The organism is Stenotrophomonas maltophilia group sp. msm4 (assembly GCF_032025605.1).
Taxonomy (GTDB): Bacteria; Pseudomonadota; Gammaproteobacteria; order Xanthomonadales; family Xanthomonadaceae; genus Stenotrophomonas; species Stenotrophomonas sepilia.
This window is the reverse complement of record NZ_JAVSKK010000003.1, coordinates 1-55,082: the sequence shown is the minus strand read 5'-3', so window position 1 is coordinate 55,082 and position 55,082 is coordinate 1. Positions and strand designations below refer to the sequence as shown.

Here is a 55,082-nt window from a genome sequence, read left to right as displayed (position 1 = left end):
ACTGGACCGGCGATTGCCACGTTCCTTCCGGAGAAGAGAAGATCGGTGACGCGCCGGTCATCCACCACGGGCAGGGGCGGGGTGTCGGTGAAATCGCAGCGTGGCTGGATGGAGACTTCGGCCATCTCGGCCGCGGCAGCGAACTGCGGACCCGCAGTGCCTTTGCTGCGCCCACAAAGGGTGACGAGGGCAGCGCATGCGTCCACTATGGAGAGGGGCATGCCGTCCTGCGGGCAGCCGATTTCTTCCTGGTGTATTCGCGATGGAACTCCCAGGACGTCGTCTTGTTGACGCGACCCCAGATATTGGCTTTGCTTGAGGGCTATGCAGTGTTTCGAAGCATGAATCCGCAGAAGAAGCATCGTCCGCCCGTGCCGTTTGCCATCGAGTACGAGGCCGAGGGTGAAGAGGCGATCCGATGGTTCACACAGGCCGGGGGCTGCTTCGACCCGGGGATGGATGCTGGGCCGGAGTACTGAATGACAGCTATGCGGCTCCAGCACCCTGATACGCCCGCGCATGTGCGCTGCGCGAAGGAACGGCATGGAGGGCATGAGGCGTGGATCGCGGAAATCTGTCCGGGCAGCGTATGCATCGGTCATTGATCGGTACGGGTTCAGTCAACTCGAACGGAGACGGGAATGTAGCGCAGGTAGGTGGACCTTGCTTCTATCAAGCGTCAGCGCACTGGCCCGGCTTTTCCTGCTCGCCCTTTGGGGTGTGGTCACTTTCAATCGGAACACCGACAACTCCCTCGGAATCTACGAGTTGTCCACTCCGGGTGTAGAAGCGCTCTTCTGGGGCTGCTTCTTCGGGCAGCCCATGCTGACCGTGGTGATGTTCATCCGGATGGCATTGCGGGACCGTTCCGCGTTCTACGAGATCCCACTCGCGATCGCGATCGCGGTCTGGGGCCTTTTTTCTGTACAACCTGTCGTTCTTCAGAAGCTGAGCGGCATGCCGGCCGGCCGAGCGCCGGCCTGACCAGGTCGCGCAGTCCATGGTTACAATCTGCCCATGATCAGCTCCCGCCCTCTGATTACCGCACTGCTGGCGCTGACGGCCTGCACCGCCACCGCGCAGCACAACCCGCTCGCCACCTCGGTGCCATCGCCCAACCACAACGCGCGCACGCCGATCATCAAGGTTGCGGCCGAAGCTCACTACTTCATCCGACAAAGTGGTATGGACGATGTGATTTCTGTAAGGATCAGGAATCAGTGAGTACTGAGCGCATTGCAATCCATCTCCAGGCACGGCCTGACAGATCCATCTCGATTGCCGAGAGGCATCTCCATGTCATGGATAGGATGTCGGCAATCGAGTGCCCATTGGGATTCCGTGGTCTCGAGCTGCCCCCTGTACCCGACGTGGAGAAGAACTGCTGGCAAGCTATGAGATCAAGACTGGACTGAAAGGTCTGTCGATCATCGGTACAGGTGGCCCGGGCGCGAGTACGCGGATGTGGCTGCGTTGGACGAGATCATTCTGTATGGGTTCGGAAGCAGCAACAAGGCACTGGACTATCCGGGCGTTCTGAGGAACGGCGTCGCTTCTGTTGCCGAGGCGTTCGGTGCGTACAGAGTGAAGGTCACGTGCGGTATGTATTCGATGGACTATCAGGACGGTGTGGGCCGAGAAGGGCCAACACTTGAGGATCTGAAAGCTGCTGGAGTCAAGATGTCGATGGGAGGAAGAACATCCTGACGATGTACCCTGCCCAGTTCTGGGATGCCGGTTTTGCAGCGACGCGCTTGGGTTCGGACCGGAGGAGGTTTTCTCCAGGCTTGAAGGCAAGGTTGATAAGGTGGAACTGACAGCGAGTGGTGTCCACATTCTCCTGAGTTACAGGGTTGATCTTTCCTATGGGGCAATCGCCGCACAAAAGCGCTTCAGGGTTTGCAATAGTCCGGAGCGTGACGGGATGACCCTACTGGCTACGTAACGCGCCTCGTCGATCCGAGCACCAGCAGTCTGATCAACATCACGGTGCCTGGAGCACATGCATTGGATCCGGGCTTTGTGTTCCGACAGGTGCTTCCGGATGGATTCGGTGGATTCTCAGTCTCAACCAGAGGCTGGGGTACGGGCTCGCGCCCAATGTGCAACTCGAATTCGTGGGCCGATAGAGAAGTGTGGAGTCCCAATACGCGCGATATTGGTAGCGAAGTTGGCAAGTTGCAGTGGCCTTGGAGTACTTTTCCCTCAAGGCAGAAATGCATGAGCTACCGGGGCCCTGATGGAAAGATGGTGGAGGTTTGCCAGTGAGTGAGCGTGAGTTGGGGGCAAAGATTGTGTCTGTGATTGCCAGTTCCGTGCTTGGAGCGGCTCTATTCATAGGCATTCCGCTGAGTTCTCGGATAGGCAGCTTTTCGCAGGCTGCAATTTTCACATCGCTGGTTTGCGCCATAGCCGCCGTGTTGGGCCTCATCTTCGGTGTGCCCGGGGTTATGCTTGTGGATAAATTTCTTCCGCGGTTCAAAGCTCGTCATGTTGTAGCTGCACCAATCTGTGCCTTGTTGGCGTGGCTCGCGTTCGAGGGTGCCTTCTCTCCTGGCGCTTGGATAAAGGTCTGGACCAGTCCTTCCTTTTGGTTTGGGTGGGCTCCCAGGCGCGCTGGCATCATGCTTTTCATCGGGTTGGCCGTGGGTGCCTTCTACATGTTGATCTGGCCGCGGATTGGACGAATGTTGAAGGTCAACACGGCCTTGTGACTGAGGGCGATGGAATCGGGTGCCTGTGCGCAGCAAGGTGGCGGCGGCAAACAGCCAGGCAAACAGCGGCGCGGGGAAGTGGGGCGCCTCGATGAGTACAACCGTGCACTGAACGCAGTGACGACGGCGCTGGTGGGTGGTGTGGCGGGACAGGGCGCTGGTCAGGTCGCGTCCAATGCACTGGCGGCCTATGCCGCTTACTTCATCGGCAGCAAGCTGGACCCGAACCACGGCAGCGATCCCAATGCGACTCTGCAATTGCTGTCGCATGCGATCTTGGGTGCGCTGCTGGCGGAAGCCAATGGTGGCAATGCGGGAACCGGGGCGGTGTCCGCGGCCGGTGGCGAGTTGGCCGCGAAGGTGCTGACCAATACGTTGACCGGCGGAGACCCCTCCAAGCTGAGCCCGGAACAGAAGGAGGTGGTGCTGGCGCTGTCGCAGGTGGTGGGTGCGCTGGCGGGTGGGCTGTTGGGTTGGTGCCTTGGCTGGCGGAATACCAGCGGGCATGCGTCTTGCAGGCAGGAATCGTTTGGAAATGGCGGTGTTGGGTCCTGTCTCTGCAATGCCCAGCATGCTTCTACGCTCGGGGGGCAAGTCCGGAAACAATTCCCGCAACCAATCAAATTGGATCCCTTGCATGGGATGTGGTGGAGCTGCGGTCGCCTTGGCCCGAAATCAACACGCTCTCGAAGTGGGGTGACAAAGGACCCGGCAGCAGTGGGGCGAGGCGTTCCTCAGCCCAAGCTTGTGACATTGTGGGAAAATCTACTTCTGACCGATGTCAAGTTCTCAAAGGATCAGTCCAGATACAGTGCGGATCAGACGCAAACAGACGTTTCCGTTGGTGATGCGATCGGAGCTCTTTATGGTAATGAATATTCCACAGCCGTTTCCAAGGATGGGGCAGTGGTCGTTTTGCAGAAAGGTAACAATATCTACAGGACCTATCCGAGTTCCTCTTCCGATGCTGTCCCATCTGCATCGCTCACCATTTCTGACCGGAAACAGCCTGTTCTGAAGATTGGTTTCGTCGGGAATGAAAATGGAAAATGATTATCTTCTTGAAATAAAAGAAAAGGTGGCGGGATTCGTTCCTCGTCTGGTTGATCTTGAAATGGATCTACCGCAAATGGTTTTTAGGGGGGCTGGCTGGCGCTTCAGGTTCTTTGAGAGGCCAGTTCTGTTGGATGATGACGTTATGTCAAATTTAATTGAAAGTTCATCAAGAACTTTTGGTTCAGGTATTTTTGTAAAATTCTCTCGATCGTCTGATTTGAATTCAGTTTTGGTGATTGATAATTCTTGCGTCGGGCGGGCATTTGATTCGGCCGCTGATGCTTATGAAGATAATTTGATGGACCTAGGATATCCTGTCATCTTTGGGGATCTGGAGGGGCGTTGGATCGGCTTTGAAAGTGTTTGCGAGGAGCTGGGTGTCCTTGCAGTTAGAGATTCGATCCAAGCACATGAGTTTATATCGAATCTTGGTGAGGGATTGATTTCGGTTCGTGATTTGCAGGCCTGGGCCGTGGATGGAGGCGACCTTGAGAAGGCCGCAAGAGCTTTCCTGGCAGCCTACAATGATTGAATTTTAATGGTTGATGGCGGTGTTATCTTCGGCGCCTTCGCACGGGTCAAGTCGCCCTTGACCGATCTGCTCAACAGCGTCGACGCCGCGCAAGTCTGACGGTCGCCTGCAGAAGATGCAGGGGCTTGCCGCCGAACGAGAAGTGGAATCTGGCAGATGTGTCTACGTTGCAACTCGGCCTGACGGTTCAAAGTTTACTCTGCGAAGCTTCTCTTCATCAGCCCAGCAGACAGGCGCAATGTGGACTACTGAAGTCAGGCATCCTCTGATTAGCAACAATAGAATCGTGGAGATCAAGTTCAAATGATGACTGGCGCGATCAGGAATGTTCTTCATTACTCCTATGGATACTCCATGGGAGTCCTATGGAGAAATATGAATATGGAGTTTGAGGGGGGCGGTATGAATTTTGAGCAGCAGACGGAAGAGTTCTTCTCGATGCTTAGGATGTTGATGGAGGAAGGGAAGCTGAAGCTTGCCTCGGATGGTGTCTTCGCCGATGGCGAAATCGATGCGCAATTGGGTGTTATGCGTCACGCTTGGCCTGCTACAAGAGATCAGGAAGATCTCGATGAGGATGGATTCTGGTTTCTTACGGATGCTCCGTTTGGATTGGTTTGGATCACGCCTGAGGGAGACGCCTGGACCTGATTTGAGCGTGGACTTCATCGGGTACAGCCCTTGAATCAACTCGCTTGGCGTGAACAAAAGCGGGGTAGTGTTTTGAAGCCAAAGTCCACTCTTGCGAGTGACTTTTCAGGATTCCGGATCGCGATGGCGCGGTGATCTAAGTGCCGGGTGGTGTATGTATCTACTGTCGAAGGATGATTGCTACCCACATGCGCTGTTGGGCGACCTCGCAAAGGAGGGGGCACAAACAGCAGTTGATGCCGAAGCGGGGGAATGAAGCAATCTACAACGAGGCAATCATCAAGTCGGGCTGCAGATCTATGGATGAAAGAATTAGAAAGCTCTGCGCTGAGATGTCTGCAATGGACGCTACGGCCGCATCAGAGTGGTTGATGAGTTACGCGCCATTGAAATCGGACAATTATCGGGATGCATTTGTTCTGATGAAGTGCCGCTCTTGGCCAAGGGCAGAGCAGAAGAAGCTGGCAAACTACTATTTGCAGGGTGTTCCTTTTGCGAGCTCATATCCCTACGAGGTGTTTCTTTCGTTTATGTCGGTGAGATCGTTCTTGAGTTGTCTTGATGCTTTCATTCCAGAGGCCGGTGCCTATCGTGACCTTCTTGCCTACCATATTGGTCCAGTTCTGGATCGGGCTGGAAAGAATGATTCGGATCGGGCGTTGATTGCGGAATTCATGGGTAAGATCAGCGGATAAGAGGATCATTGCGTCCGATTGCCCGATAGGCGGATGAGACCGCTCTGCCGCAGCACAAGATCTTTGATGATGGCGCCGCTATAAAGGTTCGACGATGAGCATTTCGCTCGAAGTCGAGGTCGGTTCCAGCCTCGAGGTCGTGCTACAAGCCTTGGATTCTATCCAGTTCGCATATTCCGATGATCTGGACAAGCTACAGCGGTATCTCCCAGCGTCCAACACGGGATTCGGTTTCCGTATCGTTGAACCGCCGGAGGCTGTCGTCGCGGAAGGGCAGGAGGCCGAGTGGCGTGTGGCGCTGATGGGTTCGTTCCATTTCCGCGCAGGCGGATTTGAATGCGCTTGGGAGGAAATTTGCCGTTTCATCAAGCGCTATGCTGCGGCATGTGAATCGCGGTTCGTGCTTTCCTTCCAGTTCGAGAGCATCTATGCCGCAAGATTTGGGCAGGATCTGATCTTTCCGGGTCCTGCTGCCTCGTAGTGCCGCTTCGCTCTTTCCATGTGATTCGCTACATCTTCATGATCAGGCACAGCCATCAGCACGCGGACTGCGGAGCCACCGGCGATGTCGATCGGTACGCTGCGTCGAACCACGGCCGCAGTCCATGGTTACAATCTGCCCATGATCAGCCCCCGCCTTCTGGTTTCCGCACTGCTGGCGCTGGCCCTTTCGGCCTGCACGGCTACCGCGCCCGTACAGCACAACCCGCTCGCCACCTGGGTGCCGTCACCGAACCAGAACGCGCGCACGCCGGTCATCATCGTCATCCACCACACCGAGCAGAAATCGGTGCAGCAGAGCCTGCATACGTTGCGCACGGCCAACAGCGGTGGGCCGGTCAGTGCGCACTACCTGATCGGCGCCGATGGCCATCGTTACCAGCTGGTGGCCGATGAGCGCCGCGCCTGGCACGCCGGGGCCGGGCGCTGGGGCACCATCACCGATCTCAACTCGGCTTCGATCGGCATCGAGCTCGACAACGATGGCCGCAGCCCGTTCAGTGCGGCGCAGATCGAATCGCTGATCGTGCTGCTGCGCGATCTCACCACGCGCCTGAACATTCCGCCGCGCCAGGTGATCGGCCATGCCGACCTGGCGCCGACGCGCAAGCAGGATCCGAGCCGGTTCTTCCCATGGCAGCAGCTGGCCGAGGCCGGATTCGGCGTCTGGCCGCGTGCGGCCGATGGTGCTGCGCCGGAAGGCTTCGATGCGTGGAATGCGCTGGCCCGCTTCGGCTATCCGCTGGACAACCGTGAGGCCACCGTTGCGGCCTTCCACCGCCGTTTCCGTGGTCGCGACGACCTGCCGAAGACGCTGGATGCCGAAGACGCCCGCATCCTGCACTCGCTGCTGCTGCAGACGCCGTGATCCGGCGCATGAACGCTTGACCCCGCGCTGGGTTGCCGCCCGGCGGCCGGCACTCCACCATGGCGGCATGATCGATTCCGCTACCTTCTTCAAGCGCAAGCACTGGACCCTGTTGGCAGCGGCGGTGCTCGCCGGTTGCGCCACCACTGCTCCCCGCACGGGCTCCGAAGCGCCCACGCCGCCCACGCCGCCGGCGGCCACCTACGCCAAGGTCGACTGGAAAGCCCTGCCCGCAGTCTCCGACGCTGATCTGCAGGCCGGCTTCGTGGCCTGGCGCAGCAGCTGCACCCGCCTGAAGAACGATGCGGTCTGGGCCAAACCCTGCGCCACTGCCGTCGCAGTATCAGACAAGGACCCGGCCGCGATCCGCCAGTTCCTGCAGCGCGACCTCGATGCCTACGCGCTGCGTGCCGGTGGCCACCAGGCCGACGGGCTGATTACCGGCTACTACGAGCCGATCTACCCCGGCAGCCTCACCCGCACCGACAAAGCGACGGTGCCGGTGTACGGCACGCCGGATGATCTGGTGGTGGTGCAACTGGACAGCCTCTACCCGGAACTGAAGGGCAAGCGCCTGCGCGGTCGCGTCGAAGGCAAGGTGCTCAAGCCCTATGACGACGCCGGCACCATCGCGGCCAAGGGCGCCAAGGCGCCGGTGCTGGCCTGGCTGACCGACCCGATGGACCTGCAGCTGCTGCAGATCCAGGGGTCTGGCCGCGTGCGCCTGGGCGACGGCACGCAGATTCGGCTGGCCTACGCAGAGCAGAACGGACACCCCTACCGCGCCATCGGCCGCTGGCTGGTGGACCAGGGCCAGCTGAAGAAGGAAGACGTCACCATGGACGCGATCCGCAGCTGGGCCCGGGCCAATCCTGCGAGGGTGCCCGAGCTGCTGCGCAGCAATCCCAGCTACGTGTTCTTCGTGCGCAACCCGGACAGCCCGGAGGGCCCGCGCGGTTCACTGAACGTCCCGCTCACCGCCGGCTACAGCGTTGCCGTGGACCGCACCGTGGTGCCGCTGGGCAGCCTGCTGTGGCTGTCCACCACGCGCCCGGACGGCAGTCCGGTGGTGCGCCCGGTGGCCGCGCAGGACACCGGCGGCGCCATCGCCGGCGAAGTGCGCGCGGACCTGTACTGGGGCAGCGGCGATGCCGCCGGCAAGCTGGCTGGCGACATGAAGCAGAAGGGCAACATCTGGATGCTGTGGCCGAAGGGCGTGCCCCTGCCCAACTGAACCGGCAAGGGTCGGATCCCTTCCAAAGGAAAGGGCTCTGACCCCGGATGCCTGATAATGGCTCCATTCCGTACTTTCCGGCCGCGCCTGCGGCCAGGGCTCCTGCAATGACCTACGCAAAGCACACCGCAAAATCCGGCGCGAAATCTGCCGCAAAGAAGTACTACAAGCACTGGGCCGAATCGGGCCTGGGCAAGGGCAACGTGCTGATGGAAGCGCGTGGCGAGAAGATCGTGCGGCAGGTGGAAATCTACGGGACCAAGATGGTCTGGGCCGACGAGCATGCCCACAGCGACGACCGCTTCCTGCTGGCCGACCAGCCAGTGTCGTTCCTGGATTTCGACGAGGACGACGAAATTCCCGCGCGTGAATTCGAAGCCGCCTGGAAGAAGGCACGGGAAGCCACCGGCTACCCGGTGTAATCCCCTCTCGCCACCCGTCTTTGTAGAGTGGGGGGGGGGGGGGGGGGGGGGGGGGGGGGGGGGGGGGGGGGGGGGGGGGGGGGGGGGGGGGCCGGGCGGGCCGCCCCCCCCCCCCCCCCGCCCGGGGGGGGGGGGGCGGGGGCCGGGGCGGGGGGGGGGGGGGCCCCCCCCCCCCCCCCCCCCCCCCCCCCCCCCCCCCCCCCCCCCCCCCCCCCCCCCCCCCCCCCCCCCCCCCCCCCCCCCCCCGGCCCCCCCCCCCCCCCCCCCCCCCCCCCCCCGGCCCCCCCCCCCCCCCCCCCCCCCCCCCCCCCCCCCTCTACAACGGCTACATGTGAAATGTTATATAATTACATTTTATCGTAGCCACCCCTTCCCATGAAGACTCCCACCCTGGTGGCCGCCCTCGCGGCCGCACCGTTCGCCCCTGAAGCCTTCGCACAGTCGGCCGACGCCGCGCTCACTCTCGGCAAGGTGCAGGTGCACCAGCACGGCGAAGGCCAGCTCAGTGCGCATCAGGTACTGACCTCGGTGGACGTCCTGGGTGCAGACCAGATCGAAAACCGCAACGTCTCGCACAGCTGGGAACTGCTCGGGCAGATGCCCGGCATCCAGCTCACCGAAACCCGGCAGGGCGCCGAATCGGGCAAGGTCAGCTTCCGCGCCTTCAACGGTGAGGGCTACCTCAATGCCATCAAGACGCTGATCGATGGCATCCCCAGCAACGTCAACAGCGGCAACCAGCGCTTCATCGACATGCTGTTCCCGCTGGACATCAGCTACATCGAAGTGGTGCGTGGTACCAACGACCCGCGCTATGGCCTGCACAACATCGGCGGCAACGTGAACTTCGGTACGCGCCAGGGTGGCAGCTACACCGATGCGCGCCTGGCCTACGGCAGCTACAACACTCGTGATGCGCAGCTGGCAGTTGGCCGTGAAGCCAATGGCTTCGCGCAGAACTATTTCGTTGGCACCCAGGCCAGCGACGGCTACCGCGACCACGACACCTCGAAGAAATATTCGCTGGGCGGCAAGTGGTTCTACGGCTCGCTGGACGACGGCCTGCGCGTGGGTCTGACCGCCCGTGCGTACCACCACGAAGCCGACGAACCCGGCTTCATGACCGCCGACGAGCTGCGCACGCACCGCCGTGGCAGCGAGCTGCGCAACGGCAACGATGGCGATGACCGCGACATGCGCCAGCTTGCTGCGCACCTGGACATGAAACTGTCCGACGCAATCACCTTCGGCACCCGGCTGTACTACAACCGCTACGAAGACGACCGCCGCGTGACCTTCAGCGACCTGCCCACCGGCAACCTGCCGCGCCAGCGCCGCATATGGGACGAGCGGCAGCATGGCCTGCTCAGCACGCTCACCTGGCAGGCCAGCCCCACGCTCACCGTCGAAGGTGGCCTGAACTACGAGCAGCAGGACAACGGCTACCTCCGCGAGCGCTACGCCTACGCCGAACCCACTGATTTCAGCCAGCCCCCAGCGCGGGTGCAGAACAATGATCGCCACAGCTTCGACAACTGGGGCGCCTACGTGCAGGCCGTCTACCAGCCCGTCGAGGCCTGGAAGATCGTGCCGGCCTATCGTATCGATCGCTTCAGTGGCAGCACGCACCTGATGAACGGCGTCTACGGCCGCCTGCAGGACTACAGCAGCATCGGCCAGCCCAAGCTGAGCGTCATCCACAGCCTGGGCCAGACCACCCATGTCTACGCAAACTGGGGCCGCACCTTCCAGGTACTGACCGGCTCCACCGCACCGGCCTACCTCACCCCAGGGCAGGCACCGATGCAGCCGTCCACCAACACCGGCATGGAGCTGGGCCTGAAATTCCAGCCGTTTGCCGGCAGCCAGGCACGCCTGGCGGTGTGGCAGCAGGACGCGGAAAACGAGGTGTCCAACATGCCGGCCACCGGCACCACGGTCACCCTGGGCAAGACCCGCCGGCGCGGCGTGGATGCGCAGTTGAGCCTGCAGCTGGGCGACGACTGGACGGTATGGGCGTCGCACGCCTACCAGGAAGCGAAGATCACCCGCGACGACCGCGATGCCAGCATTTCCCTGCAGGGCCGGGAAGTGGCCGCCACCCCGCGCCACATCAGCAACCTGGGCGTGGACTACCGCGCCACGGATGCGCTGCGGCTGGGCCTGCAGGCGCGTGCACAGGGCGATTACTACCTGGAAGAGCGCAACGTGGCCGGCAAGTTCGGAGGCTTCGCCGTGCTCGACCTCAGCGCGGCCTACCAACTCACCCCGCGTTTCAGCGTGGACCTGCAGCTGAAGAACGTTACCGGCCGCGAGTACGCCTACGCCTGGTACGACAGCTTCTTCTGGGACACCGCCCGCCCGATGTTCTCGCCGGCGCCGGGCCGCAGCGTATTCGTCGGCCTCAACATGAAGCTGTAACCGGCCACGCATGTGGTCGTGGTCGAGCTTGCTCGACCTGCGGCAGGGGGTCAGAGCCCTTTCCAGGCGGAAAGGGATCCGACCCCGAACCCCGCGTTTTGCACTACATTGGTGCAATGTCCGACCCCGCACCGCCGCCGACCCTCGATGCCCTGGGCACGCCGCTGGCCTGGGCCGGGGCCGATGGCTGCATTGCCGGCTGCAATCCGGCCTTCGCCCGCTGGCTGGGCGTCAGCGTCCGGCGCCTGCTGGGTCGGCCATTGGCCGCCTTGGAAGTGCAGGGCGAGGCGTTGGCCCATTTCCTGGCCCGCGACGAGCGCGACAGCCTGCGCCTGAACCGGCTGGCGCTGGCGGTGCCCGGCGAGGCGCCGCGCTTCGCCGAGGGTTGGATGAGCCGCCGCGACGATGGCGGCTGGTTGCTGGAGGCGCATCCGGTCGACGAATTCCCCGGGCTGGACCCGACCCAGGCCCTGCCCAGCGCGCTCAGCGCGGCGCTGAAGGGCTTGGCCCACGAGCTGCGCAACCCGCTGGCCGGGCTGAAGGGCGCGGCTCAGCTGCTGGCCCGCCGCGCGGCCCAGCGCGAGGCCAGCGAACGTGAGCTGATCGAACTGATCGGCTCGGAGATCGAGCGCCTCAACGGCCTGCTCGACCAGCTGCTGTCGCCGGCCCCGGCCGCGCCGCATGCCGAACTGAACATCCATGCCGCGCTGGAACGCGTGCTGCGCCTGGCCGAGAGCGAAGCCGGCTGGGCGGTGCGCCTGCAGCGTGACTACGACCCCAGCATCCCCGAATTCCATGGTGACGCCGACCGCCTCACCCAGGCGGTCTGGAACCTGGTGCGCAACGCGATCCAGGCCGGCGCCGGCAACATCACCCTGCGTACCCGCGTGGAGCATGGCGTGCGCATTGCCGAGCAGCTGCACACGCTGGCGTTGCGCCTGGAAATCGCCGACGACGGCCGTGGCGTTCCCGAGGAACTGGCTGAACACCTGTTCCTGCCCTTGGTCAGTGGCCGCGCCGAAGGCACTGGCCTGGGCCTGGCGCTGGCCCAGCAGGTGGCGCGCGAGCATCGCGGCACGCTGACCTACCGCTCGCGCCCGGGCCATACCGTGTTCACCCTGCTGTTGCCGATCGGCAACGGCGCCGCCCCGGCCGAGGAGGCCCCGCGCGATGTCTGAGTCTTCTTCGTCCCCGCAGCGCATCTGGGTGGTCGATGACGATCGGGCCGTGCGCTTCGTGCTGTGCACCGCGCTACGCGAGGCGGGCTACCAGGTCCTCGATTTCGACAGCGCCGCACCCGCCCTGCAGGCGTTGAGCGAAGGCCCGCCACCGGCGCTGCTGTTCACCGATGTGCGCATGCCCGGCGACGATGGCCTTGTGCTGCTGGACAAGCTCAAGGCCGCGCTGCCGCAGCTGCCGGTGGTGGTGATGTCGGCCTATACCGATGTAGCCAGCACGGCCGGCGCGTTCCGCGGTGGTGCGCATGAATTCCTGTCCAAGCCGTTCGATCTGGACGATGCGGTGGCACTGGCGCAACGGGTGCTGCCGGCCGTCGCACCGGCATTGGCGGCGGCCACACCTGCGGCCGAAGCGCATAGCGACCAACCGCCGCAACTGGTGGGCGATACCCCGCCGATGCGCGCGCTGTTCCGCGCCATTGGTCGCCTGGCGCAGGCACCGCTGGCGGTGCTGATCACCGGCGAGACCGGCACCGGCAAGGAGCTGGTGGCCAATGCGTTGCATCGCGAATCGCCGCGCGCGCAGGGTCCGTTCGTCGCGCTCAATACCGCTGCAATCCCATCCGAGCTGCTGGAAAGCGAGTTGTTCGGCCACGAGGCCGGTGCCTTCACCGGTGCGCAGCGCCGCCATATCGGCCGCTTCGAGCAGGCCAACGGTGGCACGCTGTTCCTTGACGAGATCGGCGACATGCCGCTGCCGTTGCAGACCCGGTTGCTGCGCGTGCTGGCGCAGGGCGAGTTCTTCCGCGTCGGTGGCCGCGAACTGATCCGCGTCGATGTGCGCGTGGTCGCCGCCACCCACCAGGACCTGGAAGGGCTGGTTGCACAAGGAAAGTTCCGCGCCGACCTGCTGCACCGCCTCGACGTGGTGCGCCTGCAGCTGCCACCGCTGCGCGAGCGCCGCGAGGACATCGCACAGCTGGCCAGTACGTTCCTGGCCGCCGCCGCGCGCAAGCTGGATACGCCGCCGAAGCGCCTGACCGCGGCCGCACTGCAGGCGCTGCGCGAACACGACTGGCCGGGCAACGTGCGCGAACTGGAAAACGTGTGCTGGCGGATGGCGGCGTTGGCGGCCGCCGACACCATCGGCGTGGCCGACGTCGATACCGCGCTCAACCGTACGCGCGGTCGTCGCAGCAGCACCACCATCGCCGATCCGGGGCAGTGGGAAGCGCTGCTGGCCGAATGGGCACGCCGTCAGCTGGCCGAAGGCGTGGAAGGGCTGCACGCGCAGGTGCGCGAGCGGGTCGACCATGCCCTGCTGGAGGCCGCGCTGCAGATCACCCACGGCCGCCGTGCCGAAGCCGCGGCCCGCCTGGGCCTTGGCCGCAATACCCTTACCCGCAAGCTGGGCGCCGGACGCCGCCGCGGGGGCCATTGAACGGCCCATGCACGCGATCCTCGCGCCCGCTTGCCGAACCGTTGATCGTTCATGGACGATGCAACGCTTAGTGTCATCTGCAAGGAGTCTTTGATGCGTCTGTCCTTTGCCATCCTGCCGTTGTCCGCCGCCGTGCTGCTGTCTGCCTGCGGCAGCGCGCCGAAAAAGACCGAACCTACTCCGCCGCCGCCGACCGTGGTCAGCGCAGCGAAGCAGGGCGAGGCCAATCTTGCACCGGCCTCGGCCAGCATCGTCAGTGGCCGCATCGCGCTGATGGTGGAGCCCGGTGGCATCCACATCACCGGCCTGGTCGGTGGCCTGCAGCCGATGCAGCAGGCCGGCTTCCACATCCATGAGCGCGGCGACTGCAGTGCGGTGGATGCCAGCAGTGCCGGCAATCACTTCAATCCCGGTGGTGCTGCGCATGGCCGCGCCGGCACCGGCAAGCACCACCTGGGCGACATGGACAATCTGCGTGCCGATGCCCAGGGCCGCGCCAACGTCGATATCCACCTCAAGGGGGTTACCCTTGGCGGAGGCGCCGCCACCGATATCGCCGGACGCGCACTGGTCGTGCATGCCAACGCCGACGACTATCGCAGCCAGCCCGCCGGCAATGCCGGCGTCCGCATCGCCTGTGGCGTGATCCGGGTCGTCCGCTGATCACTGCAGGCATCATCGAGGGAGAGATTCCAATGCGTCTGATCCACACTTCGCTGTTTGCGGCCATCGCCGCGCTGGGCCTGGCGGCCTGCAACCAGCAGCCCGCCGCGCCGCAGACTGAAACCCCGCCGGCCGCGCCGGCTGACGGCGCCACCACCGAGCCGGCTGCAGCCCCGGCACCGGCGGCGGCACCGACGGGCGATGCTTCGGCAACGGCCGAACTGGCACCGACCCAGGGCAACGAGACCAAGGGCAGCGTCACCTTCAAGGTGGTTGATGGCAAGGTCCACGTGACCGGCCAGATCACCGGCCTGAAGCCGGGCAGCGAACATGGCTTCCACATCCACGAGAAGGGCGACTGCAGCGCGCCGGACGGCATGAGCGCCGGCGGCCACTTCAACCCGGGCAAGCAGGATCACGGCAACGTCGCCACCGATCCGCACCACGGCGGCGACATGCCCAACATCAAGGCCGACGACAAGGGCGTGGCCACCATCGACGGCCCGGTGTCGAGCAACGTCAACATCGGCAAGGGTGATGACTTCGACATCATCGGCCGCGGCCTGATCGTCCACGCCGACGCGGACGACTACAAGACCCAGCCGACCGGCAACGCCGGCGCGCGCCTGGCCTGTGCGGTGATCCAGAAGGCCCCGTAAGAAACAAAGAACGCCGGCACAAGCCGGCGTTTTTCCTGATGGGTAGTGCCGGCCGCTGGCCGGCAATCACAGATCCGGAGGGTGCCGGCCAGCGGCCGGCACTACCCACATATCACCCGGATCAGCGCGCCAGCAGTTCGCGCGCGTCCTGCCCGGCCTCGCAGTGCACGAACAGTACCGGCACGCCATGTGCTTCCAGCACCGCGGCCATCTGTCGCTGGCGCATCAGGAACTGCTCGTAGATGCCCTTCAGGCGATCGCAGTCGTTCTTGCTGTGGCTGTAGTGCGCGCACCAACCGGCCGGGTCGAACAGCGCCATGCGTGCTTCGCCATGCGTATAGCGCAGCAGCGGCTCGGGCGCGGCATTGAGCCACTCGTCCTCGCCCGGCGCCATGATCGCGGTCTCGATCAGCGGCCACAGTGCGGCCAGGCCCTGGTTGTCGTACTGCATCGACATCATCGCGGCCAGGTCGTTCACGGTGAAATAGCGCGCGTGCTCGATGCGGGCACCGAAGGTGTTCTGCGCCATCAGCGCGGTGTCGGCGTGCGCCATGCCGTTGGCCAGCAAGGTTTCTTCCAGCGCATCGGCGACCGCGCTGGTGGTGGCCACGTCGCTGCCGGTCAGCAGGAACGGCACCACGCGCAGGCCACCGCCCACCAGCGTGGCATCGGCCTGGAACGGCAGTGGCACGTCACCTTCGGCATCGGTACCGAAAGCCAGCAGGCGCGGGCCCTGGTTGCGGCCCGGGGCACGCATCTGCAGTTCTTCCAGGCGGCGATGGATCGGCCAGCCCGGACGCAGCACTTCGGCCGGGTCGAAATGCGCGGCGGCGAACACCAGGTCCAGCTCGGCCACCTGTGGCACCAGCTTGGCCAGGTCACGGCCGACGCGTTCGGCCAGTTCACCGGCCTGTTCAGCGCTGAGCACCGCCTGGCGGGGGATTTCGCCGCCGGCCAGTTCCAGGGCCAGCACGCCAAGGGCATTCATCGCGGGGTCGGGTTTGCTCATGGTTCCACGGTTGGCCCATCACAGGGCGGCAGCTACACTTGGCTCCATTATGCCTGCTCCGTCGTGCAGGCCATGTTGCAGACACCCTCATCCATGCCAGGTATCTCCATGCCCAACGCTCGTCCCGTCGCCATCCTCGGTGGCGTCCGCATTCCGTTCTGCCGCCAGAACACCGCGTATTCGGATGTCGGCAACCTCGGCATGTCGGTCCGTACGCTGGGTGCGCTGGTCGAACGGTTCGGCCTGCATGGCCAGCAGCTGGGTGAAGTGGCGATGGGCGCGGTGATCAAGCATTCCAGCGACTGGAACCTGGGCCGCGAAGCCACGCTGTCGTCCGGCCTGTCGCCGCTGACCCCGGGCATCACCCTGCAGCGTGCCTGCGGTACCTCGCTGGACAGCATCATCACCGTGGCCAACAAGATCGCGCTGGGCCAGATCGAATCGGGCATCGGCGGTGGTTCGGACACCACCTCCGACGTGCCGATCGTCTACGGAAAGAAACTGCGTGCACGCCTGCTGGCGGCCAACCGCGCCAAGAGCACCGGCGACAAGATCCGTGCGCTCACCGCCGGTTTCAAGTTCTCCGAGCTCAAGCCCGAGTTCCCGGGCGTGGCCGAGCCGCGCACCGGCAAGAGCATGGGCGACCACTGCGAGGACATGGCGAAGGAGTGGAACATCTCGCGCGACTCGCAGGATGAGTGGGCGGTGTCGTCGCACAAGAAGCTGGCTGCCGCCTACGAGCGTGGCTTCTTCAACGACCTGATCGCACCGTTCCGTGGCGTCGAGCGCGACAACATCCTGCGCCCGGATACCTCGCTGGAAAAGCTGGCGACGCTGAAGCCGGCGTTCGACAAGGTTTCCGGGCGTGGCACGCTCACCGCCGCCAATTCCACCCCGCTGACCGACGGTGCCGCTGCGGTACTGCTGGCCAGCGAAGAGTGGGCGCGCGCGCATGGCCATGAGCCGCAGGCCTACCTGCGTGACGCACACGTGGCGGCAGTGGACTTCGTGCATGGCGAAGGCCTGCTGATGGCACCGACCATCGCGGTGCCGGAGATGCTCAAGCGCAACGGCCTGACCCTGCAGGACTTCGACATCTACGAGATCCACGAAGCCTTTGCCGCGCAGGTGTTGTGCACCCTGCGTGCGTGGGAGAGCGAGGATTACTGCCGCAACCGTCTGGGCCTGGACGCGCCGCTGGGCCGCATCGACCCGGACAAGATCAACCTGCTGGGCTCGTCGCTGGCCACCGGCCACCCGTTCGCCGCTACCGGCGCACGCGTGATCGCCACGGCAGCCAAGCAACTGGCCGAACGCGGCGGTGGCCGCGCACTGGTGTCGATCTGCACCGCCGGCGGCATGGGCGTGGTGGCGATCGTCGAACGCTGATCGCATCCATCGGTGGGTGCCGACCGTTGGTCGGCACGATCCGGCCGGCACTCCTGGAACTGAAAACGCCGCCCATCGGGCGGCGTTTTTTTTGTTCGGATTGTTGCTCTGGTGGGTGCCAAATTCACCGGTGGATGCCGGCCAGCGGCCGGCACTACCAATCAGGGTAACCGCGGGTTGCCGAACTCGTCGCGCTCTTCGTTGGCGTCATACACCGGCGGCTGTGCAACGATGGGCTGCTCCTCCACCGTGGCGCGCAGCGGCGTCTCGGTGCCACGCACCAGTTCCACGCTGTCCTCGCCGCGCTGCAGGCGCAGCGCATTGGCCAGGCACTGCGCGGCCAGCGCGTGTTCGCCACGCTGGGCGAACACTTCACCCAGCGCTTCCCACGCCGGTGCACCGGCGCCCGCGGCGATGGCCTCGTGCAGGAACGCATCGGCGGCATCCCATTGCTGCTGGCCCAGGGCCACGCGGCCCTGTGCCAGGCGCAGGGCGGCCGAGTCATCGTGCACGTTGCGCCAGCGCGCCAGATTGGCCTGGCGGGTGGCCAGGCGCTCGGCGGGCAGGCGGCCATACAGCGCCACCAGATCGTCATTCCAACGCTGGTCCAGTGCCTGTTCCAGCGCCAGCAGCGCCGGCTCATCCCAGTCCAGCGCCACCGCACGGCTGGCATAGGCGCCCACCACGTCCGGGGTGGGGCGCAGCGCCTTCGGGGTGGCCTCCCACTGTGCGGCCAGCGCGTTGACGTCGGCCGCTTCCAGTAGCGCCTGTGCGGCCAGGCGTGCCTCCAGTTCGCTGTTCGCGTCGGCCGGCAGCACCTTGCTCTGGCGCAGCGCACCCAGCTGGCCATACGCTTCGTGCGCGCGGCCGGCCTGTGCCAGCGCTTCGGTACGCAGCCACAGGCCGCGCGGCGGCAGCGGCTGGATCGCCGCTACGTCCAGCGCATTGATCGCATCGACCGGCAGATCGCGCGCCAGCAGCTGTTCGGCGCGCAGCAGCGCCTGCAGGGTGGCGTCGCTTTCACCCAGGCGCTGCAGCAGCGCCTCTCCGGCGGGGCCGTCGGCCCGTGCCTGCGCGCTGCGCACGGCGGTGGCCAGTGCCACCGCGCTCACTTCCGGGTCCTTGGCGGCGCCGTCCAGCAGCTTCTCCGCACGCTGCCACTGGCCATGCTCGTAGGCCTGCAGGCCGTCGATCAGGCGCACCCGGCCCTGCTTGCGGCGGTAGCGGCCCCAGGCACGGAACGGTGCAGCGATCAGGCTCCACAGCAGCCACAGCACCAGCACCGTGATCACCGCCAGCAGCGCTACCTTCGGCAGGTTGCTGTGATAGTCGTAGCCGCCGTAGCGCAGGGTCACTTCGCCGAAGCGGTTCAGGTCATCGGCGCCGAGCCATTGCGCGGCGACCACGCCGATGGCCACGGCCAGCAACAGCACGACCAGGGATTGCAGGGGTTTCATGCGGGCTTACCTCCGGTCGGTCTGGGTGCGCAGTTGTTGCAGGGTGCTGCCAAGGACAGCGTCGTTGGCCTGCAGCGGCAGTTCGCGCAAGGCCTTCAGTTCAGCACGTTGCGCGCGCAGGGCCGGTGAATCCGGCCAGCGCCGCTGTGCCCACTGCTCCACGCGGTCCAGAGCGGTGTTGCGGCCCGCGCGGTCGCCGCGCTCGATCGCGGCGCGCGCCAACGTCAATTCCAGCTGCAGTGCATCGTCGGCGTTGCGCTTTTCGGCGGCCGTCAGCGGGCCGTTCTGGCGGCTCGGGGTGATGTCCACGAACGGTGCCAGCGTGGCCTGCCACCAGGGCTTGGCGGTGCTGCTGCCGGTCGTGCCGGTGATCTGCGAGGGCAGGCCCTGCAGCGCCCGGGCCACAGCATCCAGGCGCTGCAGCGACTGCACGCGCGGGCCGCTGCCCAGCGCATCCAGTGCCTCGCGCTCCTGCACCAGCGCCTGGCGCAGGTTCAGGCCGTCGGCGTCGGGCAGATCGGCCAGCGCGATGGCGGCCTGTGCATACAGGCGGCGTGCGCCGTCCACGTCGTCGGCGTAGTTCAGGCGCTGCGCAGCCTGGGTCAGCAGCAGCTCGGCCTCATCGCGCTGCACCGCCTGGCGGCCCTGGTTGGCACTGTCGGCCAGCTTGGCCACGTTCTCTTCCAGCAGCGCGCTGCGCTGTGAGAGTCCCAGCATCTCGTCGCGCAGCACGCGGTTGGTGGTCGCCGCATCCTGCAGGCGCTGGCTGGTCGCGCGCTGGTCACGGCGCAGCGCATCCAGCGTGGCCTCCAGGCCCTTCAGCTGTACGGCCTTGGCCTGTGCCTGCGCTTCCTGTTCGCGCTGTTGCTGCTGCCAGACGTACCAGCCGGCATAACCGCCCGCGCCGAGCACGACCACGGCGGCCAGCGGCAGCAGCCAGCGCACGGGTCGATGGGGTGGGGGTGCGGGCGGAGTATCGTTCATCAGGCTTCCTTGTCGGCAACGTCGCCGGTCGGGGTGCCGGCAGGCTGCGTTGTGCACAGCATCACCGTTGCCGACGGCAGCGGCAAGCGTGATCCACGTCCCTGTTCAGGTCGCTGCCGGGACGGTGAGCGTGGCGTGTGCAGCGGCCACCAGCTGCGCAGCGGTGGGGCCGGCGCTGCGTGTGATGCGCTGCAGGCCGAGCGCCTGCGCCTGTTCGCCGAGGCGGTCACTGGCAACCACCACGCGGGCAGACGCCCGCAGGCGCTGCTGCCCGGCCGGCGGAAGCTGTTGCCAGAAATGCTGCAACGCTTCGCCACTGCTCACGGCCAGTACCCACGGCTGTGCTGAATGCGCCAATCGCGCCAGCGTTCGCGGGGGCAGTCGCAGCAGGCGACGCTTGTAGACGTCGGCACGTTCGATCGTGGCGCCCGCCGCCTGCAGCTGCGCGGCAATCAGGCCACGCCCGCCGGGCGCGGTCACCAGTCCGATGCGCAGGCCCTGTACGTCGGCCAGCACCGGCAGCGCCAGCAGGCCTTCACTGTCCATCCGCTGCGGCGCGTGCACCTCGGTGATGCCGTGTGCCTGCAATGCGCGCGCAGTGCCTTCGCCCACGGTCAGCCACGGGCTGCGCTGCACGCCGGCCAGCGGCAGCAGGGACGCGGCTGCGGCAACGGCGGCCGGGCTGGTGAACACCACCCGGTCGCAGTTCAGCGCGCGTTGCAGCTGGCGCACCACAGCCGTGCCATGCAGGCGCTGCAGGCGCCAGGGCGCCAGGGCCAGGACATTCCCGCCCAGCCCGGCAACGGCGCGGCGCAGCGCCACGTTCTGGCCCCGCGGGCGCAGCGAGATCAGGGTCCAGCGTGGGCCGGAACGGCTGGCGCCAGTGGGTATCGTATGGTCGACCATTGCCTGCATTATGCGGGCCCTTCGTTGTCGTGGTCGCTGCTCCGATGTCCGTTGATGCCCTGACTTCCTCGTTGGCCGCCCTGCAGGACGTGCTGGACTGCATGCCGGCGGTGCGCGCCATGCAGATCCAGCTCGACGGCTATGCCGATGGCGTGCTGCGCATCACCGCGCCGCTGGCGGCCAACGTCAATGACAAGGGCAACGCCTTCGGCGGCAGCCTGGCCTCGGTGCTGACCCTGTCCGGCTGGGCGCTGGTCAGCCTGCGCCTGCGCCTGGCCGGCCACGATGCCGAGGTCTATGTGGCCGACAGCAACCTGCGCTATCTGGCGCCGGTCTATGAGGACCTGCACGCCCACGCCGAAGCGGCCGAAGCCACCGGCTGGGACGCCTTCCTGAATACCTTCCGGCAGCGCCGCAAGGCCCGCATCAGCATCATCGCCACCCAGCCCGGTGCCGATGGCAAGCCCGCCGCCGAATTCAGCGGTCGCTTTGTTGCCTTCGCCAAAGGGTAGGATGGCAGGCTGACGTTCTGGGGAAACCACCGATGCGCCGCCTCATCCAGTTCCTGATGTATTCCCTGCTGCTGGCCAGTGCCGTGGCCTCGGCCGACGACCTCAGCCGCAAGCAGCGCAAGCTGCTGGAAGAGACCCAGATCGCCTACGGGGCGACCATCCGCTGGGGCAGCATGGACGATGCCATCGGCTACCTCGACCCCAAGCTGCGCAAGGAAAAGCCGCCGACCGAGTTCGAGCTCAACCGTTACGCGCAGCTGCGCGTGTCGTCCTATCGCGAGCGCAGCAGCGCCTCGCTGGACGGTGGCCTGGTCGAGCGCCGGGTCGAAATCGGGGTGATCAACCAGAACACCCAGGCCGAGCGCACCGTGGTCGTGGTCGAGCGCTGGCGCTGGGACCCGGAGGCCAAGCGCTGGTGGCAGACCGCCGGCCTGCCGGACCTGTGGAAGGGGCAGTGACGGGCCGCGTCCGGCTTGTGCGACAATCGGCGCCCGCTTAATCGACCCGTGACCTGAGTGAATTACGAAGAGTTGCTGGCCTTTGCAGGCCGAAACCCGATGCTGTCCGCGGCCCTGGTCGGCCTGACCGTGGCCATCATCGTCACCGAGATCCGCCGCCTGTTCCGGGGCTTCAAGGGCATCAAGCCCGCCGAACTGACCCAGCTGATCAACGCGGGCGGCACGGTGGTGGTCGACCTGTCGGCCAGCGGTGACTTCGAGAAGGGCCACATTGCCGGCAGCCGCAATGCCCAGGCCAGTGCCTTCGGCCCGGAAAACAAGCTGGTGGCCAACGCCAAGCAGTCGCCGGTGGTGCTGGTGTGCCGCAGCGGCAACGCCTCGGAAACCGCCGCCAAGGCGCTGAAGAAGGCCGGCTTCGAAAAGGTCTACGTGCTCGACGGCGGCATTCCCGCCTGGCAGCAGGCCGAACTGCCGCTGGTCAAGGGCCGCAACTGATTGTCGCAGGTGGCGGATCCGGCCTTGTCTGGGCCGGGTCCCGCCCCCATCGCAGTAGTTAGACCATCGTTTTCATTGCATTCACCTGGAGTTACTGGAAATGTCCGAAGAGATCACCAACGGCGCCGCTGCGCCGGTCGATGCCGCTACCGGCCCCGCTTTCACCGTCGAGAAGATCTACGTCAAGGACGTCTCCTTCGAGTCGCCGAACGCGCCGACCATCTTCAATGACCAGGTGCAGCCGGAGCTGCAGCTGAACCTGAACCAGCAGGTGCAGCGCCTGGGTGAGAACGCCTTCGAAGTCGTGCTGGCCGTGACCCTGACCTGCCAGGCCGGTGAGCGCACCGCCTACGTGGCCGAAGTGAAGCAGGCCGGCGTGTTCGGCCTGGTCGGCCTGGACCCGCAGTCGATCGACGTGCTGCTCGGCACCCAGTGCCCGAACATCCTGTTCCCGTACGTGCGCCAGCTGATCAGCGACCTGATCCAGGCCGGCGGCTTCCCGCCGTTCTTCCTGCAGCCGATCAACTTCGAAGGCCTGTACGCAGAAACCCTGCGCCAGCGCCAGGAGCAGGGCGACGCACCGTCGCTGGCTGACTCCGAGCCGGCCGGCAACGCCTGATTCCTGCCGCGACGTCACGGATGAGCACTCCCGCTGACAAGATCGCCGTGCTCGGCGCCGGTTCCTGGGGAACCGCCCTGGCCAGCCTGCTCGCACGGCACGGTCACCCGACCGTGCTGTGGGGGCGCGACGCGGCCGTGGTCGACGCCATCGACCAGCGCCACGAGAACCCGCGCTACCTGCCGGGCATCCCGCTGCCGGACAGCCTGCGTGCCACCACCGATCTGGCGTCGGCGGTGCAGGGCGCGGCCTGGATCCTGGTGGTGACGCCGTCGCACGCGTTCGGCGAGACCGTGCGTGCGCTGGCGCCGCTGCGACCGGCCGGTGCCGGCGTGGCCTGGGCCACCAAGGGCTTCGAACCCGGTTCGGGCCGTTTCCTGCATGAAGTGGCGCGCGAAGTGCTGGGTGAGGATGTGCCGCTGGCCGTCGTCACCGGGCCGTCGTTCGCCAAGGAAGTCACCCAGGGCCTGCCGACCGCGATCACCGTGCACGGCGACGTGCCCGAGTTCGCGCAGACGGTGGCCGAGGCGATGCATGGCCCGGCGTTCCGCGCCTACACCGGCGACGACATGGTCGGTGCCGAGCTGGGCGGCGCGATGAAGAACGTGCTGGCCGTGGCCACCGGCGTGGCCGATGGCATGCAGCTGGGCCTCAACGCCCGTGCCGGCCTGATCACCCGTGGTCTGAACGAGATGCTGCGCCTGGCCGCTGCGATCGGCGCCAAGCCGGAAACGCTGATGGGCCTGGCCGGCCTGGGCGATCTGGTGCTGACCTGCACCGGCGATCTGTCGCGCAACCGCCGCCTGGGCCTGGCCCTGGGCCGTGGCCAGACGCTGCAGGATGCCGTGCGCGAAATCGGCCAGGTGGTCGAGTCGGTGCAGACCGCCGACGAAGTGATGCGACAGGCGCGCCGCCATGGCATCGACCTGCCGATCTCCGACGGTGTGCGTGCCGTGCTGCATGGCGAGCAGACCCCGGAAGAAGGCCTGCGCGCACTGCTGGCGCGGGAACAGAAACCGGAGTATCCGGACACGCTGTTCAAGTGAATCGAAAAACCCCGGCCACGCGCCGGGGTTTTTTTATGTGCGTGCCCTATCCACGCATGGCGTGGATCTACTGCCGAACCCGCTTCTGGTAGCTGCCAACCTTGGTTGGCGCCCGGCGGCAGCAATCACCGCGCCCGCGGCGGCGCGCTGGTGTTGTCCATGTCCGAAAAGATCAACCACGGCCCATCGTCCACGCGCTTCAACGTGAGCGTGAACTTGCCGGTATCGCCCACGTTGTTGCCGTAGCTGTACGCACCGACGATGTAGCCCGTGTTGCCCTCCATCGAATACGCCAGCGCACGCAGCCGCAACGGGCTGCCGCCCTGGCCGGCATACGCGGCCTCGATCGCACTGCGGCCGCGCACCGGCGGCTGGTTGCTCTGCAGCACAAAGCCATCCTCGGCGAACAGCGCAGCCAGTGCCTTGGCATCACCCGTGCGCCACGCCTGCTCGTAGTCGCGCAGTACACGGTCCAGCGGTGCGGGCAGCGCTGCGTCCGGGAGCGACTGCGCAGGCTTCGCGTTTCCTGCATCGTGAGCAATTGCCGGCGATGCCAGCAGCAGAGCACTGCAGAAGATCATGGCGAGTCGTGTCCGGCGCATGCGTCCGGCTCCAGGCGATGACGGGAAGCTGCGAACGCATCCTGGCACGGTGCTGGTTAGAATCACGCGGCCGCCGATTCGGCGGACGCAGCGCAGATCAGACAAGGACACGGAATGAAGATGCGAATCACAGGGATGGCGATGATGGCCGCGCTGCTGGCAGCCTGCGGACAGGCACCGGAGAAGACTGGCGGGACTGCACCTGCTGCGGCGCCAGCGCCGACCACCGAAGCACCGGCCGCCGCGGCGACGGTGGTCGAGGAGGAACCGTCCGCCGAAGACGGCGTGGCCCCCTCGGTGTGGGACAACGAAGGCGAACCGGAAGACCCGGGCGCCGGCGGCGAACTGACCTGCGCGGACAACCCGCTGGCGACCCACTTCTTCACCCTGGTGGGCGGCAACACCGTGGACGACTGTGGCCGCAAGGATCCGAAGGTGCTGGCCGCGTTCAACGCCCTGATGAAGAACACGGCCGCAGCCGAATCCGCCGACAAGGAGATTCCATCGCTGCGCGAACGCCTGTTGAGCGGGCCCAGCAGTCCTGGCGAACTGGTAGTGCTGCAGGGCGAGCCGTGGTGGTTCTACACCGCCTGCCAGGCCCACGACTGCCCCGGCACCGCGTTGGCGATGCTGTACTCACCCACGCAGGCGAAGATGGTCGGCCGTCTTACTGCGCGCTGCCGTGTGTGGTGGCTGGGCGAGCCGACGGCGGAACAGCGTGTGCAGATCGAACAGCGCCAGCCACTGCAGGATGCCGCGCTGAAGGAAGACAGCGCGCTTTGCGGGTGATGTGGCGCGCGCCGCAGCGCCGGGCCGTGCCCGGCGTTGCAGTGAGCGTTGTTCCCCGTGTCACCCTTCCGGGCGCATGCGTGCGCTGACCTGTGCGGTCAGCGACAGACTGGCCATCATCAGGCCCTCCATCACGCGGTCGCCCACGTACTCCTCTCGTCGGGACCGTTCTGGCGCACGCGCCCGGCAGCCAGCAGCATTTCCAGCGCCACGCGCAGGCCGGTCAATGCGCAATCCGCGTCGGCCAGCGCCATGCGGCGGCCCGGCATCTGATGACGTTCGGGCCAGGGTTGGCCGTCGGCGGCGGCGCCCTTGCCGATGCGGTCGAGGGTGGCGATGAAACCGAGAGGATCCTGCTGGTGCGGTGCTTCCGAAGGCGCGTCCGCGTTGGCGGGCACGTATTGCGTGCGTAGTCGGGAGGATTCGGGTGTGCTCATGGCAATGCTCCGTGCAGGACAGACGGCAGCCGCCACACAAAGGTGGCGGGCGGAGACGTGGCTCGAAAACCGGGCGCTTGTTGAAACCGGCAGGCACAGGGCCTCCACGCTCCGCCCGCCATAGCCGGCAGACGGATTGCCCGCCGGCGCCACGAGGGGTGACGCCGGCGGGCAAGCGTTGTTAAACAAGCGCACGGGTTTTCGAAGCCCGGCCATCCTTTTTCGATGGCACGTCATCTGTACGCGTGCTGCTGCGCGGTGCCAATCAGAACAGTTGCATTCAACGCTTGATCAAAGACGCTTTTGGCATTTTTGCACGCTGTTAAGCTGTCGCAGACGCAGGCGCCGCAACGGCCGTAGCGGCATGGGGAATATGCGACATGGGTCGAAGTTGATGACGTGGCGTACGGGCACCCCACCAAGTCGATGACGACAGTGCGGGGCGAAGAACGCAATTCGACTCCCACACACTTTGATCTGTCAGTGCTCTTCGCGTCTCTCGTACCAGGCTTGTGTACGGTTCACGATCCGCACCACGGACAGCATGACCGGTACCTCGATCAGCACACCCACCACGGTGGCCAGCGCCGCTCCCGAGTGCACGCCGAACAGTCCCACCGCTGTGGCCACAGCCAGTTCGAAGAAGTTGCTCGCACCAATCAGCGCTGACGGGCCGGCCACGCGATGCGCCACGCCCAGACGGCGGTTCAGAAGGTAGGCCAGGCCCGAAGTGAAATAGACCTGGATCAGGATCGGCACCGCAATCAGCGCGATCACCAGCGGTTGCTTCACGATCTGCTGGCCCTGGAACCCGAACAGCAGCACCAGCGTCAGCAGCAGCGCGGACAGGGACAGCGGGCCCAGCCGTCGAAGCGCGCGCTGCAGGCCCGCCTCGCCGCTGCGCGAAAGCATCCAGCGCCGAAGCAACGCGGCCACCAGCACGGGCACCACGATGTAGAGGCCAACCGACAACAGCAGCGTGTCCCAGGGCACAGTGATCGCCGACAGGCCCAGCAGCAGCGCAACCACCGGCGCGTAGGCAACCACCATGATCGCGTCGTTCAACGCCACCTGGCTCAGGGTGAAGTTGGCATCACCGCGGCACAGGTTGCTCCACACGAACACCATGGCGGTGCAGGGCGCGGCTGCCAGCAGGATAAGCCCGGCGATGTAGCTGTCGATCTGTGCTGCGGGCAGCCAGTCCGCGAAGGCATGGCGCAGGAACAGCCAGCCCAGCAGCGCCATCGAGAACGGCTTCACGGCCCAGTTGATGAACAGCGTCACGCCGATGCCCTTCCAGTGCTGCTGCAACTGGCGCATCGCAGTGAAGTCGACCTTCAGCAGCATCGGGATGATCATCAGCCAGATCAGCACCGCAACCGGCAGGTTGACTTTGGCCACTTCGGCGGAGGCCAGCACCGCGAAGGCATCGGGCAGGACGTGGCCCAGCAGCGTGCCCATCGCAATGCACAGCACAACCCACAGCGTCAGGTGTCGCTCGAACAGGCTCATGGCAGTGGCACCGTCATTGTGCGCCGTCGGTCGGCAGCAGCTGGCCGATCCGGTCCAGCGCGTGCTGCAGCGCTTCGCGTTCGGACCACACCGATTCGGGCAGTGCGAGCAGCGCACGCAGGCGCGTTTTCACGATGGCATGGGCCAGTGCGAAGGCCGCGGCCTTGTCGGCATCGCTGCCTGCCACGGCGGCCGGATCAGGCAGGCCCCAGTGGCTGCGGATGAAGTCACCGAACACCACAGGGCAGGCTTCGGCAGCGGCCGCGTCACACACGGTGATCACCAGATCCATCGGGGCTGCATCCACGAACTCATCCCACGACTTGCTGCGCAGCCCTTCAACGGGCATTCCTTCGGCCTGCAGCTGGGCGAGCGCGAAGGGATTGATCTGGCCAGTGGGCTGGCTGCCCGCACTGAATGCGCTGAAGTGATCGCCGCCCCAGGCGCGCAGGGTGGCTTCAGCCAGCACGCTGCGCGCGCTGTTGCCGGTGCAGAGGAACAGGACATTGCGGGTCATGTGGCTTCCGTGGTCAGTGAGTGGCTTGGACATGCACAGCGCGCTGGCCGGGCAGAGACGAGTGAACTCGGCAGAGCTGCGGATCGCCTCCGCTATCTGCGCGCGATCGCATCCGGCATAGCCGTGCCGCGCGAACCACGGGCCTGCCGACGTCGTCAGCAGCACCAGTTCCCTGACCTGCATGCGGCGGGCCATGTCCTCGGCCGCTGACAGCAACGCGCGCCCAAGGCCGGTATTGCGTCGGTCATCGGACACCACCAGTGAGCGAAGCAGGGCCGACGCGCCGAAGATCTGCAATCCAACGGCACCCACGGGAATGCCGTCGAGGTCTGCGACGAGAAACGCCACCTCGCTGCTTTCCAGATCGGCCACGGGCAACTGCGCCTGCCGCAGAAGGTCGCGGATGGAGCACAGGTCGTCGCGCGTGCCTGCACGAATCACCGGGTCGGGCTTCATCTCAGCACCTGCATGCCGGTTCGCTCACCGCGCACCGCGCATCCGGGGAGCCCGCGCAGCAGTTGTGCGTCAGGTACTGGATCAAGCCGTTCATCGCATCGAAGTTGGCGCGGTAGCAGACGTGGCGACCTTGGCTTTCGCTCTCCACCAGCCCGGCCTGCACCAGCTCCTTCAGGTGGAAGCTGAGCGTGGCTGGAGGCACCTGCAGGGCCGTGGCGATGTCGCCCGCCATGCGCCCTGCCGGGCCCGCCTCCACCAGCAGGCGGAAGGCGGCCAAGCGGGTGGCATGGCCGAGGGCGGTCAGGGCGGTGATTGCATTCGACGTTTCCATATTTCTAGAATAGTCGAATGAGTGCGCCAATCACAAGCCCGGACCTGCCCAACCTGGCGGAATCGTCATTGCCCCAGCCCGATCATCACCAGCTCGCCGCGGCAGATCTGGGGCCGCCACGCATTCTCCTGCTCTACGGCTCGCTGCGGCCCCAGTCGTTCAGCCGCAAGCTGGCGCTGGAAGCCGAGCGGCTGCTGCGCCACCTGGGGTGCGATACCCGGGTGTTCGATCCGCATGCGCTGCCGATGCTGGACAGCGTGGACAGGAATCACCCCGAAGTGCGGCGACTGCGCGAATGGTCACAGTGGTCGGAAGGGCAGGTCTGGGTCAGCCCCGAGCGGCATGGCACGGTCACCGGCGTGTTCAAGAACCAGATCGACTGGTTGCCGCTGGAAGATGGCAGCGTGCGGCCGACGCAGGGCAGGACGCTGGCGGTGATGCAGGTGAGCGGCGGCTCGCAGTCGTTCAACACCGTCAACACGTTGCGCGTGCTCGGCCGCTGGATGCGCATGCTGACCATCCCCAACCAGTCGTCGGTGGCCAAGGCCTGGCAGGAATTCGATGACGACGGCCGGATGAAACCCTCGCCGTACTACGACCGGGTGGTGGACGTGATGGAGGAACTGGTGAAGTTCACGCTGCTGACGCGGGGCCGGTCGGACTACCTGGTGGACCGCTACAGCGAGCGGAAGGGCGACGCGCACGCCGCGGCATTGGCGCGGGCTGCAGGGGCTACGGCTTCCTGAGTTCCAGTACGCGCGCTACCTGCTCGCGCGCTGCGCGCCCTTGCTGTTCTCGTCCTTTGCATCGCCACGGCTCTGCGCGAACGCCGGGAACGTCTTCGCGATCGAATCCTTGTCCGGCAGGATGTAGAACACGCCGCCCTTCTCGAACGTGGAGTGCACGATCTGCTCGTAGAACGCCGGCGAGACGTTGATGCAGCCGTGGGTGACGCGGTTGTCGTCCGGCGTCGGCGTCGCCAGTCGTTCGGCGCGCTTTTCCTTCGGGGTGCCCGGCGGCAGCGGATGCATCGACACGGCGGAATCATAGTCCACCCACAGCACGCGCCCGGCATCGTCGGAGGGGCCATAGGCGCCGATGAAGCGGCCCGCAGGCGTGGTGCGGTCGTGGCCGGGAATCGCGCTCAGGGCAAGCTTGGCGACGCCGGGTGCGGAATGATCGCCGATGGCCGAACCGAACAGCGCCGGCGCGGCGCCGCGCAGCTTGCCGTCGCCGCCGAAGACCAGGACCTGCGCCGCGGCCTTGTCCATGATCGCGAACGGATAACCCTGATTGTCCTTGCTGGCGACCACCCAGCCGGCCAGCTCGATCACTGTTTCGGAGACGCTCTGGTCGGGCGGAAGTTCATCAACGGCGGCCGCCAGTGCTGCGGGTGCGTCCTTGTCCCTGGCGTTGGCTGCGCCGCTGCATGCAACGGCCAGTGCCATGGCCAGAGCGGCATGGAAGGCGCGGCGTGCAGGGGAGGAGGAGGTACGAATGGGACGGCTCCTGGCAATGCAATCCTGGTGGAAGGAGGCCAGTGGCCGGCGAGGGCCACTGGTTCCCGATACAGAGGTGGATCAATTCAAACGGTGAGGGAGCGATCAGCCGCGCGGCTTGCGTCCGACGGGTGCCCTTTCAAGCTGCTGCACGCGGCCTTCGATCTGGTCCAGGCGCTGGTTGGCCTGCTGTGCCGACTGGTTGGCGGACTCGGCACTCTGTGCAGCGCCCTGCACCTTTACATCGAGCTGATCGAGGCGCGAGTTGATGGTTGCGAACTCGTCCTTGTAGGTGGCACAAGCGCCAAGGCTCACGGTGGCGATGAGCGCTACAGCAAGTGCGCGGGCCGTCTTCATGTGTTGCGGGTTCAGGTTCATTGCACTCCCTCCTTCGTCTGGGGAAGCTGGAATATAGCGGCGTTTGTTCCCCACGCTGACAAGCGCTTTCAGCTGAAGTTGGAAGACGTGGAAGGGTTGTGAAATATGTTCATCAGCAAAGCTTAACGAGTGAGATCAGGCGAGCTGATGTGCACAGAGGCGATGGCCTTGCGGTTGCTCGAATCGCCCAATTCATCAGCCTGAAGACGGCTTCATTCCTACCCGTTTTCCACTGGCCCACACGCCGGGCGCCATTCACTTGCGGCGAACAACGCCGGCGCACTTTCCGGACGCACCGTCAGCAGCGTGGCGACGGCACCAGCTTTGTCATCGGCGCGGGCAACGTAGTCAGCGGCAATGCGGTAGCCGATCCAGTAGCCAAGATCGCCGCGGCGCGTTTCGTCGCCCGCTCCGTTGTAGAGCCATTGCGACAGATCAGTACCAGCGCTGTCCCGGGCGAACTGGCGTTCCAGGGCGCATTCGCGGCCCTGCGTCCAACGACGCAGATGCGCGTTGGCCGGTTGCCCCGAGATCAGTTCGCCCACGTACTCGGCGCCGCCTTCAAGCAACGTCTGATAGAGCAGGGTGGGCTGCGCGACATCGACGCTCGCACCGGGCTGCTGCACGTGCACGTACTCATGGGCGATCAGGTGCACGAATCGATCGCCGATGTCGGGCTGCATCCAGTCGGCGTGGCACAGTGCCTCCAGTCCGATCACCACGCCGTCGGGCGTGGTGACACCGCCGCTGTTTCCCCGACCCACCAGCACGGTGACCGGCGGAAAACGTGCGGAGGGAAACAGCGTGCCCAACCGATCGAGTGCCTTGGCAACCCGCTCGCGGATCTCCGGCAGTGCCGTCGCACAGGTACGGGCTTTGGCAAACAGCGCAGGTCTGCGCTGGATCGCATCTGCAAGACGATCCATCGAGCCGATACGGCTGTCAGTGAAGCTGCGTAGTGCATCCGTACCCGCATGCAGATAGCCGCGCTGCAGATCGTCGGCATTCGGCTTCCCTCCGCTTGCATCCAGCACGCTGAAGAAGCGCGTGACATCGTCGGTCTGAATCACGATGCGCCCGGAAGGGCGGGTACGCTCGGCTGCGTTGGCTACCTGCAGCATCATCGGCAGGGCGAAGAGCAGCAAAGCCCGCACTGTGCGCCGGGCATGAAGCGGAAACAGCAGTGACGCGACTGATGCGTGCGGCATGAGGAGTTCCCTGAACGCCAGCCTTATTTATACACCAGTCAGTTCAATATTCAGGGTCGATTAGACCCCCTAACGGATAATTCACACCTGTCGACCGCCTCCTCTCTCTCCCCCTCCCGGGAGTCGGCCGACGAAACCAAAATAATTAAAGGTGTGTCCCGATGAACAAGAATTCGCTGCTCGCCCTGGGCCTTCTGGCTGCCCTGCCGTTCGCTGCATCGGCAACCGATGGCCTGTCGTACAACTACGTTGAAGGCGGCTACGTGAACACCGATGCCAAGGGCGGCGACGCCGATGGCTGGAAGGTGAAGGGTTCCGTGGCGGTGCACCCGAACTTCCACATCTTCGGCGACTACAGCGCCCAGGAGACCGACACGTTCAAGAATGACGTCGACCAGTGGCGCATCGGTGCCGGCTACAACTACGGCATCGCACCGAACACCGACCTGGTCGCCCGTGTCGCGTACCAGAAGTTCGACATGAAGCACGGCCTGGACTTCAACGGCTACTCCACCGAAGTCGGCGTGCGCACCGCGTTCAACCCGTACGTGGAAGGCTACGTGATGGCCGGCTACGAGGACTACACCAAGAAGCACGGCATCAACCCGGACGGCGAGTTCTACGGCCGCGTCGGCGCCACCGCCAAGTTCAACCAGAACTGGGGCCTGAGTGGCGAAGTGAAGCTGGCCAAGGCCGGCGACCGCGAGTGGTTCGTGGGCCCGCGCTTCACCTGGTAACAAACGCCCGTCGTTAGAGCGTGTTGTGCTGGCGTGTGACTCTCTCTCTCTCCCACACGCCAACCGAAGCCCGGCCTCGCGCCGGGCTTCTTCTTTTGTGTGCGTCCGGAGAGTGCAGGGCCGCAGCAGTTCCATGTAGCGCGGGAATGCACGGTGCTGCTCGCAGGACGGAACGAGAAACGCTCCGTCGCCGGTCAGGCGGTTCCGCTATGATCCCGGCACGTCGCCATTGACGATGCACCCGCCTCAAGCCAGCAGGAACTGCCGTGAATTCCCAGCCCGCACCGATCACCGCCCTCAACCACACGCTCGACAACGAGCCGCAGCAGATCACCGCACCGCTTACCCATTCGGCGGCGTTTCTGGTGCTGAAGGTGAAGAATGACGAGGCGTCGATCGCCAAGGCACGCGAGGTGCTGGCCAGCACCGATGACCTGATCAAGAACACCGCCATCCGCGAGATCGAGCGCACCTTCACCTGCAACGTGGCCATCGGCCATCGCGTGTGGCAGCCGCTGTTGGGCTCCACGCCGCCACGCGAGCTGAAGCCGTTCCGCGAGATCAAGGGCGCGACCCACACCGCTGTGGCCACGCCCGGTGACCTGCTGTACCACATCCGCGCACGTACCATGGACCTGATCGTGGCGTTCGAGCGCAACCTGCTGATGGCCTTCGGTGATGCGGTGGAAGCGGTCGATGACGTGGCCGGCTTCCGCTACTTCGATGGCCGCGATCTGCTGGACTTCGTCGACGGCACCGCCAACCCGGAAGGACTGTCGCTGCCGGAAGCCACCATTGTTGGCGATGAAGACCCGGAGCATGCCGGCGGCAGCTACGTGGTGGTGCAGAAGTACCTGCACAACCTCGATGCCTGGCGCGCGCAGAAGACCGAGGCGCAGGAGGCGATCATCGGCCGCACCAAGCACGACAACATCGAGCTGGATGATGCGCCGGCCGATGCGCAGAAATCGCACAAGACGCTGTGCACCATCGAAGACGCCGACGGCGAGCACGAAATCCTGCGCGACAACATGCCGTTCGCCAACCCGGGGCGCGGCGAGTACGGCACCTACTTCATCGGCTACACGCGCCGCCTGTGGGTGATCGAGAAGATGCTCGAGCGCATGTTCATCGGCAATCCTGCGCCGCTGCACGACCGCATCCTCGACTTCTCCACCGCCACCACCGGCGTGACCTTCTTCGCGCCCTCGCGCAAGGTGCTGGCCGACCTGGGCGAGTGATCGCGCCGGGCCATCACGGCCCGCCATCTGCCTGTCATCTATGGCGCCGACCATGGCGCGCTGGATGGGAGCGCAGGAGGCAGGCGATGGCCATGGCAGGGAACAGGACCGGCATCCGCCGCTGGTGGCGGCGTCTGGCTGCGGTGTTCGGCACACTGGCACTGGGGAGTGCCGCGGCGTCCGCACACGAAGCCCCTGCGCACTGGATGGCCTACGCCGCCGCCGTGGGTGGCCAGCTGCAGCAGCGCCTGCAGCAGGAACAGGACCCGCAGGCGCAGCGCGTGGTGGAGTGGCTGCGTGCACACCCGGATACACCCACGCCGCTGCCGGTGAGCCTGTGGATTGCGGCGGACGGCCGCATCTCGAAGCTGGAGTTCGACAGCCTGGGTGACCGCGAGGTGGATGCGGACCTGCGCGTGACGTTGCAGGCCGCGCCGTTGCAGGCGGCTCCGCCGGCCGACATGCGCCAACCGCTGCGATTGGGTCTGGTGCTTGACCGGTAGATCCACGCCATGCGTGGATGGGCCTACCGGTGACCCTTCAGCCACGCATGGCGTGGCTCTACTGTGGATGGCCAGCGCACAGCCCGGCCATCCGCATCAACGAACCGGCGCCACCTGCGGTTCGCGCGCGGCCGCGCTCCATGCGCGCAGGCCGAACACGGCCAGGCCGAGGAAGAACACGTACAGCGCGGCAGTCACATGCAGCGACTTGAACAGGTACGCACCCACATAGACCACGTCCACCGCGATCCACACCCACCAGCAGGCCACATGGCGGCGTGCCTGCCACCACTGGCCGACCAGGCTCAGTGCGGTCAGCATCGCGTCCAGCCACGGCAGCGCGGCATCGGTGAAGGTGTGCATGGCCGCACCCAGCGCCACGCCACCGCACAGGCCGAAGGCCAGGTCGCGCAGCAGCTTGCCTCGCGCCAGTGGCACGATGCGGATGCTGCCCTCATCGGCGGCGTGCTGGCGCCAGTTGAGCCAGCCGTAGACCAGGAAGCCACCGAAGGCGACCTGCAGCAGCGTGTCCGAGTACAGCTTGGCCTCGGCGAACACCAGGCCATAAAGCGTGACCGACAGCAGGCCCACCGGCCATGCAGACAACCGGCGCCGTGCCATCAGCCAGACGCCGAGCACGCTGCACAGCGCGGCGGTCCACTCGAGCACGACGCCGTTCACAGCGCGAACGTCACCGACAGGCGCGCCTGTCGCGGTGCGCCGGGGAACAGGTAGTAGTCACCGCCGCTGCTGCCGGTGTCACGCCAGTAGAAGCGGTTGAACACGTTGTCCACCGACAGGTTCCAGGTCACCGCACGCTCGTGCAGCCGGTGCTGGAAACGCAGGCCGGCATCGAACACCGAGTAGTCCGGCGCGCGCACGGCGCCGTCGGCGCGCGCCACGTTGGCACCCGCATAGCGCCAGCCGCCAGTGACATCCAGGCCCTGCACGAACGGCAGTGCATAGGCCACGTGCACGCTGGCACGCACCTTCGGCACGTTCACCAGCTGATGGCCTTCATAGGTGGGCGTGCCGGTATCGCGCGCGCGCGCCTGCAGCACGCTGGCGCTGGCCACGATCTGCAGTGCATCGGTCAGCTGGCCGTTGGCGGTCAGCTCCAGGCCGGTGTGGGTCTGCGTGCCTTCCTCGACGAAGGTGTAACCCACATCGCTGTTGTCGGGCTTGGCGTACTGGTACGGCTGCGAAATGCGGAACACCGCCGCACCCAGGGTCAGCGCTTCGACCGGCACGTACTTCACGCCCACTTCCAGCTGGCGCGACTGTACCGACGGCAGGAAGGTGTCGGCGTTGCTGGTCCAGAACGGCGCTTCCTGGCCCAGCGAAATGCCGCGCACGTAACTGGCGTAGGCGTTGAGCTGGTCGGTGGCTTTCCACACCACCGCAGTCTGTGGCAGGAAGCGCGACAGGCGGCTGTGCCGCTGCGGGATGCCGCGCTTGTCGTAGGCGCGCTCGTCCAGGCGGACGAAGCGGCCACCGGCCAGCCACTGCCAGTCGTCACCGAAGCTGATCCGGTCCAGCGCGAAGAACGCGGTCTGGCGACTGTCCAGGCGCCGTGCGGAGGGGCCCGGCATCTTCGGCGACGGCGCGAACACCGGCACCGGTGCCTCGTGGATGTTGCTGGTGCCGACGTACTCGTTGACGCTCGGGCGCCTGTCCACGGTGCGGCGGAAGTAGTCGGCACCGACGGTCAGCTGGTGGCCGATGCTGCCGGTCTCGAAGCGGCCACGCAGTTCGGCACGGGCCTGCTGGTTCTGGCGGGTGTCGTCCGGGCTGCGGTAGTCGTAGATGTCATAGTCGCCGTTGGGCGCGAAGTAGTTGCCCGGCACGCTGCCATCGGCACATTGCGCGGCGTAGTAGCAGCCGTAGGCGAAGGCGACGTTGTCGTCGATCACCGAGCGGCTGTGGCCGACCGAGACGCGCGACTGCCAGGCCTCATTGAAGTCGTAGGTGTGCAGCGCGGTGATGTTGGTGCTGGCGATATCCACCGGGCGCTGCCACGGCTGGTAGCCGAGCAGATGCTCGCGGTCGACACCGCGCGGCAGGTCACGCGCGCCCAGCAGCTGGTAGCCGGACACCGAGCGCTGCGCGCTGGTCTGGTAGTTGGCATCCACTTCCAGCTTGCCGCGCTCGCCGATCAGCCAGTCGGCGGCCAGCGAGTAGAAGTTGCGGCGGCCATCGGCATGCTCGACGTAGGAATTGCTGGAATCCCATGCGGCATTCAGGCGCAGGCCGAAGCGCGGGGTGATCCAGTGGCCGACATCGATGGCGACGTAGCGCGAGCCTTCCGAATCGGTGCCGAGCGTGGCGGTGCGCACTTCGGCCGGGCGCTTGCCGATGTAGTTGATGATGCCGCCCGGCGCCATCACCCCTGCCGCCAGGCCGGCTTCACCCTTGAGGATCTCCACCGACTGCACGTTCTCCAGCGCCAGGCGCTGTTCGCCGGCGATGGACAGGCCGTTGAAGCGGTAGCCGGTGGCGGCGTCCAGGGCGAAGCCGCGGATGGCGATGTTCTGGTAGTAGCCCACCGGCGCGTAGGCATCACCGAGCGAGGCATCATTGCTGGCCAGCTCGGACAGCGAACGTAGCTGGCGGCGGTCGAGATAGTCGCGCTCGAGCACGTTCACCGAAGCCGGCGTGTCCTTCCAAGAACCGCCACCGAAGGCGTTCACGCGCGAGGTATCGGCCTTCGGCTTGCCGGCCTGCACGCGCACCGCCGCCAGTTCGGTCGGCGAGCGCTCGGCGCCGGTGGCAGCCGCATCAGGGGATGCCTCGGCCTCGCTGGCGTGCAGTGGCAGCGCAGCGCAGAGGGCGAGGGAGAGCAGGGTGGGGCGCAGGCAGCGGTTCATTCGGTTCGTCTTCGGACAACAAGGGAGACGAAGCGACGGCGCGCAGGTGCACTGACCCATGACGGGGGTGTGGCTGCGGCTCAAAGCTCCCTACGCCGGTGCAAACCGGATCAGGTTCCAAGGGACTCTCTCAGCCTGGCAGATCCAGGCACCCCCGCTTCAGGTGACCATTTCACTACAAATGGTACGGATTTGCGAGCGCCACCCAGGGTCAGATCCCTTTCCTGCGGAAAGGGATCTGACTCCAACGCTGCGTCAACCGGATCACGCGGCGGCGTGCAGGGCCTGCAGCAGTGCCTGCCCCGGGGCGGCATGGAACCACGCCGGATGGCCAAGCATGAAGGGCTGCCACGCCACGTCGGCATTGGCGGTCGAGCCGGTGACGCCCTCGAAATACTCCACTTCGGACAGTGCGAAGTCGAAATGCACCATCGGCAGCAGGTCGGCCAGCAGGTGCACGCGTGCCGCCGACAACGGCAGCACCTCGCGGTAGCCATCGAGCAACGCCAGCGCGATATCGACGCGCACGGCCTCCATGCCGCGCGCCAGCTCCAGCCATGCCACGGCGTTGCGCTCGATGGCGGTGGCCAGGTCGAACAGTGCGCTGGTGGGCGAGGCCAGGCCGAAATCCAGCACGGTGCTGACCTGCCCGTCGCGCCACAGCAGGTTGGAGACATGCCAGTCGTTGTGCGCCCACAGCCGTGGTTCGTCGCGCAGGCGCTCGGCCAGGCCCGTGTGCCACGGCAGCACGTCGTGCTGCAGCTGCGCTTCCCACGGAATGCGCTCGAGATAGCGGGCCAGGCCGGGGCGCTCGTGCAGCCCTGCCTTGATTGCCGCCACCGGATCGTCGGCGCGGATCAGATCATCGCGCGCGACCAGCAGATGGGTGCTGCGCTGGGGCGCGCGGTAGCCGTCGGCAGCACGGTGCAGCTGGGCCAGCATGCGTCCGGCTTCACGGGCCTGCGCGACGTCGGTCAGCAGCGACCACGACACCGCGTCGCGGTACAGGTCGTCGCCTACGCCGACGTCGTGCAGTTCAAACGTCCATTCGCCGTGTTCGACCGCGGTGTGACCATCGGTCGCTGCCAGCACCTGTGCCACCGGCACGCCAGCAGCGTCGAGATGGGCGATGAAGCGGTGTTCTTCTTCCAGGCAGGCCGCGTTGCGCACGCTGTGGTGATGGCGCTTGATGAACACCGCGCCGCGCGTGCCATCGACGATGGCGGCAGCCGACAACGGCCGCGGGCTGTGCCAGCGCGGTTGGCTGCCGCTGTGCAGCTGCGGATAGCACTGCCGCAACCACGCGATGTCCGCCGCGCTGATCGGTGGCCAGTCGGCAGCGACCTCGTCGTTGTTGAGGCCCTGCACGCGGTGGGAGGAAGACGTCATGCCGCAGCCCGAGAGGGGAAAGTCACATCCAAGGCTGCGCATTCAACGCCATGCGCGCGGCCAACGCAAACGGGCGGGTCATCGACCCGCCCGTCCCTGCCATCGGCAGGGTAACGCCACCGTGCCGCTTACCAGCCGCGATGGCGACCGCGGTCGTGGTAGTAGCGGTTGTCGTAGTAACGCTCGCGCTGCCAGCGGCGGTCGTCGCCACGGTTGTAGTAGCCGCTGCGGTAGTAGCCACGATCGTAGCGGCGGTCGTAGCGGTTGTCGTAGTAGCGATTGTCGTAATAGCGACGGTCGCGGCGGTCGGAGGTGGTCAGATTGCCGATTGCGCCACCGGCCACGGCACCGCCGACGGTGGCCGCAGGGTCGCCGTTGGAGAGCAGGTTGCCGGCCACGCCACCGACCACGGCGCCGACCAGGGTGCGCTTGTCCTTCCTCGACATCGCGCTGGCATCGCTGGCCACGGCGACACCGGCAACCAGTGCCAGGGCCATCGCCAGACCACGGAAGCTGAGTGTGGAAGTACTGAGCATGTTCGTTCTCCTGTGAGGTGCATGCCACGCTGGGCAGGGAGGGCGCGGGGCGCCCCGGCTGCCGTGATGTCCACGCTGGCGTTCCAACATTGCCGGAACATTGCCTGGTGCACCGAGCGGCTTGCGCATTCATCTAGCGGCAGGCGGCATGAAGCAAGGCTGAAAGCGGCTGCGGCCGCTCAGCTGGCGGAAAGGAAAAGGGCCGCGGAGGTGGCCCCTCCCTTCTCTGCCAAGGCGTTGGCATGTCCGACGCCCATCGCTTTCTGGGCCTGCCGCGCCTGCTCCTGCGGGGTCTCCTGCTGCGGCCGCAGCACGTCAGGCGCGCTCTGGCACCGCACCGCGGCGAAGCGCCAGGCTCTGCCCGCTGGCGGCCCGCGTCTCCACGGTGACGCGGCTGGCGGCCGGACATGCGCCGGTCGATTCCTTCGACCTCGCATTGTTGCCGGTGCGATTATGTGAATCGCGTCTCAAATTTTCCCGTCACGCAGATAGTCGAACAATTCGGCATCGCCCTTCAGCCCCAGCTTGAGCATCGCATCGCCCTTCTGCCGGCTGATGGTGCTGACGCTCTTGTGCAGCAGCAGCGAAATCTCCTTGACCGTCATGCCGGTGCCGAGCAAGCGCAGCACCTCCACCTCGCGCGGGGACAGCGGCTTGCCGTCGCCCTCGCGCATGCGCCAGCTGCCGGCCGCCTCCACCCGTTCGCGCAGGCTGCGGCTGATGTAGGGCTGGCCGCGGTAGACCGACTGGATGGCCTGTGGCAGTTCGTCCATCGACGAACTCTTGTCGACCAGGCCGAGCACGCCGCTGTCGAGCACCATGCGCAGGATCGCCAGGTTGCTGGAGACGCTGAGCATCAGCACGGGCAGGTCGGGATGGCGGCGGCGGATCATGCCGATCATGGCGAAGCCGTCGGCCTGCGGGCTGCCCGGCATGGAGTAGTCGGTGACCAGCAGGTCACAGGGCTGGCTGGCGAGCAGGGTCATCAGCGCCTGCGCGCTGTCGGCCTCGCCGACCACGCGGCCGACGCCGCTCGACTCGATGACGGCGCGGGTACCGATACGGACCACGGGGTGATCGTCTGCGATGATGATGCGCAAGCTCATGCTCTAGTATGGCCATCGGGCACGCCGGACCGCGACCATCGCGGTCCCTGGCAGGATTCTAGGAGATCGACGCAGATGCGTAGGTGGGCTGTTCGCGGGCTGCTCCTGCTGCTGGCGGTGCTGGCGCTGCCCGTGGCCCAGGCACAGCCGGCCCCTGGCCTGCTGCCGCTCAGCCCGTTGCAGCGCGAATACCTGGTGGCGCATCCGACCATCGTTGTCGGGCAGTATGACAGCGGCTGGCCGCCCTTCGAGTCCCTCCGTGATGGCGAGCAGGTCGGGCTGGGACCGGACTACCTGTCGCATCTTGCTCGCCAGCTCGGTGTGAAGGTCGAGGCGCGCCGCTATCCGGACTGGACATCCGTGCTGGATGCGGCATGTCGTGGCGAGATCGACGTGGTGATGAATGTCGGCCTCAGTGCCGACCGCACCCGCTGCATGGTCTATACCGCCGCCTACAGTGAGGCGCCGCTCGCACTGGTGGGCCGGCCCGATGACCTGCGTGCCTCCGACATGCCGGACCTGGATGGGCTGAGGGTGGTGATCGAACAGGACTTCCTGACCGGTCCGCAGGTGCGCGCCCGATTCCCGCGTGCCCGCCAGCTTGTCGCAAACGACACGTTGAGCGCATTGCAGATGGTCAGAGACGACAAAGCGGACGTCTACATCGGCAATGCCTTCGTCGCCACCGAGCTGATTGCCAGCCGGCGCCTGCAGGGCGTGGCGCTGTTGCGGCCAAGCGACCTGCCCCCTGAACGGTTGCACTTCGGCATTCCCAACAGCAAGCAACCCCTGGCCGAAGCCCTGGACCTGGCGCTGGCCGCGACCAGCCAGGCCCAGCGCGATGCCCTCGCACAACGCTGGTTGTCACCGCCGCACTGGTCGGCATCGGCGCAGCTGGCGCTGAGCCAGGCCGAGAAGCGTGTGCTGGAGCAGCCGCTGATGATCGGTTTCGCGCCGAATGCCGCGCCCCTGTCGTTCACCGGCGAGGATGGCCGGCCCAGTGGCTTGGCCAGCGAGTACCTGCAGCGCCTGATGCAGGCCGGCGCCAACCTGAAGGTCGAGAACAGCCACGACTGGTACGAGGTGCGTGAGAAGGCCCGCCGCGGTGAACTGCAGGCGGTGATGGGCATACCCGTTGATTCGCGCTACCTGGGCCCGGACTGGGTGTTCAGCCAGCCCTTCATCAGCGTGCCGAACGTGATTGTGGTCAGGAGCGATGGCGAGTCGCTGCTGGGGCTGGCCGACCTGCAGGGCAAGCGCGTGCTGCTGTCCGACCCGGAGCGCGTGCGTGGCTATGTGCAGCAGCAGGCGCCGCAGGCCCGGATCATTGCTGCGCGGAGTGCCGAGCAGGCGCTGCAGCGCCTGCTCGAGGGTGAAGCCGATGCCTATGTCGGCAACCTTGCCGTGGTCGATCACTTGCTGCGCAGCCGTTTCCCGGGGCGGATGCAGGTCTCGGCTCCGGCCGGTTTCAACGACCAGCTGGCGCTGGCAGTGGATCGCCGCCATGCGGCCCTGGCCACGACCTTCGATCGCCTGCTGCTGCAGATGACCCCACGCAAGCGCGAGGCGCTGCGCAGCGCCTGGCTGGCGGTGGAGTACCGCAATGGGGTCGACTGGAGCAATCTGCTGCGGTGGGGCGTGCCCGTGCTGATGGTGCTGCTGACCGCACTGCTGGTGCATGGCGTGGGCCATTGGCGGCTGCGCCGTGAGGTGGCAGGACGCCGCCAGCTGGAGCAGCGCCTGGCCGAGGTGACCGACAACCTGCCGGCGGTGGTCTACCAGGCCCGCCGCGATGCCGATGGCACGCTGAGCTTCCCGTTCATCGCCGGCGACCTGCCTGCGTTGTTCGGCATCACCCGGCAGCAGGCCGAACAGGATGCGAGGGTGTTGCTGGAACGCGTCGAGCAGGAGGACCGCGCGCGCATTCTGCATTCCATCGAGCAGGCCGCGCACCAGTTCGCGCCGTTGATCCTGGAGTTCCGCCTGCGCAGCGACGGGGAAGGCGTGCGCTGGGTGCGCAGCCAGGCCCATCCCTACGCCGCCGAAGAAGGCGCGGTGATCTGGAGCGGGTACTGGGTGGATGTAAGCGAAGCCCGGATGCAGGCCGATGCACTGGCGGCGGCGAAGGCGGACGCCGAGCAGGCCGCTGAGGCCAAATCGCGTTTCCTGGCCACGATGAGCCACGAGATCCGTACGCCGATGAGCGGCGTGCTGGGCATGCTGGAGGTGCTGGCGCACTCACCGCTGGACAGCGAGCAGCAGCGCATCCTCGGCGTGATCGAGGATTCGGCGCAGATGCTGCGGCAGATCCTCGACGACATCCTCGATTACTCGCGGCTGGAAGCGGGTGCACTGCGCCTGGAGCCGGTGCCGCAACCGCTGCGGCCCCTGCTGGAAAGCGTGTGCCGGTTGATGTCGGCGCAGGCCAGTGCACGCGGGCTGGAGCTGCACGTGCAGATCGACCCTCAGCTGGCGGCAGCGCACGAAGTGGATGGCGTGCGCCTGCGCCAGATCGTGTTCAACCTGCTCAGCAATGCCATCAAGTTCACTGCACGCGGCGAAGTGCGGCTGCAGCTGGAGGTACTGGGCCCGACCGCCGAAGACGGCAGCCAGCCGCTGTGCCTGAGCGTCACCGACACCGGCACCGGGATCGCACCGGAACAGCTGCGGCACCTGTTTGCGCCGTTCACCCAGGCCGGTGCCTACATCCAGCGCGACCATGGTGGTACCGGCCTCGGCCTGAGCATCTGCCAGCGCCTGGTGCAGATGATGGGCGGCGAGCTGGAGTTGCACAGCACGCTGGGCGAGGGCACCCGCGCCGAGGTGCGGCTGGCGCTGGTGGAGGCAGGCAGGGGTGACGTTGAAGCGCTGGTTGCGGAGCAGGAGCAGGCGGCGCTGCTGCCGCCGGCGCTGCGCGAGGCACGCGTGCTGGTGATCGAGGATCACCCGACCAACCAGGCGATGATGGCGTGGCGGCTGCAGCAGCTGGGCGTACCCCATGTGCTGCTGGGCGATGGCCAGCAGGCACTGGACCGCTTGTCATCGGAGGCCTTCGATCTGGTCATTACCGACTGCCGCATGCCGGTACTCGACGGCTTCGGTTTCACCCGCCTGCTGCGCGAGCGCGAGGGCCGTACCGGCCAGCCGCGGCTGACGGTGCTGGCGCTGACCGCCAGCGTGCTGGACGACGATGCGCGCCGCTGCCGCGAGGCCGGCATGGACGAGGTGCTGGCCAAGCCGCTGTCGCTGGCCACGCTGCGCACCGCGCTGCTGCGCTGGCTGCCGCAGGCACAGGGCCAGTCGTTCGATGCGCCCGTGCAGGAGACTGTCGCCGACGACGCTGAAGTGCTGCCTGATCTGGCCACCCTGCAGCAGCGCTATGGCTCGCGCGCCGTGGCCGAGCAGCTGCGCGACAGCCTGCTGCAGGCCAGTGAAAGTGATCTGGCGGCGGTGCAGCGCGCCGTGCGGGCCGGTGACCGCGAGACTGCGGCGCTCCACCTGCATCGCCAGGCGGGCGGTCTGGGGGCGATCGGGGCAAGCGCACTGGCCGGGCAGGCCAACGCGCTGGTCGAGCGCCTGCAGGATGCGACCGAGGCCGATCCGGCACCGGTGTTCGCCGCTGTAACGGCGTTCGTGGAGCGCCTGCAGCACCAGCTGCAGCGACTGGGTCACTGAGCCGACTGCTGTTGCAGGTAGGCGATCACCAGCGCGCGGCGTTCGGCGCTGGGAAAGGCGTTGTACATGCGCGTGCCGGGCACCACGTGGGTGGGCGACTGCAGGAACGCGTCCAGGGTCTGCGCGCTCCAGGTGATGTCGGCGCGGCGCATGCCGTCGGAATAGCCGTAATCGGGCAGGCTGCCGGCGCGACGGCCGATCACGCCGTGCAGGTTGGGGCCGAAGCGGTGGATGCCGCCAGGCTGCACGGTGTGGCAGCCTGCGCACAGTTCGAACGCGCGCTGCATGGCCTGCTGCCGGGCCTGTTCAGGCGTGGCCGGCGCCGCAGGCGGGCGCTGGCAGGCCGTGGCAAGCAGGGCCACGGCAACGGTGGTGAGCAGGCGGGAGGCACGCATGGGCGGGCAGGATAGCGGTGCGGTGGAGCGGCCGGGCTGCGACACGTGGCCGCAGCCCGGGGCGATCACATGCCCGAGTAGTTCGGGCCGCCGCCGCCCTGCGGGGTCACCCAGACGATGTTCTGGGTCGGGTCCTTGATGTCGCAGGTCTTGCAGTGCACGCAGTTCTGCGCGTTGATCTGCAGGCGCGCGTTGTCGGCGTCGCCGACGAACTCGTACACGCCGGCCGGGCAGTAACGGGCTTCGGGACCGGCGTACTCGGCCAGATTCACCTTCACCGGAATGCTCGGATCCTTCAGCGTCAGGTGGCTGGGCTGGTTCTCGTCGTGGTTGGTGCTGCTCAGGAACACCGAGCTGAGACGATCGAAGGTCAGCACGCCATCGGGCTTGGGGTAGGCGATGCGGGTGTGCTGCGACGCCGGCTCCAGGCAGGCGTGGTCCGGCTGGGTGCGGTGCAGGGTCCACGGCGGGTTGCGCACGCCCAGCTTGGGCAGCAGCCACTGCTCCACGCCGGTCATCAGCGTGGCAACGGTCTGGCCCTTCTTGAACCACTGCTTGAAGTTCTTGGCCTGCTGCAGTTCGGTGAACAGCCAGCTGGCTTCGAACGCCTTCGGGTAGGCGCTCAGTTCATCGTGCTGGCGATCGGCGGCCAGCGCGTCGAACGCGGCGTCGGCGCACAGCATGCCGGTCTTGATCGCGGCATGGCTGCCCTTGATGCGGCTGGCGTTGAGGTAGCCGGCCTCGCAGCCGACCAGCGCGCCCCCGGGGAACACCGTCTTCGGAAGCGACAGCAGGCCGCCGGCGGTGATCGCACGGGCGCCGTAACCGATGCGGGTGCCGCCCTCCAGGTGCTTGCGGATGGAGGGATGGGTCTTGAAACGCTGGAACTCCTCGAACGGGCTCAGCCACGGGTTCCTGTAGTCCAGGCCGACCACGTAACCAATGGCGACCTTGCCGCCGTCGGCGTGGTACAGGAACGCGCCGCCGTAGGTGTCGCTGTCCAGCGGCCAGCCAGCCGCATGCACCACCAGGCCCGGCTCATGCCTGGCCGGGTCGATCTGCCACAGCTCCTTGATGCCGATGCCGTAGGCCTGCGGGTCCTTGCCTTCGTCCAGTTTGTAGCGGGCGATCAGCTGGCGGCCGAGGTGGCCGCGCGCACCTTCGGCGAAGATCGTGTACTTGGCGTGCAGCGCCATCCCACGCTCGAAGGCCGGACCGATGCTGCCGTCCTTCTCGATGCCCATGTCGCCGGTGGCCACGCCGATCACCTCGCCGTTGTCGCCGTACAGCACTTCTGCAGCGGCGAAGCCAGGGAAGATCGCAACCTCCAGCGCCTCGGCCTGTTGCGCCAGCCAGCGGGTCACTTCGCCCAGGCTGATGATGTAGTTGCCTTCGTTGTGGAAGCACTCCGGCAGCAGCGCGTTGGGGGTGCTGCGCGCGCCGGTCTCGCTGAGGAACAGGAATTCGTCGCGGGTGACCTTCTGCTTCAGCGGTGCGCCGCGCTCGGCCCAGTCCGGGAACAGCTCGGTCAGCGCGCGCGGATCCATCACCGCGCCGGACAGCACGTGCGCGCCCGGCTCGGAACCCTTCTCCAGCACGCACACCGACAGCTCGCGGCCGGCTTCGATCGCGCGCTGGCGCAGCCGGATCGCGGTGGCCAGGCCGGCGGGGCCGGCACCGACGATCACCACGTCGAATTCCATTACTTCACGCGGGGGCAGGGCGTTGGCTTCAGCGCTCATCGATTGCATGACTCGTGGGTAGGGCCGGCATCGGGGCCACCGGCGGTGCCTGGGAATCGCGCGTGCGGCCACGGGCGAAACGGTTGTTTGAATGTGTCAGGGTACCGGTACGCGCGTGATCGAGCTAGATCAGCGATGTTCACACCACGATTGCTGCATTGCAGCGTAGTGCTGCAGCTCTGGTGGGTGCCGACCTTGGTCGGCACGCTCTGCCCGGATGACCGACAATGGCCGGGTCCTGACTGCGCGTGAGTGCCATGGCTTTGCATCCGTACGATCTGTTCGATGTCCGTTCCCTGCTCAACGAGGAAGAGCGCGCAGTGCAGGAGAGCGTCGCCCGCTTCACCAACGAGCGCGTGCTGCCGATCATCGGCGATGCTTTCGACCAGGCCCGCTTCCCCGACGAACTGGTGCCGGAGATCGCCTCGTTGGGCCTGCTGGGCGCGACCCTGCCGACCGAGTACGGCGGCGGTGGTCTCGGCGCGGTCAGCTATGGCCTGATCTGCCAGGAGCTGGAGCGCGGCGATTCGGGCCTGCGCAGCTTCGTTTCGGTGCAGAGCTCGCTGTGCATGTATCCCATCTACGCGTACGGCAGCGAGGAACAGCGCCAGCAGTGGCTGCCGGCGATGGCACGCGGCGAACTGATCGGCTGCTTCGGCCTGACCGAGGCGCACGGTGGGTCCGACCCGGCCAGCATGAAGACCCGCGCGGTGCGCGACGGCAGCGACTGGCGCATCAGCGGCAGCAAGATGTGGATCACCAGCGGCCCGGTGGCCGACCTGGCCATCGTCTGGGCACAGACCGAAGACGGCATCCAGGGCTTCGTGCTGGAAAAGGGCATGGCCGGCTTCACGACGCAGGAGATCAAGCACAAGATGAGCCTGCGCGCGTCGCTGACCGGCGCGCTGTTCTTCGATGACGTGCGCGTGCCCGACAGCCATCGCCTGCCGAACGTGAAGGGCCTGAAGGGGCCGCTGGGCTGCCTGACCCAGGCCCGTTACGGCATCAGCTGGGGGCCGATCGGTGCGGCGATTGCCTGCCTGGATGAAGCGCTGGGCTATGCCAAGGAGCGCGTGCTGTTTGGTCGTCCGCTGGCGGCCACGCAGAGCGCGCAGATCAAGCTGGCCGAGATGGCCCGCCGCATCACCACCGCGCAGCTGCTGGCCTTGCAGCTGGGCCGGCTGAAGGAAGCCGGCCAGCTGCAGCCGCAGCAGGTCAGCCTGGCCAAGTGGAACAACTGCCGCATGGCGATTGACATCGCCCGCGAGTGTCGCGATCTGCTCGGTGGGGCCGGGATCACCACCGAGCACGTGGCGATCCGCCACGCGCTGAACCTGGAATCGGTGATCACCTACGAGGGCACCGAGACCGTGCACCAGCTGGTGATCGGCCGCGAACTGACCGGCATCAACGCGTTCTGAGTGCATCGGTAGTGCCGGCCGCTGGCCGGCATTGCGGGTAGGGTGGGCGGCAAGGGACGCCTATCCGGAGATGCAAGCTGAATGAAGAACAATTCCGCTGTGAGGCAGCTGTTGTGCCTCCCGCTGCTCTTCCAAGCCTCCGTGCTGCAGATGGCATGGGCAGGCAACAGGGATGGGGCATGGGCAGGCAGTTATTCGCAGGCGAGCGATCTGTGTACCGAACGGGGCAGCGGACGTAGTTGCCGCGATGGGTTCAGGGACAGCCTGTCGATTGTCGAAGAATCACTGGGCTATACGGTTGAGCTGCACAGTACCCAGGCGATGCAGCACGTCTGCTCCTTCGTGCTGCATATGAAGCCAGAAGGCGGAAAACTGATTCATCAGTCCGAACCAGGCACAGTGGCTATCGAGAAACATGCAGGTGTACTGAGAGTCTCATCCGACGGGATCGACCCGACGGCAACGGGCTTGGGCATGTGCGGTGCGCATGCCGATATTGATGGCCTGGAGTTTTCTTCTGTGGGCAATCGCACGCGTTCCGGACAACGCGATGGCGCGCGCCCCTGATTGATCCAGGCGGAACGCATCCACGCATGGCATGGATCTACTGCGCGGCTGTCGGGTCCGCCTTGAAGCGAGCCGAGCACCGCAGGTCCGGCGGGGGCGAAGAGGCGCGGGTGTCTGAGCGCAGCGAGTTCCGCGCCGTCCCCCGGCGGGCCGAGGAGCGCAGGGTACCGGTGCGCAGCACCAGCTCGCAGACGGCGGCGCGTTTCTTTTGGTTACTTTTCTTTCCGCGCGGAAAGAAAAGTAACGCCCATGAACGCATGCGCCCGCCACAGCAACAATCAGGCAGAAGAGAGACGCGTGGCGCTACGCGCCACCGGCAAACCCATGCTGCCGCCACGCCTCGTACATCACCACCGCAACGGTGTTGGAAAGATTGAGGCTGCGGTTGTCCGGCCGCATCGGCAGGCGCAGGCGGCGGCCGTCGGGCAGGGCATCGAGCACCTCCTGCGGCAGGCCACGGCTTTCCGGGCCGAACAGGAACGCATCACCGTCTTCAAAGGCCACGCTGTCGTAGCGCACGCTGGCGCGGGTACTGAGTGCGAACAACCGATTCGGTGCGATCCGCGCCAGCGCGGTGTCCAGGTCGGGGTGCACCTGCAGGCGCGAGTACTCGTGGTAGTCCAGCCCGGCGCGCTTGAGCTGCTTGTCTTCCAGTGCGAAGCCAAGCGGCTCGACCAGGTGCAGCTGCGCGCCGGTGTTGGCACAGAGCCGGATCACATTGCCCGTGTTGGGCGGGATTTCCGGTTGGAACAGGATCACGTGGAACTGGGGCGCGGCATTCATCGGCGCAGTGTACCTGCGACGACCGCCGCCTTTACGGCGCACGCCCTGCGCGGGGCAGGGCGGCACCGGTTACGGGCGCAGCAGGACCTGGGCGGTTTCGGTGGCCAGGGCCTGCAGGTCGGCGGCGCTCGGACGCACCTGCAGGGCCGGCAGGTTGACGATGACCGAGTTGGCGACGTTGGTGGCGGCGGCAGCCAGGGTCGCGGCGTAGCGCTGGGCTTCCAGTTCGGCGGCCAGGGCGACGCGCTGTTCCAGGCTCGGGCGCACTTCCACCGAGGCCAGCGTGGTGATCGGCATCGCGGCGGCGACCGGGGCGGCGACGTAGCCGTTGCGCTCGGCCAGCTGGTCGGCGCTCGGGCGCACTTCCACGGTGGCCAGGGTCGGGATGCCGCTGGCCTGTTCCCAGGCCTGCTGGGCCAGCTGGTCGGCGGCCGGGCGAACCTGCACGGTGGACAGGGTCTTGATGGATTCGGAGGCCTGCACCGACGAAACAACCGCGGTGCCGGCGATCAGGGCGATGGCGATGGCAATGGTCTTGGCGTTCATGACGGGGCCTGTTTAGTGTTGGTGAGCAGTGGTGTGGTAGTAAGGTAGTACACCAATTCTGGGCATGCAAGAGAAATTTTCTATTTCCTGCATTTGTTCAGTCTTCAGTCAGCTTTTGTCTGAAGCCCTTCCTGGCGCACGAAGTACCAAGCAATCCGCGTGCCAACTTTTAGTTGTTGATTTGCAAGGCTTTTATGTGGTCCCGAAAGTGTCCGGTGGGCGGACACCTGTCCATTCGATAAGCCGCGGACACTGTCCGGACGCCTTCAGCCGGCGTCTGTGACGTTTCAAGAGCGCCCCTGGGCGTCGGGCTGGATGGTCATCTGGGCAAACACCCCCAGTGACTGGCGACCGATTCCGGCCGCCGCGCGCGCAGGCTAGGATCGGGGTTCACCTTCGTGACCAAGGATCCGGATATGTCTCTCGCCCTTCGCCCGCGCGCTGCACTGCTGGCTGTCGCCCTCAGCACCGCCCTGGGCACGCTTGTGCCTTCCCATGCGCTGGCGGCCAAGCCGGCCGCACCGGCCAAGGTCGATATCCCGTACGAGCAGTTCACCCTGCCCAACGGCCTGCGCGTGATCGTGCATACCGATCGCAAGGCGCCGATCGTTGCGGTCAACGTCTGGTACCACGTGGGCAGCAAGGACGAGCCGGCTGGCCGTACCGGCTTCGCGCACCTGTTCGAACACCTGATGTTCCAGGGCAGCGAAAACCACGACGGCGAATTCTTCGAACCGTTCAAGCAGGTGGGTGCCACCAACCAGAACGGCACCACCAACACCGATCGCACCAACTATTTCGAAAACGTGCCGACCACCGCGCTGGACATGGCGCTGTGGATGGAATCGGACCGCATGGGCCATCTGGTCGGTGCGATCGACCAGGCCGCGCTGGACGAGCAGCGTGGCGTGGTGCAGAACGAGAAGCGCCAGGGCGAGAACCAGCCCTACGGCCAGGCCTGGGACCAGCTCAACAAGGCGCTGTACCCGGTGGGCCACCCGTACCACCACGGCGTGATCGGGTCGATGAACGATCTGAACGCGGCGTCGCTGGATGACGTGAAGACCTGGTTCCGTACCTGGTACGGCCCGAACAACGCGGTGCTGGTGCTGGCTGGCGACATCGACCTGGCCACCGCCAAGGAAAAGGTCGCCAGGTACTTCGGCAGCATCCCGGCCGGCCCGACCATGGCGCAGCCGGCGGTGAACGTGGCCAAGCGTAGTGCCGACACGCGCGAGACGATGACCGACAAGGTGCCGCAGGCGCGCATCTACCGCGCCTGGAACGTGCCGCAGGTCGGCACCACCGAGGTCGATCAGCTGCAGTTGTTTGCGCAGGTGCTGGGCGGTGCGAAGTCTTCGCGCCTGAGCCAGCGCCTGCAGCACCAGGACAAGCTGGTGGACAGCATCGCGTCGGGCCTGTCGACCTCGCAGTTGGGCTCGAACTTCGTGATCATGGCGACGGTCAAGCAGGGCCAGGACCCGGCCAAGGTCGAGAAGATCATCGACGAGGAACTGGACCGGCTGATCAAGCAGGGCCCGACCGCGGCCGAACTGGAGCGTGCCAAGACCGGTGCCCGCGCCGGCTTCATCCGCGGCATCGAGCGCATCGGTGGCTTCGGCGGCAAGGCCGACGCCCTTGCAGAATGTGCGGTGTTCACAGGCGACCCGGGCTGCTTCCGTACCTCGCTGGCCAACATCGAGAAGGCCAGTGCTGCTGATCTGAGCCGGCTCGGCGCGCAGTGGCTGGACAAGGGCAGCCACACCCTGGTGATCGCGCCGGGTGAGCGCGTGGCGCTGAAGGAAGACCCGAGCCAGGCGCCGAAGCCGTTCACCGTGCCGGCGGTGGACCCGAAGTACAGCACCCTGCCCGAGCAGGTCGACCGCAAGGCCGGCGTGCCGCAGACCCGCGAGTTCCCGCAGCTGAAGTTCCCGGCGCTGCAGCGCGCGACGCTGAAGAACGGTACCCAGGTGATCCTGGCCGAGCGCCACGAGATTCCGGTGGTGCAGTTCAGCTACCAGTTCCCGGGCGGCTTCAGTGCCGACCAGGGCCGCAAGCCGGGCACCGCCAACTTCACCATGAGCCTGATGACCGAAGGCGCCGGCAAGCTGGGCTCGCTGGCCTTCGCCGACGCCGCGGATGCGCTGGGCGCCAGCCTGGATGCCTCGGCCGGCCTGGACTCGATGAGCGTGGACCTGTCGGCGCTGAAGGAAAACCTGGTGCCGTCGCTGGCGCTGTACCGCGACCTGCTGCGCGAGCCGCGCTTCGAGCAGGGCGAGATCGACCGGGTCAAGGCGAGCTGGATCGCGGGCATCCAGCAGGAGAAGGTCAACCCGGGTGCGGTGGCGATGCGCGTGCTGCCCCCGCTGCTGTATGGCAAGGGCCACCCGTATGCCATTCCGTTCACCGGTAGCGGTGACGAGGCGGCGATCAACGGCCTGACCCGCGAGGACCTGGTCGACTTCCACCACAACTGGCTGCGCCCGCAGAACGGCACCCTGATCGTGGTCGGCGACACCACCCTGGCCGAGATCGTGCCGCTGCTGGACAAGCAGCTGGGCGACTGGAAGGCCAGTGGCGAGGCCCCGCAGGTGAAGGCGGCCACCGACGTTGCGCTGCCGAAGGGCCCGCGCGTGTTCCTGATCGACCAGCCGGGCGCGGTACAGGCCAACCTGTTTGCCGGCCAGGTGGTGGCACCTTCCAGCGCCACCAGCTCGACCCGCTTCGACATCGCCAACGGCGTGATCGGCGGCGACTTCACCTCGCGCCTGAACATGAACCTGCGCGAGGACAAGCACTGGTCGTACGGTGCGCGCAGCAGCGCGGTCAATTCGGTGGGCCAGCGCCCGTGGATGGCCAGCGCGCCGGTGCAGATCGACAAGACCGGCCCGGCACTGGCGGAAATGCGCAAGGAAATCGCCGCGTTCGCCGATGGCAGCAAGCCGGCCACCGCTGCCGAGGTCAACCGCATTCGCAACATCCAGACCCTGAGCCTGCCCGGTGCCTACGAGACCGCCAGTGCGGTGGCGTCGACCATCGGTTCGATCGTGCAGTTCAAGCGCCCGGACGACTATGTGCTGCGGCGCAAGGCCGAGATCGAGGCGATGACCCCGGCGCAGGTGCAGCAGGCCGCCGCCGAGATCAAGCCGCAGGCCCTGACCTGGGTGGTGGTGGGTGACCTCAAGCAGACCGAAGCGGCCGTGCGCGCGCTGAACCTGGGCGAGGTGACGGTGATCGACGCCGAAGGCAACCCGGTCAAGAAATAAGGGATGTGCCTGCCCGCCCTGGCGGGCAGGCCTCCCCAGGTAGTGCCGGCCGGGCCGGCAACCCCGTCATGCATCCGGGGTCAGAGCCCCGGCTACCCCCGATTCAGGCTGTTCAGGCAGAATCCCCCCATACCCTTCCAGGATCTGCCCATGCGCGTTCTGCTGCTTTCCTCCCTGCTGCTCACCGTCACCGCCTGTACCTGGGTGCCGATCGAACCGGCCGGCAAGGCAACCCGCGTGCTGCCGGCAGGGCCGGTTCCGGCCGGCTGCATCGCCAAGGGCGAGGTGGTGGTCACCGTGAAGAGCAAGGTCGGCTTCTACAACCGCAACCCGCTGCGGGTGCAGGAAGAGCTGGAAACCCTGGCCCGCAACGAGGCCCCGAGCGCCGGTGCCAATGCCGTCCAGGCCGCTGCGGCCCCCGCCGATGGCAGCCAGCGCTTCGCCGCGTTCCAGTGCCCGCCGCGCTGAACGCTTCACCATACGGCCGAGGCTGAATTCGTAAAGATGCGGTGAAAGCCCGGGGGTTATAGAATAGCGCCCCCTTTTGCCTGAGCCTTGGCGCTAACCTCGATGCTCTTCAAGAATGTCTCGATCGCCGGCCTGGCACACGTCGACGCACCGCATACGCTGACGACCAAGGAAATCAACGAACGCCTGCAGCCGACGTTGGATCGCCTGGGTATCCGCACCGATGTGCTCGGCGACATCGCCGGCATCCACGCCCGCCGCCTGTGGGACAACGGCGTGCTGGCGTCGGACGCCGCCACCATGGCCGGCCGCAAGGCACTGGAAGACGCGGGCATCACCGCGACCCAGGTCGGCCTGCTGGTCAACACCTCGGTCAGCCGCGACTACCTGGAGCCGTCCACGGCCTCGATCGTGTCGGGCAACCTCGGTGTCAGCGACGAATGCATGACCTTCGACGTCGCCAATGCCTGCCTGGCCTTCATCAACGGCATGGACATCGCGGCGCGCATGATCGAGCGCGGTGATATCGACTACGCGCTGGTGGTGGACGGCGAGACCGCCAACCTGGTGTACGAGAAGACCCTGGAGCGCATGACCGCCCCGGACGTCACCGCCGACGACTTCCGCAACGAGCTGGCCGCGCTGACCACCGGGTCGGGCGCCGCCGCGATGGTGATGGCGCGCGCGGAGCTGGTGCCGGACGCGCCGCGCTACAAGGGCGGCGTGACCCGCTCGGCCACCGAGTGGAACCAGCTGTGCCTGGGCAACCTGGACCGCATGGTCACCGACACCCGCCTGTTGCTGATCGAAGGCATCAAGCTGGCGCAGAAGACCTTCAGCGCCGCCAAGATCGCACTCGGCTGGGCCGTGGAGGAGCTGGACCAGTTCGTGATCCACCAGGTCAGCCAGCCGCACACCGCCGCGTTCATCAAGAACTTCGGCATCGACCCGAAGAAGGTCATGACCATCTTCGGCGAGCACGGCAACATCGGCCCGGCCTCGGTGCCGATCGTGCTGAGCAAGCTCAAGCAGCTGGGCAAGCTGAAGAAGGGCGATCGCATCGCGCTTCTGGGTATTGGCTCGGGCCTGAACTGCTCGATGGCTGAAGTGGTCTGGTAAGCAGCCCGTTGCCCGACCTCCTGTAGAGCCGAGCCATGCTCGGCTCACGCGCGCAGCGCGGCTCTTCCGCAGCGGACCGGAGAGCAGCCGAGCAACGGCTCGGCTCTACATTGCGCCGCGACTCTCCTTAGGTGCTCCGCATGCGCGATCTTCCCGGTTACCCCGCCCACCCGCAGCGCTTCGAGGTCCGCCCCGGCCTGTCGATGAACTATCTCGACGAGGGCCCGCGCGATGGCGAGGTGGTGGTGATGGTGCACGGCAACCCGTCGTGGAGCTATTACTGGCGCACGCTGGTGGCCGGCCTGTCGGACACCTACCGCTGCATCGTGCCGGACCACATCGGCATGGGCCTGTCGGACAAGCCGGACGACAGCCGCTATGAGTACACGCTGCAGTCGCGCGTGGACGATCTTGATGCGCTGCTGAAGCACCTGGGCATCACCGGCCCGGTGACCCTGGCCGTGCACGACTGGGGCGGCATGATCGGGTTCGGCTGGGCGCTGTCGCACCACGACCAGGTGAAGCGCCTGGTCGTGCTCAACACCGCTGCCTTCCCGATGCCGGCGGCGAAGAAGATGCCGTGGCAGATCGCGCTGGGCCGCCACTGGAAGATCGGCGAGTGGATCATCCGCAGCTTCAACGCGTTCTCGTCCGGTGCCTCGTGGCTGGGCGTGGAGCGGAAGATGCCGGCCGATGTGCGCCGCGCCTACGTGTCGCCGTATAACAGCTGGGCCAACCGCATCAGCACCATCCGCTTCATGCAGGACATCCCGCTGTCGCCGGCCGACAAGGCCTGGTCGCTGCTGGAGCGTGCCGGCAAGGCACTGCCCTCGTTCGCCGACCGCCCGGCCTTCCTCGGCTGGGGCCTGCGTGACTTCGTGTTCGACCATCATTTCCTGAAGGGTTTCCAGGCCGCACTGCCGCAGGCCCAGGTGCATGCCTTCGAGGACGCCGGCCACTATGTGCTGGAAGACAAGCACGAAGTGCTGGTACCGGAGATCCGCGCGTTCCTGGACGCCAACCCGATCTGATCGGTGTGCCGACCAACGGTCGGCACCCACAAGTGGAAGGTATGGGTGGGT

55 protein-coding genes, 2 pseudogenes and 1 riboswitch (1 of these 58 running past the window's edge) are annotated in these 55,082 nt (G+C 66.3%); of the genes and pseudogenes, 35 read left to right on the top strand and 22 right to left on the bottom strand.

Features of this window, described 5'->3' with window-relative positions:
- The 17 genes from ROV93_RS14600 to ROV93_RS14520 all read left to right on the top strand — a co-directional run.
- On the top strand, positions 1–479 hold the 3' portion of the coding sequence (locus ROV93_RS14600; RefSeq protein ID WP_312540270.1) for a hypothetical protein. The gene continues 28 nt to the left of window position 1, outside the view; only the last 479 of its 507 coding nucleotides appear in the window; its start codon lies beyond the left edge, outside the window; it ends in the stop codon at positions 477–479.
- 184 nt (positions 480–663) lie between these two features.
- On the top strand, positions 664–984 hold the full coding sequence (locus ROV93_RS14595; RefSeq protein ID WP_072167376.1) for a hypothetical protein: 321 nt from the start codon (positions 664–666) through the stop codon (positions 982–984).
- Between the two features lie 33 nt (positions 985–1,017).
- Positions 1,018–1,224: a hypothetical protein gene (locus ROV93_RS14590; RefSeq protein WP_227836873.1), complete on the top strand. Its 207-nt coding sequence runs from the start codon at positions 1,018–1,020 to the stop codon at positions 1,222–1,224.
- 249 nt (positions 1,225–1,473) lie between these two features.
- Positions 1,474–1,707, top strand: a complete 234-nt coding sequence (locus tag ROV93_RS14585; protein ID WP_141653567.1) for a hypothetical protein — start codon at positions 1,474–1,476, stop codon at positions 1,705–1,707.
- Between the two features lie 1,016 nt (positions 1,708–2,723).
- Positions 2,724–3,767 carry a VENN motif pre-toxin domain-containing protein gene (locus tag ROV93_RS14580; RefSeq protein ID WP_072167375.1) on the top strand — a complete coding sequence of 348 codons (1,044 nt, stop codon included), beginning with the start codon at positions 2,724–2,726 and terminating at the stop codon, positions 3,765–3,767.
- Positions 3,757–4,302, top strand: coding sequence for a hypothetical protein (locus tag ROV93_RS14575; protein ID WP_141653566.1), 546 nt, complete (start codon positions 3,757–3,759; stop codon positions 4,300–4,302). The genes ROV93_RS14580 and ROV93_RS14575 overlap by 11 nt, the downstream gene beginning before the upstream one ends.
- Before the next feature lie 375 nt (positions 4,303–4,677).
- Complete coding sequence (locus ROV93_RS14570; RefSeq protein ID WP_172412110.1) at positions 4,678–4,953, top strand: DUF596 domain-containing protein; 276 nt, start codon at positions 4,678–4,680, stop codon at positions 4,951–4,953.
- A gap of 173 nt (positions 4,954–5,126) precedes the next feature.
- Positions 5,127–5,648: a hypothetical protein gene (locus ROV93_RS14565; RefSeq protein ID WP_141653565.1), complete on the top strand. Its 522-nt coding sequence runs from the start codon at positions 5,127–5,129 to the stop codon at positions 5,646–5,648.
- Positions 5,649–5,742: 94 nt separating this feature from the next.
- Positions 5,743–6,129, top strand: a complete 387-nt coding sequence (locus ROV93_RS14560; protein WP_072167372.1) for a hypothetical protein — start codon at positions 5,743–5,745, stop codon at positions 6,127–6,129.
- A 141-nt stretch (positions 6,130–6,270) separates the two neighbouring features.
- Positions 6,271–7,017: an N-acetylmuramoyl-L-alanine amidase gene (locus ROV93_RS14555; protein WP_072167433.1), complete on the top strand. Its 747-nt coding sequence runs from the start codon at positions 6,271–6,273 to the stop codon at positions 7,015–7,017.
- A 67-nt stretch (positions 7,018–7,084) separates the two neighbouring features.
- The gene (locus ROV93_RS14550; protein WP_072167432.1) at positions 7,085–8,251 is read left to right on the top strand and encodes an MltA domain-containing protein; all 1,167 of its coding nucleotides are present in this window, start codon (positions 7,085–7,087) and stop codon (positions 8,249–8,251) included.
- Between the two features lie 107 nt (positions 8,252–8,358).
- A complete protein-coding gene (locus ROV93_RS14545) occupies positions 8,359–8,673 on the top strand; it encodes a hypothetical protein (protein WP_072167371.1) in 315 nt (104 codons plus the stop codon).
- A gap of 375 nt (positions 8,674–9,048) precedes the next feature.
- Positions 9,049–11,094, top strand: coding sequence for a TonB-dependent receptor (locus tag ROV93_RS14540; protein ID WP_072167370.1), 2,046 nt, complete (start codon positions 9,049–9,051; stop codon positions 11,092–11,094).
- 116 nt (positions 11,095–11,210) lie between these two features.
- Complete coding sequence (locus ROV93_RS14535) at positions 11,211–12,272, top strand: ATP-binding protein (protein WP_072167356.1); 1,062 nt, start codon at positions 11,211–11,213, stop codon at positions 12,270–12,272.
- Complete coding sequence (gene ntrC / locus ROV93_RS14530) at positions 12,265–13,713, top strand: nitrogen regulation protein NR(I) (protein WP_072167355.1); 1,449 nt, start codon at positions 12,265–12,267, stop codon at positions 13,711–13,713. Before ROV93_RS14535 ends, ntrC begins: the two co-directional genes overlap by 8 nt.
- Before the next feature lie 93 nt (positions 13,714–13,806).
- The gene (locus ROV93_RS14525; RefSeq protein WP_072167354.1) at positions 13,807–14,376 is read left to right on the top strand and encodes a superoxide dismutase family protein; all 570 of its coding nucleotides are present in this window, start codon (positions 13,807–13,809) and stop codon (positions 14,374–14,376) included.
- Between the two features lie 32 nt (positions 14,377–14,408).
- Positions 14,409–15,035: a superoxide dismutase family protein gene (locus ROV93_RS14520; RefSeq protein ID WP_053497798.1), complete on the top strand. Its 627-nt coding sequence runs from the start codon at positions 14,409–14,411 to the stop codon at positions 15,033–15,035.
- A 121-nt stretch (positions 15,036–15,156) separates the two neighbouring features.
- Here ROV93_RS14520 and ROV93_RS14515 read toward each other — a convergent pair whose 3' ends face one another.
- Positions 15,157–16,044 carry a hypothetical protein gene (locus ROV93_RS14515; protein ID WP_065178704.1) on the bottom strand — a complete coding sequence of 296 codons (888 nt, stop codon included), beginning with the start codon at positions 16,042–16,044 and terminating at the stop codon, positions 15,157–15,159.
- A gap of 93 nt (positions 16,045–16,137) precedes the next feature.
- Here ROV93_RS14515 and ROV93_RS14510 point away from each other — a divergent pair, with 93 nt between their 5' ends.
- Positions 16,138–17,433 carry an acetyl-CoA C-acetyltransferase gene (locus ROV93_RS14510; protein ID WP_005420942.1) on the top strand — a complete coding sequence of 432 codons (1,296 nt, stop codon included), beginning with the start codon at positions 16,138–16,140 and terminating at the stop codon, positions 17,431–17,433.
- Positions 17,434–17,594: 161 nt separating this feature from the next.
- Here ROV93_RS14510 and ROV93_RS14505 read toward each other — a convergent pair whose 3' ends face one another.
- The 3 genes from ROV93_RS14505 to ROV93_RS14495 form a co-directional block, all read right to left on the bottom strand.
- Positions 17,595–18,890 (bottom strand): heme biosynthesis HemY N-terminal domain-containing protein, encoded by a 1,296-nt coding sequence (locus tag ROV93_RS14505; RefSeq protein ID WP_072167353.1) that lies wholly within the window; start codon positions 18,888–18,890, stop codon positions 17,595–17,597.
- A gap of 6 nt (positions 18,891–18,896) precedes the next feature.
- Positions 18,897–19,874, bottom strand: coding sequence for a uroporphyrinogen-III C-methyltransferase (locus ROV93_RS14500; protein ID WP_072167352.1), 978 nt, complete (start codon positions 19,872–19,874; stop codon positions 18,897–18,899).
- Between the two features lie 105 nt (positions 19,875–19,979).
- The gene (locus ROV93_RS14495; protein ID WP_072167351.1) at positions 19,980–20,789 is read right to left on the bottom strand and encodes a uroporphyrinogen-III synthase; all 810 of its coding nucleotides are present in this window, start codon (positions 20,787–20,789) and stop codon (positions 19,980–19,982) included.
- Positions 20,790–20,824: 35 nt separating this feature from the next.
- On the opposite strand from ROV93_RS14495, the gene ROV93_RS14490 reads away from it, so the two are divergent.
- From ROV93_RS14490 to ROV93_RS14470, 5 genes are all read left to right on the top strand, one after another.
- Complete coding sequence (locus tag ROV93_RS14490; protein ID WP_005407593.1) at positions 20,825–21,292, top strand: YiiD C-terminal domain-containing protein; 468 nt, start codon at positions 20,825–20,827, stop codon at positions 21,290–21,292.
- Positions 21,293–21,324: 32 nt separating this feature from the next.
- A complete protein-coding gene (locus tag ROV93_RS14485; RefSeq protein WP_061479368.1) occupies positions 21,325–21,750 on the top strand; it encodes a hypothetical protein in 426 nt (141 codons plus the stop codon).
- A 57-nt stretch (positions 21,751–21,807) separates the two neighbouring features.
- The gene (locus ROV93_RS14480; RefSeq protein ID WP_049416566.1) at positions 21,808–22,245 is read left to right on the top strand and encodes a rhodanese-like domain-containing protein; all 438 of its coding nucleotides are present in this window, start codon (positions 21,808–21,810) and stop codon (positions 22,243–22,245) included.
- A 100-nt stretch (positions 22,246–22,345) separates the two neighbouring features.
- The gene (secB, locus tag ROV93_RS14475; protein WP_005407596.1) at positions 22,346–22,864 is read left to right on the top strand and encodes a protein-export chaperone SecB; all 519 of its coding nucleotides are present in this window, start codon (positions 22,346–22,348) and stop codon (positions 22,862–22,864) included.
- Between the two features lie 20 nt (positions 22,865–22,884).
- On the top strand, positions 22,885–23,910 hold the full coding sequence (locus tag ROV93_RS14470; RefSeq protein ID WP_049416568.1) for an NAD(P)H-dependent glycerol-3-phosphate dehydrogenase: 1,026 nt from the start codon (positions 22,885–22,887) through the stop codon (positions 23,908–23,910).
- Between the two features lie 125 nt (positions 23,911–24,035).
- On the opposite strand, the gene ROV93_RS14465 is transcribed toward ROV93_RS14470, so the two are convergent.
- Positions 24,036–24,512, bottom strand: coding sequence for a nuclear transport factor 2 family protein (locus ROV93_RS14465; protein ID WP_255299131.1), 477 nt, complete (start codon positions 24,510–24,512; stop codon positions 24,036–24,038).
- Positions 24,513–24,626: 114 nt separating this feature from the next.
- Between ROV93_RS14465 and ROV93_RS14460 the strand changes: the two genes are divergently transcribed.
- A complete protein-coding gene (locus ROV93_RS14460) occupies positions 24,627–25,301 on the top strand; it encodes an Ivy family c-type lysozyme inhibitor (protein WP_072167349.1) in 675 nt (224 codons plus the stop codon).
- A 60-nt stretch (positions 25,302–25,361) separates the two neighbouring features.
- Here the strand turns inward: ROV93_RS14460 and ROV93_RS14455 are convergent.
- From ROV93_RS14455 to ROV93_RS14435, 5 genes and pseudogenes are all read right to left on the bottom strand, one after another.
- A pseudogene (locus tag ROV93_RS14455) lies at positions 25,362–25,738 on the bottom strand (hypothetical protein).
- 480 nt (positions 25,739–26,218) lie between these two features.
- Complete coding sequence (gene arsB / locus ROV93_RS14450) at positions 26,219–27,250, bottom strand: ACR3 family arsenite efflux transporter (protein ID WP_072167347.1); 1,032 nt, start codon at positions 27,248–27,250, stop codon at positions 26,219–26,221.
- Between the two features lie 13 nt (positions 27,251–27,263).
- The gene (locus ROV93_RS14445; protein ID WP_043034987.1) at positions 27,264–27,767 is read right to left on the bottom strand and encodes an arsenate reductase ArsC; all 504 of its coding nucleotides are present in this window, start codon (positions 27,765–27,767) and stop codon (positions 27,264–27,266) included.
- Between the two features lie 36 nt (positions 27,768–27,803).
- A pseudogene (arsN2, locus tag ROV93_RS14440) lies at positions 27,804–28,223 on the bottom strand (arsenic resistance N-acetyltransferase ArsN2); the annotation flags it as partial.
- Position 28,224: 1 nt separating this feature from the next.
- Positions 28,225–28,554, bottom strand: coding sequence for a metalloregulator ArsR/SmtB family transcription factor (locus tag ROV93_RS14435; RefSeq protein WP_049416577.1), 330 nt, complete (start codon positions 28,552–28,554; stop codon positions 28,225–28,227).
- 17 nt (positions 28,555–28,571) lie between these two features.
- Between ROV93_RS14435 and arsH the strand changes: the two genes are divergently transcribed.
- On the top strand, positions 28,572–29,300 hold the full coding sequence (arsH, locus tag ROV93_RS14430) for an arsenical resistance protein ArsH (protein ID WP_072167345.1): 729 nt from the start codon (positions 28,572–28,574) through the stop codon (positions 29,298–29,300).
- A gap of 15 nt (positions 29,301–29,315) precedes the next feature.
- Here arsH and ROV93_RS14425 read toward each other — a convergent pair whose 3' ends face one another.
- The 3 genes from ROV93_RS14425 to ROV93_RS14415 all read right to left on the bottom strand — a co-directional run bounded on the left by ROV93_RS14425 (position 29,316) and on the right by ROV93_RS14415 (position 31,639).
- The gene (locus ROV93_RS14425) at positions 29,316–30,002 is read right to left on the bottom strand and encodes a hypothetical protein (RefSeq protein ID WP_072167344.1); all 687 of its coding nucleotides are present in this window, start codon (positions 30,000–30,002) and stop codon (positions 29,316–29,318) included.
- 156 nt (positions 30,003–30,158) lie between these two features.
- Entirely contained in the window at positions 30,159–30,431 is a 273-nt protein-coding gene (locus ROV93_RS14420) for a hypothetical protein (RefSeq protein WP_005420910.1), read from the bottom strand.
- A 218-nt stretch (positions 30,432–30,649) separates the two neighbouring features.
- On the bottom strand, positions 30,650–31,639 hold the full coding sequence (locus ROV93_RS14415) for a DUF2268 domain-containing putative Zn-dependent protease (protein ID WP_194434023.1): 990 nt from the start codon (positions 31,637–31,639) through the stop codon (positions 30,650–30,652).
- Positions 31,640–31,800: 161 nt separating this feature from the next.
- On the opposite strand from ROV93_RS14415, the gene ROV93_RS14410 reads away from it, so the two are divergent.
- From ROV93_RS14410 to ROV93_RS14400, 3 genes are all read left to right on the top strand, one after another.
- A complete protein-coding gene (locus tag ROV93_RS14410; RefSeq protein ID WP_049465985.1) occupies positions 31,801–32,376 on the top strand; it encodes an Ax21 family protein in 576 nt (191 codons plus the stop codon).
- Between the two features lie 266 nt (positions 32,377–32,642).
- Positions 32,643–33,617 (top strand): Dyp-type peroxidase, encoded by a 975-nt coding sequence (locus ROV93_RS14405; protein WP_312540243.1) that lies wholly within the window; start codon positions 32,643–32,645, stop codon positions 33,615–33,617.
- A gap of 86 nt (positions 33,618–33,703) precedes the next feature.
- Entirely contained in the window at positions 33,704–34,120 is a 417-nt protein-coding gene (locus ROV93_RS14400; protein WP_072167331.1) for a hypothetical protein, read from the top strand.
- A gap of 96 nt (positions 34,121–34,216) precedes the next feature.
- On the opposite strand, the gene pnuC is transcribed toward ROV93_RS14400, so the two are convergent.
- From pnuC to ROV93_RS14375, 5 genes are all read right to left on the bottom strand, one after another.
- Positions 34,217–34,789, bottom strand: coding sequence for a nicotinamide riboside transporter PnuC (gene pnuC / locus ROV93_RS14395; protein ID WP_072167431.1), 573 nt, complete (start codon positions 34,787–34,789; stop codon positions 34,217–34,219).
- An 8-nt stretch (positions 34,790–34,797) separates the two neighbouring features.
- The gene (locus tag ROV93_RS14390; protein ID WP_072167330.1) at positions 34,798–36,987 is read right to left on the bottom strand and encodes a TonB-dependent siderophore receptor; all 2,190 of its coding nucleotides are present in this window, start codon (positions 36,985–36,987) and stop codon (positions 34,798–34,800) included.
- A 70-nt stretch (positions 36,988–37,057) separates the two neighbouring features.
- Positions 37,058–37,153: riboswitch (TPP riboswitch) on the bottom strand.
- A gap of 98 nt (positions 37,154–37,251) precedes the next feature.
- A complete protein-coding gene (locus ROV93_RS14385) occupies positions 37,252–38,376 on the bottom strand; it encodes a phosphotransferase (protein WP_072167329.1) in 1,125 nt (374 codons plus the stop codon).
- Between the two features lie 128 nt (positions 38,377–38,504).
- Complete coding sequence (locus tag ROV93_RS14380) at positions 38,505–38,912, bottom strand: glycine zipper 2TM domain-containing protein (RefSeq protein ID WP_088496698.1); 408 nt, start codon at positions 38,910–38,912, stop codon at positions 38,505–38,507.
- 467 nt (positions 38,913–39,379) lie between these two features.
- Entirely contained in the window at positions 39,380–40,018 is a 639-nt protein-coding gene (locus tag ROV93_RS14375; RefSeq protein WP_005420808.1) for a response regulator transcription factor, read from the bottom strand.
- A 75-nt stretch (positions 40,019–40,093) separates the two neighbouring features.
- Between ROV93_RS14375 and ROV93_RS14370 the strand changes: the two genes are divergently transcribed.
- Positions 40,094–43,693, top strand: coding sequence for a transporter substrate-binding domain-containing protein (locus ROV93_RS14370; RefSeq protein WP_072167327.1), 3,600 nt, complete (start codon positions 40,094–40,096; stop codon positions 43,691–43,693).
- Here ROV93_RS14370 and ROV93_RS14365 read toward each other — a convergent pair.
- Together ROV93_RS14365 and ROV93_RS14360 are read right to left on the bottom strand one after the other, a co-directional pair.
- On the bottom strand, positions 43,687–44,088 hold the full coding sequence (locus ROV93_RS14365; protein ID WP_053497753.1) for a c-type cytochrome: 402 nt from the start codon (positions 44,086–44,088) through the stop codon (positions 43,687–43,689). The two genes, ROV93_RS14370 and ROV93_RS14365, sit on opposite strands and share 7 nt — an antisense overlap.
- 65 nt (positions 44,089–44,153) lie before the next feature.
- Positions 44,154–45,830 (bottom strand): electron transfer flavoprotein-ubiquinone oxidoreductase, encoded by a 1,677-nt coding sequence (locus tag ROV93_RS14360; RefSeq protein ID WP_061479353.1) that lies wholly within the window; start codon positions 45,828–45,830, stop codon positions 44,154–44,156.
- Between the two features lie 257 nt (positions 45,831–46,087).
- On the opposite strand from ROV93_RS14360, the gene ROV93_RS14355 reads away from it, so the two are divergent.
- Both ROV93_RS14355 and ROV93_RS14350 read left to right on the top strand, forming a co-directional pair.
- Entirely contained in the window at positions 46,088–47,251 is a 1,164-nt protein-coding gene (locus ROV93_RS14355) for an acyl-CoA dehydrogenase family protein (protein ID WP_024956299.1), read from the top strand.
- Between the two features lie 81 nt (positions 47,252–47,332).
- On the top strand, positions 47,333–47,818 hold the full coding sequence (locus ROV93_RS14350; protein WP_141653562.1) for a hypothetical protein: 486 nt from the start codon (positions 47,333–47,335) through the stop codon (positions 47,816–47,818).
- A 303-nt stretch (positions 47,819–48,121) separates the two neighbouring features.
- On the opposite strand, the gene ROV93_RS14345 is transcribed toward ROV93_RS14350, so the two are convergent.
- Positions 48,122–48,601, bottom strand: coding sequence for a tRNA (cytidine(34)-2'-O)-methyltransferase (locus ROV93_RS14345; protein WP_005420795.1), 480 nt, complete (start codon positions 48,599–48,601; stop codon positions 48,122–48,124).
- A 69-nt stretch (positions 48,602–48,670) separates the two neighbouring features.
- Entirely contained in the window at positions 48,671–49,147 is a 477-nt protein-coding gene (locus tag ROV93_RS14340; protein WP_014035556.1) for a hypothetical protein, read from the bottom strand.
- Positions 49,148–49,563: 416 nt separating this feature from the next.
- Between ROV93_RS14340 and ROV93_RS14335 the strand changes: the two genes are divergently transcribed.
- From ROV93_RS14335 to ROV93_RS14320, 4 genes are all read left to right on the top strand, one after another.
- Positions 49,564–52,413 carry a pitrilysin family protein gene (locus ROV93_RS14335; protein WP_072167326.1) on the top strand — a complete coding sequence of 950 codons (2,850 nt, stop codon included), beginning with the start codon at positions 49,564–49,566 and terminating at the stop codon, positions 52,411–52,413.
- Positions 52,414–52,563: 150 nt separating this feature from the next.
- Positions 52,564–52,881, top strand: a complete 318-nt coding sequence (locus ROV93_RS14330; RefSeq protein ID WP_005407628.1) for a DUF4156 domain-containing protein — start codon at positions 52,564–52,566, stop codon at positions 52,879–52,881.
- A 102-nt stretch (positions 52,882–52,983) separates the two neighbouring features.
- Positions 52,984–54,000: a 3-oxoacyl-ACP synthase III gene (locus ROV93_RS14325; protein WP_005420782.1), complete on the top strand. Its 1,017-nt coding sequence runs from the start codon at positions 52,984–52,986 to the stop codon at positions 53,998–54,000.
- Positions 54,001–54,140: 140 nt separating this feature from the next.
- A complete protein-coding gene (locus ROV93_RS14320) occupies positions 54,141–55,031 on the top strand; it encodes an alpha/beta fold hydrolase (RefSeq protein WP_072167325.1) in 891 nt (296 codons plus the stop codon).
- The last annotated feature ends 51 nt before the right edge of the window (positions 55,032–55,082 follow it).

Excerpts from the sequence above, each read along its gene's own strand:
- ROV93_RS14590 (WP_227836873.1), top strand. The coding sequence starts at position 1,018 with ATGATCAGCTCCCGCCCTCTGATTACCGCACTGCTGGCGCTGACGGCC.
- ROV93_RS14580 (WP_072167375.1), top strand. The coding sequence starts at position 2,724 with ATGGAATCGGGTGCCTGTGCGCAGCAAGGTGGCGGCGGCAAACAGCCA.
- ROV93_RS14575 (WP_141653566.1), top strand. The coding sequence starts at position 3,757 with ATGGAAAATGATTATCTTCTTGAAATAAAAGAAAAGGTGGCGGGATTC.
- ROV93_RS14570 (WP_172412110.1), top strand. The coding sequence starts at position 4,678 with ATGAATATGGAGTTTGAGGGGGGCGGTATGAATTTTGAGCAGCAGACG.
- ROV93_RS14565 (WP_141653565.1), top strand. The coding sequence starts at position 5,127 with ATGATTGCTACCCACATGCGCTGTTGGGCGACCTCGCAAAGGAGGGGG.
- ROV93_RS14560 (WP_072167372.1), top strand. The coding sequence starts at position 5,743 with ATGAGCATTTCGCTCGAAGTCGAGGTCGGTTCCAGCCTCGAGGTCGTG.
- ROV93_RS14555 (WP_072167433.1), top strand. The coding sequence starts at position 6,271 with ATGATCAGCCCCCGCCTTCTGGTTTCCGCACTGCTGGCGCTGGCCCTT.
- ROV93_RS14550 (WP_072167432.1), top strand. The coding sequence starts at position 7,085 with ATGATCGATTCCGCTACCTTCTTCAAGCGCAAGCACTGGACCCTGTTG.
- ROV93_RS14545 (WP_072167371.1), top strand. The coding sequence starts at position 8,359 with ATGACCTACGCAAAGCACACCGCAAAATCCGGCGCGAAATCTGCCGCA.
- ROV93_RS14540 (WP_072167370.1), top strand. The coding sequence starts at position 9,049 with ATGAAGACTCCCACCCTGGTGGCCGCCCTCGCGGCCGCACCGTTCGCC.
- ROV93_RS14535 (WP_072167356.1), top strand. The coding sequence starts at position 11,211 with ATGTCCGACCCCGCACCGCCGCCGACCCTCGATGCCCTGGGCACGCCG.
- ntrC (WP_072167355.1), top strand. The coding sequence starts at position 12,265 with ATGTCTGAGTCTTCTTCGTCCCCGCAGCGCATCTGGGTGGTCGATGAC.
- ROV93_RS14525 (WP_072167354.1), top strand. The coding sequence starts at position 13,807 with ATGCGTCTGTCCTTTGCCATCCTGCCGTTGTCCGCCGCCGTGCTGCTG.
- ROV93_RS14520 (WP_053497798.1), top strand. The coding sequence starts at position 14,409 with ATGCGTCTGATCCACACTTCGCTGTTTGCGGCCATCGCCGCGCTGGGC.
- ROV93_RS14515 (WP_065178704.1), bottom strand. The coding sequence starts at position 16,044 with ATGAGCAAACCCGACCCCGCGATGAATGCCCTTGGCGTGCTGGCCCTG.
- ROV93_RS14510 (WP_005420942.1), top strand. The coding sequence starts at position 16,138 with ATGCCAGGTATCTCCATGCCCAACGCTCGTCCCGTCGCCATCCTCGGT.
- ROV93_RS14505 (WP_072167353.1), bottom strand. The coding sequence starts at position 18,890 with ATGAAACCCCTGCAATCCCTGGTCGTGCTGTTGCTGGCCGTGGCCATC.
- ROV93_RS14500 (WP_072167352.1), bottom strand. The coding sequence starts at position 19,874 with ATGAACGATACTCCGCCCGCACCCCCACCCCATCGACCCGTGCGCTGG.
- ROV93_RS14495 (WP_072167351.1), bottom strand. The coding sequence starts at position 20,789 with ATGCAGGCAATGGTCGACCATACGATACCCACTGGCGCCAGCCGTTCC.
- ROV93_RS14490 (WP_005407593.1), top strand. The coding sequence starts at position 20,825 with ATGTCCGTTGATGCCCTGACTTCCTCGTTGGCCGCCCTGCAGGACGTG.
- ROV93_RS14485 (WP_061479368.1), top strand. The coding sequence starts at position 21,325 with ATGCGCCGCCTCATCCAGTTCCTGATGTATTCCCTGCTGCTGGCCAGT.
- secB (WP_005407596.1), top strand. The coding sequence starts at position 22,346 with ATGTCCGAAGAGATCACCAACGGCGCCGCTGCGCCGGTCGATGCCGCT.
- ROV93_RS14470 (WP_049416568.1), top strand. The coding sequence starts at position 22,885 with ATGAGCACTCCCGCTGACAAGATCGCCGTGCTCGGCGCCGGTTCCTGG.
- ROV93_RS14465 (WP_255299131.1), bottom strand. The coding sequence starts at position 24,512 with ATGCGCCGGACACGACTCGCCATGATCTTCTGCAGTGCTCTGCTGCTG.
- ROV93_RS14460 (WP_072167349.1), top strand. The coding sequence starts at position 24,627 with ATGAAGATGCGAATCACAGGGATGGCGATGATGGCCGCGCTGCTGGCA.
- arsB (WP_072167347.1), bottom strand. The coding sequence starts at position 27,250 with ATGAGCCTGTTCGAGCGACACCTGACGCTGTGGGTTGTGCTGTGCATT.
- ROV93_RS14445 (WP_043034987.1), bottom strand. The coding sequence starts at position 27,767 with ATGACCCGCAATGTCCTGTTCCTCTGCACCGGCAACAGCGCGCGCAGC.
- ROV93_RS14435 (WP_049416577.1), bottom strand. The coding sequence starts at position 28,554 with ATGGAAACGTCGAATGCAATCACCGCCCTGACCGCCCTCGGCCATGCC.
- arsH (WP_072167345.1), top strand. The coding sequence starts at position 28,572 with ATGAGTGCGCCAATCACAAGCCCGGACCTGCCCAACCTGGCGGAATCG.
- ROV93_RS14425 (WP_072167344.1), bottom strand. The coding sequence starts at position 30,002 with ATGGCACTGGCCGTTGCATGCAGCGGCGCAGCCAACGCCAGGGACAAG.
- ROV93_RS14420 (WP_005420910.1), bottom strand. The coding sequence starts at position 30,431 with ATGAACCTGAACCCGCAACACATGAAGACGGCCCGCGCACTTGCTGTA.
- ROV93_RS14415 (WP_194434023.1), bottom strand. The coding sequence starts at position 31,639 with ATGCCGCACGCATCAGTCGCGTCACTGCTGTTTCCGCTTCATGCCCGG.
- ROV93_RS14410 (WP_049465985.1), top strand. The coding sequence starts at position 31,801 with ATGAACAAGAATTCGCTGCTCGCCCTGGGCCTTCTGGCTGCCCTGCCG.
- ROV93_RS14400 (WP_072167331.1), top strand. The coding sequence starts at position 33,704 with ATGGCCATGGCAGGGAACAGGACCGGCATCCGCCGCTGGTGGCGGCGT.
- ROV93_RS14390 (WP_072167330.1), bottom strand. The coding sequence starts at position 36,987 with ATGAACCGCTGCCTGCGCCCCACCCTGCTCTCCCTCGCCCTCTGCGCT.
- ROV93_RS14385 (WP_072167329.1), bottom strand. The coding sequence starts at position 38,376 with ATGACGTCTTCCTCCCACCGCGTGCAGGGCCTCAACAACGACGAGGTC.
- ROV93_RS14380 (WP_088496698.1), bottom strand. The coding sequence starts at position 38,912 with ATGCTCAGTACTTCCACACTCAGCTTCCGTGGTCTGGCGATGGCCCTG.
- ROV93_RS14375 (WP_005420808.1), bottom strand. The coding sequence starts at position 40,018 with ATGAGCTTGCGCATCATCATCGCAGACGATCACCCCGTGGTCCGTATC.
- ROV93_RS14370 (WP_072167327.1), top strand. The coding sequence starts at position 40,094 with ATGCGTAGGTGGGCTGTTCGCGGGCTGCTCCTGCTGCTGGCGGTGCTG.
- ROV93_RS14365 (WP_053497753.1), bottom strand. The coding sequence starts at position 44,088 with ATGCGTGCCTCCCGCCTGCTCACCACCGTTGCCGTGGCCCTGCTTGCC.
- ROV93_RS14360 (WP_061479353.1), bottom strand. The coding sequence starts at position 45,830 with ATGAGCGCTGAAGCCAACGCCCTGCCCCCGCGTGAAGTAATGGAATTC.
- ROV93_RS14355 (WP_024956299.1), top strand. The coding sequence starts at position 46,088 with ATGGCTTTGCATCCGTACGATCTGTTCGATGTCCGTTCCCTGCTCAAC.
- ROV93_RS14350 (WP_141653562.1), top strand. The coding sequence starts at position 47,333 with ATGAAGAACAATTCCGCTGTGAGGCAGCTGTTGTGCCTCCCGCTGCTC.
- ROV93_RS14345 (WP_005420795.1), bottom strand. The coding sequence starts at position 48,601 with ATGAATGCCGCGCCCCAGTTCCACGTGATCCTGTTCCAACCGGAAATC.
- ROV93_RS14340 (WP_014035556.1), bottom strand. The coding sequence starts at position 49,147 with ATGAACGCCAAGACCATTGCCATCGCCATCGCCCTGATCGCCGGCACC.
- ROV93_RS14335 (WP_072167326.1), top strand. The coding sequence starts at position 49,564 with ATGTCTCTCGCCCTTCGCCCGCGCGCTGCACTGCTGGCTGTCGCCCTC.
- ROV93_RS14330 (WP_005407628.1), top strand. The coding sequence starts at position 52,564 with ATGCGCGTTCTGCTGCTTTCCTCCCTGCTGCTCACCGTCACCGCCTGT.
- ROV93_RS14325 (WP_005420782.1), top strand. The coding sequence starts at position 52,984 with ATGCTCTTCAAGAATGTCTCGATCGCCGGCCTGGCACACGTCGACGCA.
- ROV93_RS14320 (WP_072167325.1), top strand. The coding sequence starts at position 54,141 with ATGCGCGATCTTCCCGGTTACCCCGCCCACCCGCAGCGCTTCGAGGTC.